Here is a 56,256-nt window from a genome sequence, read left to right on the forward strand (position 1 = left end):
TGCGGATCACTGCCCAGCAGCATATAGCCATAACCACCACCGGCCCAGGTCGCGGTCGACAGACCACTAAGAACGGCCAGGTTCACGTCCTTGGCTGGCGCGCCTTCACCCTGCCGAATAATACAGAAGGCGAAAGGCTGACCTTGTGCGTCCGCAAAAACAATCTGCACCAGAGGTTTGCCGTTGAAAGACAGCACCTGCGCGCGCTTCAGATCCAGACCAGGAAGATCCTCAAGAACATCACGGTTCAATGACCGCCCCAGCTCTGCCTCGGCGCGGGCAAATTGCGCATCCAGCGCCTCGGGGGAATCATCTAGCGAGGCTATGGTCTCGGGCACATAAAGCGACTGGTAGATTGCGGCCTGCGCAGCCCAGCCCAATTCGGTCGGGCGGGTGGCCCAGAACGTTGCCGAAACGGCAATCACCGCGACAGAGGCGGCAACCGCAAGCAGACGCAGCGACCCTGCCATGCTCTGCGCTGCGACAGGCGCTGGCAGCTCGACATGTGGTGTCTGCGACGGGACCTCTGCAAAGGCCTCTTGCACAGCTGCAGCGAACGGGTCAAGCGCCATCAGGCGCGTTTCCAGCGCCGGATCATCCGCAATTGCATCCTCAATCGCGCGGGCTTCGGGTTCCTCAAGACTGCCTTCCAGATACGCCAGAAGCGTCTTATCTGAAAACTTCATTTGTCACTCCGTTGACCGATGTCGGCACTGTCGTGCTGCATCACGGATTTCAATTTCTGCCGGGCATTGGACAACCGGCTCATGATGGTACCGATGGGAACGTCCAGCATAGCAGCAGCTTCGCGGTAACTGTATCCTTCTACGAACACAAGCATAACCGTTTCTCGCTGCGCTTCTGGCAGCTGCATCACTTGAGTAAACACCTGAGCGGCGAAAATATTCGTTTCTGAATCGGGTCCGATTGCAATTAATTCAGATTCAGGCGTCACCGACAGTGCTTGCGCCTTGCGAACCGAGCGCGCACGGATTTCGTTGAGCCAGATCGAGCGGCAGATGGTCATCAGCCAACTGTCCAGCCGTTCGAAAGATGTAACCTGATGGTGCTTTTCCAACGCGCGCAGCGCGGTGGCCTGCAAAAGGTCATCTGCCATATCGGATGCGCCGGACAGAGCAAGCCCAAACCGCCAGACCCGTTTTGAATGTGTCTGGATCGCGCCGCGCACGGCCTGTTCGGAACTCATTTCAACGCTCATCGAATAAATCGCGACTTATGTGTGTTTGCTCTGATATGGGACCGGGCCCGCTTGGTCTGAACTGACATAGACTCTGGAGGAAAGAAATGAAACTTCTGCTGAAAACATTCACGATTGCGTCGGCAATTATTGCAGCTCCTGCCTTTGCGGCCGACTGGACGTTGGACCCCGAGGCTTCGCATCTGGCCTATGGCACGGTTAAAATCGAGGATGTGGGCGAGGTCAATTCCTTTAGTAAGCTGTCAGGTCATGTCGGTAAAAACGGCGCGGTCGAGATCGATATCGATCTGTCATCGGTCGAGACCAATATCGATATCCGCAATGAGCGCATGATCGAGCATGTCTTCCGCAAAGCCCCAAGCGCAACGCTGACCGCGCAGATCGACATGGACGAAGTTTCGAAACTTGCGGTTGGACAGACCACCGTGATGGAGGTGGATGCGAAACTGTCATTCGTCGGCACGGACATAGAGTTCTATACCGACATGTTCGTCCTTCGCGTGGGTGAGGATACCGTTCTGGTGTCGACCAATGACATGGTGTTCATCAGTGCGGAAGACGCGGGGGTCACCCCCGGTGTCGACAAGCTGCTGGAACTGGCGCAATTGCCCAGCATCACCCGCACCGTTCCTGTCACAGCCCGCCTGATGTTCACTCAGGACGGCTAAGGTCTTGCGGCGCGACGGGCTGTCATCAGTGTTATCAGTTCCTCTTTAGTTCGCCCGATATGCGTCGCAAGCAACGCGCAGGCCGCGTCCGTCTGACCGGCCTGCGCCAGCTTCAACAACTCCCGATGTTCCTTTCTGGCCGCCCCGCGCTGCTGCATCACGCTCAGGTGCATGCGGATATAGCGATCAGATTGCAGCGAGACGCGGTACAGCAGATCATTGGTCAAACCCCGCCCCGCTGCCGCATAAAGCGCTGCGTGAAAACGATGGTTCAGCGCACCCCACTGGCCAACATCATTGGCATCATATGAGGCTTCCATCTGCTGCAGAATGTCCTTGCATTCGGCAAACTCCACAGTGGTCATCGCGGGGATGGCACGTCGGAACAGATCAACCTCAAGCAACACGCGCAGATCGAAAATCTCGGCAATCTCGTCCAGTGAGTGCTCGGTGACCGAGGCCCCCCGATTGTTGGTCAGAACCACCAACCCCTCGGCATCCAGCTGCTTGAGCGCTTCGCGGACGGGCATGCGCGAGACGTCGTATTCTTCGGCCAGCGCCTCTTGGCGGATGGTTTCACCTTCTGCCAGATCTCCGCTCAGGATGCGTTCACGCAGGTCGCTGGCGATCACATCCGGCAGGCTTTGCCGGGTTATGGCGCGTTTCGGTCCCATGTCAGGCCCCCCACGTATCGCTCAACCGATAGCCGCCAGGCCATGGATCATCGGGGTCCAGCATGTGCTGATGGGTCCCGGTGATCCAGCCCCGGCCTGAGATTTCCGGGGTAATAGCCGCGCGGCCGTTTAGGTCTTGCTGATCGACGATACGGCAGCGGAACTCGCTATCGATCACCGAGCGTGCGTGGTACCGGTCAGTCGCCGACATTTGCCCCTTGGCCAGCAGCACCGCCATCCGGGCCGAAGCGCCAGTGCCACAGGGCGATCGGTCGAGCTTACCCGGTTTGATCGCCACAGTGTTGCGACCGGTCAGGATATCACCCTCGCGGTGCAGGGGTCCTGCGATCTGGCAGAAAGAGATATGATTCCAGTCCTTTGCGGGATGGCTAAACCCCAGCTGTTCATTCGCTGCATCAGTGATCCGCGCACCGGTACGGGCCAGATCAGCGCCCTCATCCGGTGTCAGTGCAAAGCCCAGATCGGCGGCTTCGACAATAACAAAACTGTCGCCGCCAAAGGCGGTGTCGACGCGCAGGGTTCCAAGCCCCTCTACCTCAATCCGCGCGTCCAGCTTGTCTGCAAAGCTGGGAACATTCTGCACATAAATGCGTTCGGCCTTGCCATTGCGACACTCGGCGCGCACCCGAACCAATCCTCCGGGGGCCTCCAGCGTCAGGTGCGTCTCGGGCTCCTGCATGGGAAGTATGCCGCTGTCCAGCAGCACGGTCGAGACACAGATCGCGTTCGAACCGGACATGGGCGGCGTGTCTTCGGGCTCCATGATGATAAACCCCGCATCCGCCTCGGGGTGCTTGGGCGGCACCAGCAGATTGACATGCCGGAACACACCGCCACGCGGTTCGTTCAACATGAACCGGCGCAGGGTCTGGTCGGTGTCGATAAAGTTGCGCTGATCCCAAACCGTTTCACCGGGCGGAGAGGCAACGCCCCCCACAATCACATCTCCGACCTCACCTTCGGCATGGGCCGAGACGACGTGTATGGTTTTGCTGCTGCGCATAGGACCTCTTTTAGAAACGGTTGGCCGAGTATGGCTGCGGCGAAATCGGAGGTGTCTGGCCATCGATCAACGCGCCGACCAGTTCCGCCGTTCCCGCCGACTGGGTCAGGCCAAGATGCCCGTGACCGAAAGCATAGATCACGCCGGTCGCGCTCGGCGAGGGGCCGATAACGGGTATGCTGTCGGGCAGCGAAGGCCGGAAGCCCATCCATTGTGTGCCGCCCTCGGGCTTGAGTCCGGGCAGAAACTGGGTCGCTTTTTGCAACAGAATCTCCGAGCGCCTGTAGTTCGGAGGCAGTTTCAGCCCGCCAAGCTCTACCGCGCCGCCGATACGGACACCGCCATTGATCCGGCTGGCGACAAAGCCGTGGCGCGAAAAGGTCAGGTGCATGCGCAAATCGAACGCACCCTGTGGCAGGGTCGTATTGTAACCGCGCTCTGTCTCAAGCGGTATGCGATCGCCCAGCGTTTTTGCAAGATGATGAGACCATGCGCCTGCGGCTACAACTGCACGGGGTGTCGTGATTGTGCCTTCGGCATGCAGGATGTCGATGCCGTCGGCTCCCGTCGTCAGAGCACGAATGTCGCAATACTCGATCTGACCGCCCCGATCCCTGAATGTGCGCGCCAAAAGCTCAACCCACGCCTTAGGGTCGACCGTGTTCAGCCAAGCGGGCGTGAACCCGGCATGGGTGAACCGCGGGCTCAAACCGGGTTGTTTTTCGGCAATCGCGCCCGGGCTCTCCAACAGTTCGAACTCAATCCCATGGCGGCGGCGAAGTTCCCAGGTGGGCAAGCTGGCGCGGTAATCCGCCTCGCTTTCATACAACTGCAACTGTCCGTCACGTTGCATCAGCGCTTCGCCATCTACCGAAGGGATCAGCCGTTCCAGCGCTGCCGAGGACAAACCCATCAGCTGCGCCTGTGCGTTCAGTAAGTTTTCATAACGGCGTCGGCTACTGGCGCGCCAAAACCGATACATCCAAGGTGCGATCTTCAGAGCATACGCAGGCGGAATCGAAAGTGGCCCAAGAGGATCCAGCAACCACCGCGGCGCCTTCTGCATGATCCCCGGCGTGGCCAGAGGTTCGATCTCGGTAAATGCAAAGGCCCCTGCGTTGCCCGCCGAGGTCTCGGCTGCGACGCCCTTGCGATCCACAACGCGGACCTGATGCCCGCGGCGCTGCAATTCCAGAGCGGTGGTGATACCGATCACGCCAGCGCCGATAACTGTGACTTGGGTCATATTTCGATCCCTGCGCGGAACGGGTCTTGCGGGTTGAAGATCAAAGTGGCCTCGGCCATGACGTAGGCCTGCCCGGTGATCTGCGGGATAATCCCGCCATTCGGACCGCGCTGATAGGACATGCGATAGGAACTGCCGATGACGCTTTCCTGTTCAATCTCTTCACCCGGCATGAGCGTACCATCCGCAGCCAGACAGGCCAGCCGCGCAGAGCTGCCTGTGCCACAAGGTGAGCGATCGTAATTGTCGTCCGGACACAGCACAAAATTTCGGCCATGCGCGCCGTCAGGCGAACGATCTTGCAAGATCACATGATCCACGGGCTCGCCCTGCTCTCCGCCGGCCCCCGATGCAGTCGAGGCTTCCCGGATCGCGATGGTCAAATCGGTCATCGCGCCAATATTGTCGGGCGTGACCGGGATCGGACTGGGATCGACAATGAAGAACCAATTTCCGCCATAGGCGATATCGCCGGTCACTGTGCCATGGTTGGGCACCGTCAGCGATACACCCTGATGCACCCGGCGGCTTTCTATGTTGGTGACGGTGACCGTATTTGCATCATGAAGCTCGACCGTTACCACCCCGGCGGGTGTTTCGATGCGATGCGTTCCGACATCAATCCGCCCCAGATGCGCCAGTGTCACGGTCAGACCGATTGTGCCATGACCGCACATACCCAAGACCGCATCCACGTCGAAATAGATCACACCGGTGATACAGGACGGATCCACGGGCTCGACCAGCAGTGCGCCCACCATCGCGGGCTGTCCGCGCGGTTCTAACATGATCGAGCGATAGAAGGCTTCATGCTCGGTCGCCAACCGCCGGGCGCGCTCGGCCAACGGCCCCGCGCCCAGATCGGGCGCACCGTTCAGGATGACCCGCGTGGGTTCGCCTCCGGTATGGCTGTCGATCACATGCATTCGGCGATCACCCCGCCCTGTTTCGACCAATCTGCAAACCAGTTGCGGAACAGGGAATATTGCTGTTCGCAATAATTGCGCTGAGCATCCGTCAGGGCGTCGGTTTCGTTGAAATGCAAGCGGTATTCCTCTTCGCCGTTCAGCACCAGAAGGTGTTTGTAATACAGCACCAGATCGGGGCCTTCGTCAAAGCTGGACAAAACATGGAATGCTTCGGTCAGTTCCTGCGCACGCTGGCGGGCCTCGGCATGACCGGCGGCGGCTTTCTGGGACAGCGCGGCCAGCAAAAGCGCCTCGCGCGGCAACGCGGTGCCGATGCCCGTGATCGAGCCGGTTGCACCGCAGTTGACGAAACCGTGGTAGACCTCGGTATCTACTCCGACCATCAGGGTGACCTGATCATCCTGACTTGTGATAGTCTCGGCTGCGTATCGCAGATCATCCTTGCCGCCGAATTCTTTAAACCCGACCAGATTGGCATGCTCGGCACGCAGGGCAAAGAACAGGTCGGCCCGTGTTGCAAAACCATAATACGGGCTATTGTAGATGATCGCGGGCACGTCCGGCGCGGCCTCGAGAATCGCCTTGAAATGATTCTTCTGCGCGGTCGGAGAGCTGCCCCGCGACAATACCCGCGGGATCACCATCAACCCCGCCGCCCCCATCTTCTGCGCATGGGCAGCATGCGCGACGGCTGATTTCGTGTTGATCGCGCCGGTACCGACCACAACGGGCAGACCTGCATCAATCAGGCGCTCGACCCCCTCCATCCGCTGCGCGTCGCTCAGCAGCGGCCAATCTCCCATCGAGCCGCAATAGACCACGGCCGACATGCCCGCCGCGATCATGTCCTGTCCTTTACGGATCAGCGCATCGAAATCAGGTTCTCGGTCAGGGGTGCAAGGGGTCATCAGGGCAGGCATAGTGCCGGTGAAGATATTTGCGGACATCGGGGGTCTCCGTTGAGCGGGTGTTCGACTCGTCTCTAGCGGATATTGGATACAAAATCCATCACTGAGTGCCCGCGCATTAAAGCCCGGAACCTACGCAGATTTCCGGGGCAATTTCATGGAATAAAGCAGCCTTCAGCGCAGGCGTTGCCCGGTTTCCGGGTCAAACAGCATGGCGCGTTCCGGGCGGACCGAGATGCCAATCCGATCGCCGGTGTCGCTGCGCTGATCGTCGCGCTCTTCCACGATCAGCTTGTCGCCATTCGGGGTCAGCAGATAGGAATACGAAACCCCACCCAGCGCTTCGGTCAGATCGACCGAGCATGTGTCACCGCCGCGATCCACCTCAATGTGCTCGGGTCGGATGCCCAGTGTCACTTTTGATGCGCCCGACGGTACGCTTGCGGTGACTGGAACATCATCGGTCAAAGCCGGGTGCCGAACCATCCCGTCGACCACTTCGCAGTCCAGAAAGTTCATCGCGGGCGACCCGATGAACCCGGCGACAAACCTGTTGTCTGGGTCGCGATAAAGATCCATCGGCGCACCCACCTGTTCGATCCTGCCATCGCGCAGCACCACGATCTTGTCGGCCATGGTCATGGCCTCAACCTGATCGTGGGTCACATAGATCATCGTGGCGCCGATTTCCTGATGCAGCCGCGCGATCTCGACCCGCATCTCGACCCGCAGCTCTGCATCCAGATTGGACAGCGGCTCATCGAACAAAAACACCTCGGGGCCGCGTACAATGGCGCGTCCGATGGCAACCCGCTGACGTTGGCCGCCAGACAGAGCCTTGGGCTTGCGCTTGAGATACTGATCCAGCTTGAGAATGTTCGACGCTTCCTGAACCTTGCGGTCGATTTCAGCCTTCGCTACGCCATTCATTCGCAGGCCAAAGCCCATGTTCTCGGCCACGGTCATGTGCGGATAGAGCGCATAGGTCTGGAACACCATCGCAACCCCACGCTTGGCCGGGTCCATATGCGTGACATCACGCGCGCCGATGTGGATCTCCCCGTCCGAGGTCTCCTCAAGCCCTGCAATCATCCGCAGCAAAGTGGACTTGCCACAGCCCGAGGGGCCGACGAACACGCAGAACTCACCATCTTCGATCTGCAGATCAATTCCGTGGATGACCTGAGTCTGGCCATAGCGCTTGATCGCGCCCTTCAGGGTTACACCTGTCATGTTGCTTGCATCCTGTCCTTCTGGCTCTCGGGGAACCGCCACGCCTGTGCTTCGGTTCCGATCTGTTCGGCCACGCGCCGTACACGGGGAACCCATGATTCCAACTGCTCGAAATTCATCCGCCCGGTCGATCCGGTCACCGACAGCGCGCCCAGCACGCGGCCTTTGGGTGTCAGAATCGGGCAGGCAATGCAGATGATGCCGGGTTCGTGTTCCTCGTCATCCACCGCATAGCCCCGGCCGCGGATCACCGCCAGATCGGTGCGCAACGCTTCTTCCGAAGCCAGCGTCTTTTCAGTGAAACGGTGAAAGCTCTGCTGCGAGATCGTTTTCTGCAGCAGGTCTTCGTCCAGAAAGGCCATCATCGCTTTGCCAACGCCGGTGCAATAGGCCGGGCCCACCTTGCCCGCCTCGGAATACATCTCAATGGGCCGCTGCGCGTTGCGCTTGTCCACATACAGCACCTGCCCGGAATCGAGTTGCGCCAGATGCACCGTTTCGCCGGTTTCCTGACTGAGCACATCCAGAAAAGGTCGCGCAATCGGAGCGAGTGAGCTTTGGGTCCAGGCCGAATGCGCCAATCGCACCAGCCGCATGCCTGGGGAATAGGTCTGTCGTTCCGGGTCGTAGTGCAGCATGCCCTGATTGGTCAGCGATTGCAGGAACCGATACAGCGTCGCCTTGGGAAAGTCGCTGCTGTCCAGCAATTCCGCGAATCGCACCGGTCGCTGAAACGACGCCACCTGATCCAGCACATCACATGCTTTTCCTATTGTTCCGTCACCTGCCACGGGTGGGGGTTCTCCTCCGGTTTTCCCTGCGGCGGTGCCACGAGGGTCTTGACAAGACTAGCCGAGTCGATGTGTAGTTTTCAATATATAAAACACGGTTCCATTATTTGGAACTTTAAAAGACCAGAATGGAAGCAAAAGGGAGGAAACCATGCATTCCATCTTCAAGCGCACAGCGGCTGCGCTGACCATGAGCGTTGCACTCGCCGCTCCGGCTGCCGCAGAGCTTTCCGGTGAGCTGCGCATTTTCCTCGACACATCGAACCCGGCGCCGCGCGCGACGATGGAAGCGATGATCGAACGGTTTGCGGCGCAGCATCCCGGTCTGGAGATCGAAACCACCGTGATCGACCGCGAAGCCTACAAGACCCAGATCCGCAACTTTCTAACCGCGGATACACCGGACGTTGCGACTTGGTACGCTGCGAACCGGATGAAACCGTATGTCGAGGCCGGTCTGTTCGAGGATGTCTCGGACCTTTGGGCCGAACCCGAGATCGCAGAGAATCTGGCTTCGACCAAGGGGGCGATGACCATCGATGGCAAGCAGTGGGGCGTGCCTTACACATACTATCAGTGGGGCGTTTACTACCGCAAAGACATCTTCGATGAGCTGGGCCTGACCGAGCCGACCACTTGGGAAGAAGAACTGGCAAACTGTCAGAAGATCGTCGATTCCGGTCGCGCCTGCTATACCATCGGCACCAAGTTCCTTTGGACCGCAGGCGGCTGGTTCGATTATCTGAACATGCGCACCAACGGGTTCGACTTCCACAACCAACTCGCCAATGGTGAAATCAGCTGGGAGGACGACCGCGTCAAACAGACCTTCGCCAACTGGAAGCAGTTGATCGACATGGGCGCGTTCATCGACAACCACCAGACCTATAGCTGGCAGGAAGCGCTGCCCTTCATGGTCAATGGTGAAGCCGCCGCGTATCTGATGGGCAACTTCGCCGTTGCACCGCTGCGCGAGGCGGGTCTGACCGATGATCAACTGGACTTCTACCAGTTCGTTGCCATCAACCCCGATGTTGAACTGGCCGAAGACGCCCCGACGGACACGTTCCATATCCCGGCCAACGCATCCAACAAAGAAGCGGCCCGCGAATTCCTGCGCTTTGTGGTCTCGGCAGACGAGCAGACCGAGATCAACAATGGCGCAAATCTCGGCCAACTGCCGGTGAATGCACAGTCCAAGGTGGATGACGACAAATTCCTGCAGCAGGGCTTTGCCATGCTGTCATCGAACAGCCCCGGCGGCGTTGCCCAGTTCTGGGACCGTGACGCGCCGGCTGAGATGGCAAAGGTGTCGATGGAAGGCTTCCAGGAATTCATGGTCAAGCCTGACAATGCCGATCGCATCCTGGCCAAGCTGGAACGCGCGCGCGAGCGCATCTACGACAACTGATCCGGTCAGGCCGGACCCAAGCCCGGCCTGCACCTCAAAACTGCGTAAGGCGGGTGCAGCCCGCCTTACTCCTTCGACCTAAATCCCGAGAGTCCCATGTCCGTCGCAGACGCCCCCGAACAGGAAAGCTGGTTCCACCGAAACCAACAACGCATCGCGCCGTGGCTGTTTCTGGCTCCGGGTCTGCTGTTCTTCATGGTCTATGTGATCATTCCGGTCTTTCAGTCCTTCAACCTGTCACTTTACGAATGGGATGGGCTGGGGGCCGCAGAATATGTAGGTTTTCGCAATTACGAGGACCTGTACTGGGAATGGGTCGACCGCGACGCGTTTTATATCTCGCTCAAGAACAACCTGATCTGGCTGATCCTGTATCTTGCCGCGATCCCGGCAGGGCTGTTCATCGCGCTGTTCCTGAACCAGACCGTCTGGGGCATCCGGCTTTATAAATCCCTGTTTTTCTTTCCCTTCGTCATTTCTCAGGTGGTCGTGGGCCTTGTCTTCACATGGTTTTATGACCCGACATTCGGCCTGCTGAACGAGTTCCTCGGCCTCTTCGGTTTGGGTCCTCTGAATGTGCTGGGCGACGAACGCTTCGTCACCTACGGCATCATCTTCGCAGGGCTTTGGCCGCAGACCGCCTATTGCATGATCCTCTACCTCACCGGCCTGAACGCCGTGGACCCCGAACAGATCGAGGCCGGACGTCTGGACGGCGCGAAAGGCGCGCGGATGCTGTGGCACATCATCCTGCCGCAACTGCGCCCTGCCACGTTCATCGCCTTTGTCGTGACCATCATCGGCGCGCTGCGCAGCTTCGACCTGATCTCGATCATGACCCAAGGCGGCCCGTTCGGCTCGTCCCGCGTGCTCGCCTATTATATGTTCGAGGTCGCCCTGTCCGAATACGGCTTCCGCATGGGATATGGCGCGGCCATCGCCGTGATCCTGTTCCTGATCATGCTGTGCTTCATCGCCTATTTCCTTTGGTCAATGTACCGCGAAGAAAAGGGGCACTGAGATGTTTCCCAAACCCATCGAAAAACAACCCCGCGCGGCGCAGATCACCTATCAGGCCATGCTACCCATTGCGCTGTTGCTGTGGCTCGGCCCCCTGCTGGCGGTTGCCCTGTTCTCGGTCAAACCAGCGGCGGATTTCACCAATGCCAACTATTGGGGGCTGCCCTCCAGCTTTGAGGGTGCCTTCAACTACGGGCAGGTGTTCTTCAACTCGGACATGCCACGCTATCTGCTGAACTCGTTCATGATCACCGTTCCGACTGTGATCGGAGCCGTGGCGCTGAGCTGCATGACCGGCTTTGCACTAGGCATCTACAAGTTCAAGTCGAACCTCTGGATATTCTTCATGTTCGTCGCGGGCAACTTCGTGCCGTTCCAGATCCTGATGGTCCCGGTGCGCGACCTGACGTTGGAACTTGGGCTCTACAATACCAAAACCGGCCTCGTTCTGTTCCACATCGCGTTCCAGACCGGGTTCTGTACCCTTTTCATGCGCAACTTCATCCGCGCCCTACCCTTTGAACTGATCGAGGCTGCCCGTGTCGAAGGCATCAGCGAGGTCCGCATCTTTTGGTACGTGGTCCTGCCCCTGATGAAGCCCGCGATTGCGGCCCTCAGCGTGCTGATCTTCACCTTTATCTGGAACGATTATTTCTGGGCCGTCGTGCTGACCCAAGGTGCCGAAAGCCAACCCGTCACGGCCGGAATCACCAGCTTTAATGCGCAATTCCGCGCCGCCTATCAATTGATGAGTGCCGGTTCCATCGTGGCGGCCCTGCCGCCGGTGGCCATGTTCTTCCTGATGCAGAAACACTTCATCGCGGGCCTGACCCTCGGTGCTGTAAAATAACGACAAACCAAAGGCTTGTCTCATGACCAAGATCACCTTTATCGGGGCCGGATCCACGATCTTCATGCAGAACATCGTGGGCGATGCCCTGCTGACCCCAGCTCTGGCCGACAGCCATTTTGCGTTGATGGACATCGATCCGCAGCGCCTGACTGAGAGCGAAACGGTGGCCCGCGCCATGATCCGTTCGGTCGGAACGGGCGCGAGCGTCTCGACCCACACGGATCGGCGCGCGGCGCTTGATGGTGCCGATTTCGTCATTACCGCGTTCCAGGTCGGCGGGTACCAGCCCTGCACGGTGACCGATTTCGAAATCCCCAAGCAATACGGTCTGCGCCAGACCATCGCCGACACGCTGGGCGTTGGCGGCATCATGCGCGGCCTGCGCACCGTTCCCGTCCTTTGGGATGTAGCGCGGGACATGATGCAGCTGTGCCCCGATGCGACGCTGCTGCAATACGTCAACCCGATGGCGATCAACACCTGGGCTTTGGCCGAACGGTTCCCGGCGCTGAAACAGGTCGGCCTGTGCCATTCGGTGCAGAACACGGTCGAAGAACTGGCCCACGACCTCGACCTGCCCAAAGACGAGTTCCGCTATAAGGTCGCAGGCGTCAATCACGTCGCGTTCTTCCTGCGGCTGGAACATCAGGGCCGCGATCTCTACCCCGCGTTGCGGCAGGGCTATGCCAGCGGCGCGCTACCAAAACCGCCCTTACTCATGCCCCGCTGCCCCAACAAGGTGCGGTATGAGGTGATGGACCATCTAGGCTATTTCTGCACCGAAAGCTCGGAACATCTGGCCGAATACGTGCCGTGGTTCATCAAGGACGGACGCGAAGACCTGATCGAACAGTTCGGCATCCCGCTGGACGAATACCCAACCCGCTGCGTCGAACAGGTCGCGGGCTGGAAGGAGCAGGCCAAAACCCTGACCGATGGCCGCGACATCGAAGTGATCCGCAGCCACGAGTTTGCCGCCGATCTGATGAACGCGATCGTCACCGATACCCCTTATACGGCCTATGGCAACCTGCCCAACACCGGCCAGATTCCCCAACTGCCGCTGGGTGCCGCGGTCGAGACCCCCTGTCTGGTGGATGCCAATGGGGTGCAGCCTTCCGTCGTCACCGACATCCCACCGCAGTTGGTCGCACTGATGCGCACGCAGATCAACGTGCAGGAACTGACCGTCCGCGCCTTGGCCGAGGAAAACCCCGAATACATCTACCACGCCGCGATGATGGACCCGCACACCGCCGCCGAACTGGACCTGCGCCAGATCCGCAGCCTCGTGACCGACCTGCTGACCGCCCATGCCGATTGGCTACCCGACTGGTGCCGCCCGGCGCGCGCCGCCTGATCTTCATCTTTTCACAAATACTCAAATCCCACCCCAGCCACGAAAAGCATCGCCCGACATGACAAAACGCCGCTCACAGCACTGGTACGGAAAACTCGACAAGGACGGGTTCATCCACCGCTCGTGGATGAAGAACCAGGGCTTTCCCGACCACGCCTTTGACGGGCGGCCCATCATCGGCATCTGCAACACATGGTCGGAACTGACCCCCTGCAACTCGGGCCTGCGCGATCTGGCCGAGGGCGTCAAACGCGGCGTATGGGAGGCCGGAGGCTTCCCCGTCGAATTCCCCGTCATGTCGCTGGGCGAGACCCAGATGAAGCCCACAGCCATGCTGTTCCGCAACCTGCTGGCGATGGATGTCGAGGAATCCATCCGCGCTTATGGTATCGACGGCGTCGTTTTGCTGGGCGGTTGCGACAAGACCACGCCGGGGCAGTTGATGGGTGCTGCCTCGGTCGATTTGCCATCCATCGTGGTCAGTTCTGGCCCGATGCTGAACGGTAAGTTCAAAGGCAAGGATATCGGCTCGGGCACGGATGTCTGGAAGTTCTCGGAAGAGGTCCGCGCTGGCGAGATGACCCTGCAAGATTTCATGAACGCCGAATCCGGCATGTCGCGCAGCGCCGGGGTCTGCATGACGATGGGCACCGCCTCCACAATGGCCTCGCTGGTCGAGGCGATGGGCATGTCCCTGCCCACTAACGCCGCCCTTCCCGCCGTCGACGCGCGTCGCATGGCGCTGGCGCATCTAACCGGCAAGCGGATTGTCGAGATGGTGGACGAAGACCTCAAACCCTCGGATATCCTGACCAAAGAGGCGTTCGAAAATGCCATTCTGGCAAACGCAGCCGTGGGAGGTTCGACCAACGCCGTGGTGCATCTTCTGGCGCTGGCGGGTCGCGTCGGCGTGGACCTGACCCTGAAAGACTTTGAAATCGGGTCCGAAATCCCGCTGCTGGTCAACTGCATGCCCTCGGGCACATACCTGATGGAAGACTTCTGCTACGCAGGCGGCGTGCCGGTTGTTCTGAACGAACTCAAACCGTTCCTGCGGCCTGCGAAAACGGTTCTGAACAAGGACATCTCAGCCCATTACGAGGGGGCCGAATGCTACAACGCCGATGTCATCCGCCCCTTCGCCGATCCGGTCAAACCCGCCGCGGGCCTGCGCGTGCTGCGCGGCAACCTTGCGCCCAACGGGGCCATCGTGAAGCCCTCGGCGGCGACGGATGAGTTGCTGGAAACCGAAGGTGAGGCCTTTGTCTTTGAAAGCATCGAGGACCTCAAAGCCAATATCGACCGCGATGATCTGCCCGTCACAGCCGACACCATTCTGGTGCTCAAGGGCTGCGGCCCCAAGGGATATCCCGGGATGCCCGAGGTCGGGAATATGCCGATCCCCGGCAAACTGGTGAAAGAGGGCGTGCGCGACATGATCCGCATCTCGGATGCCCGCATGTCGGGCACCGCCTTTGGCACCGTCATCCTGCATGTGAGCCCCGAGGCGCAAGCCGGCGGCACGCTGGCGCTTGTGAAAACCGGAGACCGCATCCGCGTTTCGGCCAGCAAGGGCGAGTTGGAACTACTGGTGGACGAGGCTGAGCTTGCGAGTCGCCGCGCCGCATGGCAGCCGGACGATCCACATTATACCCGAGGCTATGCCAAGCTTTACATCGACCACGTTCTACAAGCCGATCAGGGGGCCGACCTCGATTTCCTCGTTGGCAAAGACACCCGCCTTGTGACCAGAGAGAGCCACTGATGACCCAACCCGCCACTTTCCACGATCTGAATGGGGCTTCGGTTTACATCACCGGCGGCGGCTCGGGGCTTGGGGCTGCGCTGACGGACGGATTCATGACCCAAGGGGCACATGTCGCCTTCATCGGTCGGTCAGACGCCAACGCATTTGTTGAAGAGATGCGCGATAAACATGGCCGCGCGCCGCTGTTTCTGCAGGGCGACATGACCGACACAGAACTTCTGCATGCCACCATGGCCAAAGCAGCCGAGGCTCATGGCCCCATTCAGGTGCTGGTCAACAACGCGGCGAATGACAAACGCCACTCGCTTGCAGAAACCACACCCGAGTTCTGGGACTGGATGGTCGAGGTCAACCTCAAAGCCTATTTCTTTGCCTGCCAGGAGGCCGCGCGCCAGATGAAAGACGGCGGCTCGATCATCAACTTCAGCTCGATCAGCTATCTGATGGGCAACTCGGGCTATCCGATCTACACCACTTCAAATGCCGGGATCACGGGCATGACCCGGTCGCTTGCGCGCGAGCTGGGACCTGCGGGCATCCGTGTCAATGCGCTGGCGCCGGGCTGGGTGTTGACGCAGAAACAGCTGGATATGTGGGCCACGCCCGAGGATCTGGCCGCGCATCTGGAGCGGCAATGCCTGAAAGAACACCTCAAACCCGAAGACATGGTTGCGCCGACGCTGTTTCTTGCGTCAAAGGCCAGCCATGCGATGACCGGCCAGTGCATGGTGGTCGATGGCGGCGTGGTGGCAACGGGGTGAGATGATGAACACAGACTGGATCGCAGTGGACTGGGGAACATCCTGCCTAAGAGCTTGGGCCATGCAGGGCGAAACGGTCTTGCAACAGGCACAATCGCAGGACGGCATGTCGAAAACCGCTGGTGGCGACTTTCAGGCCGCGCTGCTTGCCCTGATCGAACCATGGCTGCCTCCCGCCCCCGTAGATGTCATAGCCTGCGGCATGGTCGGTGCGCGGCAGGGCTGGGTCGAAGCGCCATATGCCGCCGTGCCCTCGGCCCCGTTGCCCGCTGCGCCAATCCGGGTGCCCAACACCGATCCGCGCATCCGCGCCTTTGTCGTGCCCGGTCTGAAACAAGCCGACCCGGCGGATGTGATGCGGGGTGAGGAAACCCAGATCGCGGGTTATCTGGCCACCCGCCCTCATTGGGACGGGGTAATCTGCCTGCCTGGCACCCACACCAAATGGGTGCAGATCAGTGCCGGAGAGGTCATCAGTTTCCGCACGTTCATGACGGGCGAGATGTTCGATCTGCTGCGCGGGCAATCGGTGTTGCGTCACTCGATGGGTGAAGGCTGGGACGATGAGAGTTTCGGCGACGCGGTCACGGATGCCTTGTCGAAACCCGAGCAACTGGCCGCCCGGCTGTTTGGCCTGCGGGCCGCTGATCTGTTGCACGGGCAAAGCAAGGCCGTGGCGCAGGCTCGGCTGTCAGGGTTGTTGATCGGGGCGGAACTTGCTGCGACGCGGCCCTACTGGCTGGGTCAGCAGTTGGCAATCCTCGGGTCGGAGGGGCTGTCGCGTGCCTATGCCTCGGCGCTTGGGCAGCAAGGCGCGATGATCGAAATCGAAGATGCCACAACCGCGACGCTTGCCGGGCTGATGCAGGCCCGCGCGCTGACAAAGGAAACCGCATGAGCCGTCCGATCATAGCCATTCTGCGCGGTTTGACCCCGCCCGAGGCCGCATCCGTCGGGCGCGCTCTGATTGACGCCGGCATTGACCGGATCGAGGTGCCGCTGAACTCACCCGACCCGTTGGACAGTATCGGCATTCTGGCGCGTGAATTTGGCGACGCCGCGTTAATCGGCGCAGGCACCGTTCTGACACCGGATGAGGTGGATGCCGTAGCCGCCGTCGGTGGACGACTGATCGTGTCGCCCAATTGCGACGTGGATGTGATCGCACACACCCACCGGCTTGGCCTGGAAAGCTGGCCGGGCGTCTTCACCCCGACCGAGGCGTTTGCCGCGCTGAAAGCAGGGGCAAGCGGACTTAAGCTGTTTCCTGGGTCCATGGCTGGACCCTCGGGGCTTGCGGCAATGCGGGCGATTTTGCCCGCTGGGACGCATGTCTTTGCTGTTGGCGGCGCGGGGCCTGAGAACTTCGGCGACTGGATCAAGGCCAGCGCGGACGGGTTTGGCATTGGCTCGGCGCTATATAAGCCCGGCCTGTCGGTTGATGAGATCGCCGATCACGCCCGTCACATCGTCGCGGCCTATGATGAGGCGGCAGAATGACTCAGGTCTATGACGATCGCCCCTGCGAATTGGGCGAGGGTCCGTTGTGGCACCCGGAACGGCGGCAATTGTTCTGGTTCGACATCATCAACAAACGCATCTTGTCCCGCGAGGGCGACAGGCCGCGTGTCTGGCAGTTCAACGAGCATGTTTCGGCTGCCGGATGGATCGACCACGACACACTGCTGATCGCCTCGGAAACCGGGCTCTGGCGGTTTGGGTTGGAAACCGGCGCGCAAGAGTTGATCGTGGCGCTGGAGGCGGACAATACCGTGACCCGTTCAAATGACGGGCGCGCTGATCCTTGGGGCGGGTTCTGGATTGGGACCATGGGCAAACAGGCCGAGCCCGGGGCCGGGTCGATCTATCGCTATTGGCGGGGGGACCTGAGGCGACTGGTCGGGGGTGTCACGATCTCGAACGCGATCTGTTTTGCCCCGGACCGGTCCTGCGCCTACTTCTGTGATACCGTTACCAAACAGGTCATGCGCTGGCAGCTGGACGCACAGACCGGCTGGCCCGAGGGCGACGCTTCTGTCTTCATTGACCTCACGCAAGAGGGCCTGAACCCAGATGGTGCAGTCGTGGACAAACAAGGCAACATCTGGATTGCTCAATGGGGTGCCAGCCGGGTCGCCGCCTACGGCCCCGATGGGCAGTTCCTGCGCGCGGTGGATTTCGAAGCCCTGCATACGTCGTGCCCTGCTTTTGGGGGCGATGACCTGACCACCCTGTTCTGCACCACGGCCCGTCAGGGGCTGGAGGAGGCCATAGTGAACACGAATCCAACCAACGGCATGACCCTTGCCGCACCCGATATCGGCCCAGGGAAGATTGAACACAGAGTCATCTTATGAAACCCGAACTTGGCGTATGCTATTACCCGGAACACTGGCCCGAGACGCAGTGGGTCCACGACGCGGATCGTATGGTCCAGGCGGGCCTTACATGGGTCCGCATCGGCGAATTCGCATGGAGTCGACTGGAGCCTGCGCCGGGCGATTTACAGTTTGAATGGCTCGATCGCGCCGTTGAGACGCTGGGCGCAGCAGGGCTGAAGGTGGTCATGGGCACCCCAACGGCCACCCCGCCCCGCTGGATGCTGGACAAGCACCCGGATATGCTGGCCTTTGATGCGCAGGGTCAGCCGCGCAAGTTCGGATCGCGCAGGCACTATTGCTTTAGCCATCAGGGGTATATCGACGATTGCACCCGCATCGCGCGCATCATGGGCGAACGCTATGGGCGAAATCCGCATGTGGCAGCATGGCAAATCGACAATGAATATGGCTGCCATGACACAACGCTCAGCTACAGCCCCGTCGCGCTGCAGGCGTTTCGCCTCTGGCTTGCCGACCGGTACGGGACCATTGAGGCGTTGAACGCAGCCTGGGGCAATGTGTTCTGGTCGATGGAGTATTCCGGCTTTGACCAGATCGACCTGCCCAATCTGACGGTGACCGAACCCAATCCAGCGCATGTTATGGCCTTCCGCCGGTTCAGCTCGGACCAGGTTGTGGCTTTCAATGCCGCGCAGGTCGCCGCGCTGCGCCCGCTGACCGACGCGCCGCTGTTGCACAATTACATGGGGCGCGTGCTGGAATTCGATCACTTTGAGGTCGGGAAAGACCTCGATATCGCCACATGGGACAGCTATCCGATCGGCTTCCTGTCCGACCGGCTCGAGGCCGATGAGGCGCATAAATCGACCTTCCTACAGCAGGGCGATCCGGACATGCAGGCGTTTCATCACGACCTTTATCGCGCCGTTGGCCGAGGGCGTTGGTGGGTGATGGAACAACAGCCCGGCCCGGTGAACTGGGCCCCCTACAACCCTGCCCCGCTGCCCGGCATGGTACGCCTCTGGTCGCTTGAGGCCGTCGCGCACGGGGCCGAGGTGGTCAGCTATTTCCGCTGGCGGCAGGCTCCATTCGGGCAAGAGCAAATGCATGCGGGCCTTTTGACCCCATGGGGCGACGACGCCCCCGGACTGGCCGAGGCCCGGCAAACGGCGGACGAACTGGCCGATCTGGGACAGATCGCCCCCGCTCGCGCGCCGGTGGCGATCCTGTTCGACTATGCCTCGGATTGGGCGTGGGAAACGCAGCCGCAGGGTGCGGGCTTTGGCTATTTCCGCTTGGTGTTTTCAGTCTATCGGGCGCTGCGACGAGCCGGGTTGTCGGTGGATATCCTGTCAGCCTCGGACCCGGTGCCGGACGGCTACGACCTGATCCTTGCGCCGGGGCTGGCCAGCATTGACGACCGGCTGCGGCACGACCTGTCAAAGGCCAAGCTCGCGATCCTTGGCCCGCGCAGTGGGGCCATCACGCCCGAATTCCGCATCCCTGATCGGGGACGCCCCGGCCTGTCGGCGCTGAACTGCTCGGTCGACCTGATCGAAACCTTGCCTCCCGGCACTGAACGCCCGGTTCAGGGTGGCGGCGCGGTGGTTCACTGGGCCGAGCATCTGTCCGGAGAGGCCCCCGATCTGCTGTGCTTTGCCGGCGGCAACGCCTTGCTTAAGGGAACGCAGACCCTTTGGTATCTGGGCGGTTTCCCGGACGAGGTCCTTTGGGACAGGATCATTGCAATGGCCGCCCGGCAAACTGGTCTGACGGCACATCACATGCCCCCGGGTCTGCGCCGGCGCGAGACGGCGCAACACGAGGTACTGATTAACTATAATGCGGGTCCGGTCAGTTGGGAGGGTATCAGCATCGATGGCTGCGATGTTGTGTTCCGACCGCGTAAACCGGCCAGATCATAAGGCTAGATAACGCTAACATAACCTGCTAGGTGGCAGGGCGCAGGTCACGCCCAGCAGGTTGCAGCGATGAAATACACCCGTTCAGACTTTCCCGCAGGTTTTCTGTTTGGCACCAGCGCGCCTGCGCCGATCATGGCGGGGCCCGACTGTTTTCGCCTGCGACTTGAATGGGATCACATCCTGCCTGATGGGTACAACCCCGATCCAAAAGCGCTGGACACCTATGAGCAGCAGATCGACCAGATCTTGCATCACGGGTTACGACCTTGCATCACGCTTGACCATAACACCCTGCCCGCGCCGCTGACCGATATCGGTGGCTGGCGGAACCGGGACATTGCCCCGCGTTTTGCCGATTTCGCCGAGGCAGTCGTGGCCCGCATGGGCGCGCGCCTGTTTAGCATCGCGCATGGCGGACGTACTCCGATTGATGAAACTGACCAACGTGGCACCGCGCGCAGTCTTCATCACCAGTTTCTGGCCCATGGTCAGGCGGTTCAGGCGATGCGCAGCTATGGCATGACCAACATCGGTGCCGAGCTTGGCCGCGCCGACCCCGCCGAGCTTGAGGCGGTGATCACCGGGCACTACCCCGCCGCGATCCTCGACCAGATAGGCGACGGTCTGCCCGGGACCTGGCAGCAGGACCTTTCGACAATTGCCGAGCCGGTGGACTGGTATGGCGTGTCAGCAGAGGCCGTGCACGCGCTTGAGGTTGTGCACGGTTACACCAAAGACCGGCCGTTGTACTTGACGCTCTCCGCTGAGGACATGGCGAACCTTGATCCCGTGCTAGAGGCGGTTGAACGGCATATCCCGGTGCGCGGCGTGTTTCTAGACGTGAATCAACCAGAGATCCCTGCACTTCTGTCCGACCACCCCCTTCGCACCCCATGGATCCTGCCCGAGCGGCACCTGCACGCCCATTGGAACCTTGTTGCGGATATCGGTGGCACCAACACCCGGCTGGGAGTGGTCACCAACGGAGAGTTGACCGACCTGCGCAAACATCCAACCGGAACTCTGGCAGACCTACACACCGCGCTGCACGACCTGCGCGACGAGATCGGCACCGACCCGCGCGCCGTGGTGGCCGCCGGGGCCGGGCCGGTGCGGGATGGCGCGATCCGGCTGACCAACGCAAATCTGGTACTGTCCGAAGACACGCTTGCCCGCGCCTCCGGTGCACACCATACCTTTGTGATCAACGATTTCACCGCAGCCGCCTGGTCCGTTGCCGAGATCACCGGAGATCAGGTTGAGGTTCTTCAGGGCAAGCCCACGCCCCCGCTCGGAACCCGTTTGGTTGTAGGCCCGGGAACAGGGCTGGGCGTCGGGGCTCTGCTCTGGTCCGAAGGTCATTTCCACACAGCATCCGGCGAGGGCGGGCATATGGGCCTCTCGCCCCGGCATCGTGATGAGGTCGAGGTCTTCGACGCCGCCCGGCGCATCGCGCCCGAGTGCTTTTTCGAAGATAGCCTGGTGATCGAAGCCGAGATGTTTCTGAGCGGGACGGGCCTGCCCATTCTGTATCAAGCGGTGAGTATGGCCGGTGGTCGGACCCAGGCGGTAACGCGATCTGCCAAAGAAATCCTACAGGACGCGCTGGACGGCAATGATCCCTGTGCCGTGAAGACCGCGCGCATGTTTACGGAACATCTCGGCGCAATCATGGGCGATCTGGCAACGGCGCTGGTCCCAACTGGCGGGGTGTTCCTGGTGGGTGGCGTCGCTGAAAAGAACCGCTGGCTGTTTGGGCAGGATTTCCTGCGGGCCTTCAATGCAGGCGGGCGGTTCGATACGTTGCGCCAGGGTATGAACCTCTATGTGTCGGAACAGGATGAGTTCGGGATTGTTGGCGCTAACAATTTCTGCCAGAATGCGCTCGCGCGGTAAGAACCTGTCCAAAAGAAGGATAACGGGATGATCCTGTGTTGCGGAGAAGCCCTGATCGACATGATAGCGGCCCCAACGATTACGGGCGAACAGGGGTTTGTGCCGCATTCCGGCGGGGCAATCTTCAATACCGCGATTGCGCTGGGGCGTCTGGGTATCCAGACCGGGCTGCTCAGCGGCCTCTCGACCGATATGTTTGGCGAACAACTGACTGCGACGCTTCAGATCAGCCATGTCTCGACCAGCCACATTATTCGCGCGGATCGCCCTACGACGCTGGCCTTTGTCCAGCTTAAGGACGGCCACGCGACCTACAGCTTTGTCGATGAGAATTCAGCGGGCCGCATGCTGCGTCCCGACGATATGCCGGATCAACTGGCCGGGGTCTCAGCATTATATTTCGGCGGGATCAGCCTGGCTTGCGAGCCCTGTGCCGATGCCTATGCAGCGCTGCTGGAACGGCATGGTTCAGAGCGTGCGGTGATGCTGGATCCCAATATCCGACCGGGGTTCATCAAGGATCAGACGCGCTATCGCACCCGCCTCAATCGGATGATCGCACAGTCTGACATCGTCAAGGTTTCTGACGAAGACCTCGACTGGATCATTCCGGGCCCGGAGTCCCATGCCGAGAAAATACCGCTGCTGCTACAAGCCGGGCCTTCAGTCGTGATCGTCACCCAAGGGCGAGATGGCGCAACGGGCTATCTTGCCAACGGCTCGGCCGTCTCGGTTCCGGTTCAAAAGGTCGATGTCGTCGATACTGTTGGTGCGGGCGATACGTTCAACGCCGGCGTTCTTGCGCAGCTTGAGCAAGCCGGACAGATGAAGAAATCGGCGCTGCGGGCTCTCTCTTCAGACGACTTGAAGGCTGCATTGGAACTGGGCGCTCAGGTCGCCGCCGTAACTGTATCCCGCGCTGGGGCAAACCCGCCCTGGGCGCATGAACTTTGATGGGCAAAAGACAATGAAACGATCTGATATCAACAACATCAAGGCCGAAGCTCAACGCTTTGTCCAGTCCTTTGGGGCTGTGCTGCCTCCCTTTGCCGATTGGACACCGGACGAGATGCGCAGCGACAAAGCCGCAGGCATCCGCGACCGTGGCCTCGGTTGGGATATCACCGACTATGGCCAGGGCCGCTTCGACGAATTGGGGCTGTTCCTCTTTACGCTGCGCAACGGTGATGTCAGTGACCTGAGCCAGGGTCGTGGCATGCTTTACGCCGAAAAACTCTTGATCTCGCGTGATAAACAGCTGTCGCCCATGCACCGCCATATCCTGAAGGCCGAGGATATTATCAATCGTGGCGGTGGCGACCTTGTTATGGAGATTTACGCGTCGGACCCCGAAGGTGGCATTGATCGCGAAACCCCGGTTGTGGTCCCAAGCGATGCTTGCCCGGTCACCATTCAACCCGGCGAGCTATTGCGCCTGAAACCCGGTCAGAGCGTGACCCTCATGCCCGGCATCTGGCACGCATTCTGGGCGGAACAGGGCGATTGTCTGATTGGCGAAGTCTCGACGGTGAATGACGATCGCACGGACAACGTGTTCGAAGACCCGATCCCGCGCTTTGCGACCATCGAGGAAGATACAGCACCAGATTTTCTACTGGTATCCGACTACTAAGCGACCCCCGAAGACAGTCGGGAGCCGCTTTTGGACGGCGATCCGAACGATCAGCTGCGGCCTTTCCAGGGCACGAGCCAGTTTTCCGCTTTGCGCATCAGGATGTCGATCCCATACCCGATCACGCCGATCAGGACGATGCCCATTATGACGATATCGGTTAGCTGGAATTTCGAAGCGGCGATGATCATCATACCAGCGCCTTTCTGTGCGGCCACCAGTTCCGCAGCAACAACCGTGCCCCAGCAAACGCCCATCGCGACCCGTGCGCCCGTGAATATCTCGGGCAGCGAGTTCGGCACGATCACATAGCGCATGATCTGCCATTTTGAGGCACCCAGAGAGTAGGCCGCATGGATTTTCGAGATGTTCACTCCCGAAACTCCTGCACGTGCCGCGATAGTCATGATCCACAACGCCGCGAGGAACAGCAACACGATCTTGCCTGTCTCCCAGATTCCAAACCAGATGATCACCAGCGGGATCAGCGCCAGCGGAGGCACCGGTCGCATGAATTCGACGATTGGGTCGAACCACCCGCGGAACCAGCCCGAAAGACCCATGGCATAGCCCAGCGGAATACCCACCAGCGCGCCCGCCACAAACCCGGCGATGACACGCAGCAAGGACCAGCCCAAGTGCTGCCAGAGTGAGAAGTTCTGATACCCTTCGCTGGCGATTTCAAAGAAACGTGCCACGACGGTTTCCGGTGCAGGCAGCCAGATCGGATTCATCTGAAGACCCTGATTGGGCGTGAAGCTGATTGCGCCTTTGCCGGTCAGGGTAACCTTTCCGTCGCCCGTATTCACCGCATCATCCGGGCCAATCGGTGTGCCGTTGATGGCAATGATCTTTGCCCCATCCTTGCGCTTGGCGTCATCATTCTTGTCGAACAGAATGGTCGAGGAGCGGCCCGCTGGTGCTGCAAAAGCATCATCCTTGGCAAAGCCTGCTCCGGGTTCAACCTCGAAATCGTCTACCTCTTCGCCGAATGCAGGCACGCGAACGAAGACGGTCGCCTCATCCGTGGTCCCATCAGCGTTTTCCAAGGTGTAGGTGAATTGGGTCTCGCCAACGAAGGGACCGGGCACATGGATCGGAAACAGTTTCGATCCGGTAAACGCGGCCCAGATCACAAATATCACGAGAACGGAAATGATCGAAGCCGCCCGATCCGCCCGCACCGCGCTTTCGTCACCGAAGGTCACGGTTTTCAGGCTGGTAAAGTCCTGCCGCGACTGCAAGCCCCGGCGCATCGCGTAAACGATGAAGAACGCGCCTCCGAACAGGCCGATGTAAAACAGAAGTACAATCATGATGCCTGCTCCGTACGACCCATAATCTCTTCTTCCATCTCCCAGATCATCGACAGGATCTCATCGCGTTTTTCCGCAAACCCTTCGGATTTTTTCACGTCGCGCAGATCCGCATTCACGCCACGTTCGGCAAAGGGCAGGTTGTATTCGCGGTGAATCCGGCCCGGTCTGGGGGCCATCACGATCAGGCGCTCGCCCAGCAACAGCGCCTCTTCGACCGAGTGGGTGATCAGGATGATGGTCTTGCCGGTCTCTTTCCATAGCTTCAGAACCAGACCCTGCATCTTTTCTCGCGTCAGCGCGTCCAGAGCGCCCAAGGGTTCATCCATCAGGATCACGTCCGGCTCGTTGGCCAGACAGCGCGCCAACGCCACGCGTTGCTGCATCCCGCCCGACAGTTCGTAAACTGCCTTGTCCTTGAAATCCTGCAGGCCAACGACCTCAAGCAGATGATCCGAGATCTTGTCGCGCTCGGCCTTGGGCATACCTTTCATGCGCGGACCGAACTCGACATTTTCGCGCACGTTCATCCATTCGAACAACGCGCCTTTCTGGAATACCATCCCCCGCTCCGCGTCCGGGCCTTTGACCAGATGGCCGTTCAGTTCGATCTTGCCCGATGTGGGGGCCAGAAATCCCGCGACGATGTTCAGCAATGTGGTCTTGCCACAGCCAGAGGGGCCAAGCACCGACATCAGCTCACCTTCTTTCAGGCTCAGCGAGACATCCTGCAGCGCCTGTACTGATGAACCATTGGGTAGGTCGAAGCGCATGGACAAATCAACAATGTCCAGTTCAGGCATCCTGTATCCTTCCTGCGTGCATAGCGTTCGACCGGCCCGTCTGAGGGGCCGGTCGGATATCGCGTTTTGCGGTCTTAGTTACTTGCAGCCGCCAGCGGCGCGGTATTCACAGCACCTTCATAGGAGTCCAGTGCGGACTCGATGCTACCTGCCGAAACAAAGACGTTGGCCACGCCCTTCATGAAGTCCTGTGCGCCTCCGCCCAGCCACTTCTCGGACAGCTGTTCGTCGACCGACGGGAAGGTGAAGGTCGCGATAGTCGCCTCGGCATCTGCCGGATCCATACCCGCATCCTTGGCGATCACCGGTAGCATCTCATCCTTGCTGTCACCGGCATTCCACTTCGCGTTGGCGTCTGCGGTCACTTTCAGGAACTTCGAGAGAAGCTCGGGCTCTTCCTCGATGAAGCTGGACGGAGCGCTGGTCACATCAAAGACCAGAATGCCCAGTTCTTCCTTCTCGGCTCCGGTCAGCAGGATGTTGCCATGCTCGACCATGCGACGCAGTGCGCCACCCCAGCCACAGACCATATCCAGGTTGCCTTGTGCAAAGGCCGCCGCGCCGTCAGCCGGGGCCATATCCACAATCTCCATCGAGCCGACATCAACGCCGAAATGGCCCATCTGCGACAGGAAGCCATAATGCGCTGCCGTACCGATCGGGACGCCAACTTTCTTGCCGTTCAGCTCGGTCGCGTTGTCTTTGTCAATCTCCAGCGCCTCGGCTACGACGCAGTTGTCGTTTTCAGAATAGCTGACGGCGACGTCAACAATCTGGATGTCCTGACCTGCCGAAGTGGTGACAACAAAGGGTGGCACACCCTGGCTGACTGCGATCTGCACATCGCCCGACGCCATCGCCGCCGACATTGCCGTACCTGTGTCGAAGGACACCCAGTTGATCTTTACACCAAGCTCTTCTTCGTAGGTGCCATTTGCCTTGGCGTATTGGAACGGCATCGGCCACTCGAGGAAATACGCAACGGTAAGCTCATCCAACGCCGCCGCCTGCGAAGCGGTCAGCGCAGCAATGCTGGCAAAGGTGGTGGTTAACAGTTTTCTTTTGATCATTTTGTCTATGTTCTCCCTGCTGGTTCCGTCTGTTCGACTGTTCTTAGATCTCGAACTCTGGATCAGTGGAAAAACCATAATCGCCGACAGATGGAATCGTGAAATAAAAAACTTGTTGCGGTAAAAGCGAAACTTTGTTTCGCTTTGGATCGATGAACTGTGGGATCGGACCGCCGGAATGCCTAAAAAATCGCTCAGTCTAAGATGGCTGGAGGTGTTTCAGCTTATCGCCAAGCTTGGATCGATCCAAAAAGTATCGGTTGAGACCGGGCTGTCCATAAGCACTGTTTCAAACCATCTGCGCAGCCTTGAGAAAGCGTTGGAGGTCGATCTGGTCGATCACAGCCGCCGCCCGATGGGCCTGACCCCCGCCGGGACGGTTTTCCTGCGTCACGTAAGAGACGGGCTGACCGCCCTGAGAAGAGGCGAGGCCGAGCTGCGTTCGGGCAGCTGGCAGCATGCGACCGATCTGCGGCTGGGATTGTTCGACGATCTCGACATCCGCGTTGTACCAGAGCTTTTTCGGCATCTTTCAGTTTCATTACCCCGATGCAACTTCCGCCATTTCAACCGCCCCAGCCACGAAATCATCGACAAACTCCAATCGCAGAAGCTGGATGCGGGGGTCGCCGCCAGACCTGCCGATCATGTCGAGGGATTGGTCGAGTTTCCGGTGCTTCGGGATCCGTTCATTTTGATTCTGCCGCCTTCTTTTCATGGCTCATTCGACGAGCTGCTCGAACCAGACGCCGCTCTGCCTTTGCTGCGGTATTCTCGGGACCATAATATTGGCAAACTGATCGAAAGCCAGTTGACGCGCAGTAAGATCAACTTGCCCAATCGTTTTGAACTGGAATGCAATCAATCCATCATCGGGCTGGTGGCAGAAGGCAGCGGTTGGGCGATCAGTACCGCAGCAAGCTATTATCGCGCACGCCGGTTCCACGAGGATACCCGCGCCCTGCCCTTTCCGGGCAAAAGCTTTGCCCGCACTGTTTCCCTGTTCACAACCAGCGTTTACCCGCCAACCACCACGCGGTTGATCCACAATGCGCTGAACGATCTCATCCGCCAACATGTCGTCGCACCAATGACCACCAGATTCCCATGGCTGAAACAGGAGTTCCGCACGCTGCCAATGCTGCCCGGATGATTCCGAACAAAGCCGTTGCAGAATATCGCGCCCGGATATCAAGCTTCTGATATCAAGACCCCAATGCCATGACCAAAACGCGCCCAAGCTGAACGAGACACCCCTTATGCCTCGCCAAACCGCCCCCAAGGACCTCAGCCTCAAATGGCTGGAATTGTTTCAGATTTGTGCGCAGAAGGGGTCGCTACAAGCGGCCGCGAAGGAAACCGGCCTGACGATCAGCACGATCTCGCATCATCTGCGCAACCTCGAGGATCATCTGGGCGTCGAGCTGTTCAATCACGCGCGCCGCCCCATGGTGCTGACGCCCAAGGGGCATGTATTCCTGCGCAATATCGATGACGCGCTGCATCTGATCCGCAAGGCCAAGGCCGAAGCGTCGGCGGGCAGCATCGCCGAGGCCAGCTATCTGCGCTTTGGCACGATCGAGGATTTTGACAGCGACATCATCCCCGAACTGGCCGTGTACCTGTCGGCCAATATGCCCGCCTGCGATTTTCTGTATCACACCGACACCAGCCATACGATCATCGAGATGCTGCGCGACCGGCAGCTCGATTTGGGTATCTCCACCACGCCCACGGAAAAGATGCGCGACCTTCAGGATCGCCTATTGCTGCGCGACCCGTTTGTGATCGTGCTGCCAAAGGTCAATGACGAATCGTTGACCGATATCGTCGAGGGCCGCACGAAATTGCCTTTCCTGCGTTTCTCCAGCTCTTTGATCATTGCGCGGCAGATTGAATCGCAACTGCGCCGGATGGGGTTTTCATCGCCCCATCGGTTCGAGTGCAGCAATAACCAGACGCTTATGTCCATGGTCGCCGCCGGTGCCGGGTGGACCATCACCACCCCTCTGCTGTTTTCGCGGGCCAAACGGTTTCAGCCAAAGCTGAAGATGCACCCCTTTCCGGGCAAAAGCTTCTCTCGCACGCTGGCGCTGGTTGCGACGCCGGATTGTTCGCGGTCGGTGATCGAACTGGTCGATACCAAGACACGCACTCTGATCCGCGACCGCATCCTGGCGCCCCTGCACGCAGACAACCCATGGCTGGCCGAGCGGTTCGGACTGATCCAGTAGGCCAACCGCTCAGAGAATGTTGAACCGTGCCCGGATCGCCTTGTCTTGCTCGGGCGTCAGATAAGTGGGCTGGTGATCACGCAAAATCTCTTGCGCCCTCTGGCGCGCGCGGCTCCACGCATCTTGTGCACCGTTTTCGGCCCAAGTCCGGGGCTCATCCCTGTCGGCGAGGCTGGGATAGAAATAATCCCGCTCCATTGCAGCAAAGGTGTGCTGACCGCCCAGAAAATGCCCCTCGCCCAGAACCGCCTCGCAAATCGCATCAAAGCCAAGGTTTTCCTCGGTCACTTCGATGCCGCGCAGGGTGCGGTAGGTGTTCGAGTGCATCTCGTCATCCAGCACGAACCCCTCAAAACTCACCCCCAGCAAAGACGCCGTCATGCCCGAGCTTTCATAGATCAGGTTCCCCCCCGCCAGCGCCGCCGCCATCGAGGTCAGCCCCTTTTCCATCCCGTATTGCGCATCAATAGCCTTGGCGTCGCTCATCGAACAGGCCACGCCCGAAGTCAGGCCCAGCCAGTTCGACAGCTGCGCCGATGCCGCGTTCAGCACCGCCGTCTCACCGCTGCCGCCGGAAAACGCGCCGGTGCGCAGGTCGATGACCAGCGGCCAGTTCGAGAACACCATGGGAAATCCGGGCTGAATGGCATGGACCATCACCAGACTGGCCAGCGTCTCGGCCAGCGATTGGGCCAGAAACCCCGCCAGCGTCGCGGGCGCGGTCGCCCCCGCCTGCGCAGCGGTGATGCAGGACATCGGAATGTTATGTTCGATGCAGGCGTAGACGACGTCCACGGCATCCTCGCCAAAGCGCATCGGCGAGATGATCGGGCTGATATGCGCCTTCATGAAGGGGCGTTTGGAAAACTCACCAGGCCCGCCCGCCGCTATATCCAGCATTTCGACAATCGGGGCGACATGCTCGGCCACCGTGAATGAGGTCGCGGTGGGTTTGGTGGTGTTCTTCAGCAGCGCATAGACTGTGTTCACATCCAGATCATAGATCTCGGGCACATCGGTCGCGACGCAGCAGCGCGTGAACCAGCTGACATTGGCCAGCACATCCTGAAGCCGCGTGAAATCATGCAAGTCCTTCAGGGTCGACGGGCGATAGACGCCGCTCTCCATGTCCAGCGTCTGAACCGCCGCCCCTCCGGTGCCGAAATGCACGCGGTTGCCACCGACCTCGATCGAGCGGGCCTCGTCGCGGCCATGCAGGACAAAGGTCTTGGCCGCCTGATCGATGGCCTGTTCGACAAGCTGCGGCGGGAAGGTCACCCGGCCCTCGCCGGTGTCGCGCGCGCCAGCAGCCAGCAGATCGGCATGCAGCCTCGGCGGCACCTCACCCATGCCCAGCCGGTCGAGCAGATCAAGTGCGGTCGAATAGATCCGCTCCAGCTCGGCCTCGGTCAGCGGCTTATAGCTGCCCCCCGGCTGCCCCGGAGGACACGGGTCAAGCGCCGGTTTTTCAGCCCGCTGCGCCAGACGGCCCTTTCGACCGGCCCGCTTTCCTTGCCGTGCTGACATGACCATCCTTTCGACCCGCTTGCTGCGGATATTCAAAGGAGCCGCCGCCCCGCGTTCAACGGAAACCGTTTTAGTACGAAATATTATGGATTAGTTTTCGATATTTTGCGCGCACCTATACCTCCTCTTGAGAACCCCAGCCCAAACCGCCCTAATCCCGGAAAACGTGGCGGAGGGTCCCTGCATGAAATCGCGCACCAAGGTGGTCGTCATTGGCGGCGGCATCGCCGGTTGCTCAACGCTGTACCACCTAACCCGCGAAGGGTGGACCGATGTGGTCTTGGTCGAGCGCAACGAATTGACCAGCGGCACCACATGGCATTCCGCCGCGCAGGTGACCAATTTCGGCATGAACCAGACGATGGTTGGGCTCAAGACCCACTCGATCAACCTGTATAAGGAACTGGCCGAGGACCCGGATTACCCGATCAACTACCATCACGGCGACGGCGGTATCCGTCTGGCCAACACACCCGAGCAAATGCAGGGCTATCACCATTTCGCATCCATGGCCCGTGGCATGGACGTGCATTTCGAGGTGATCGACGCCGATGAATGTGCCCGCCGCCACCCGCTGATTTCGACCGAGAACCTGCTGGGCGGGCTCTGGGACCCGCTGGATGGCGACATTGACCCGGCGCAGCTGTGTCAGGCGCTGGCGCGACGTGCGCGCAAGGCCGGGGCCGAGGTCTATCGGAATACACCTGTTACTGCGCTGACCCAGCACAAGGATGATACATGGACCGTGCACACAGAACATGGCGACATTGACTGCGATATCGTGGTGAACGCCTGCGGTTACCGCGTGAACGAGGTCGGCGCGATGATGGGTGTGCATCACCCCGTTGCCTCGATGGAGCATCAGTATTTCCTGACCGAGGAAATCCCCGCGATCCGCGAGGCGGGTCACCGGATGCCCCTGCTGCGTTGCCCGATCAGCGACTATTACTGCCGTCAGGAAAAGAATGGGTTGTTGGTGGGGTTCTACGAACAGGATTGCAAGACTTGGGGGTTGGACGGGATCGATCCGAACTTTGTCAACGCGCTCTGCCCCGATGATCTGGACCGGGTGACTGATGTGTTGGAAGGGGCCTTTGCCCGTATGCCCGCGCTGACGGAGGTCGGCATCCACACCGTCGTCAACGGCCCGATCACCTACACAATCGACGGCGCGCCTCTGGTCGGTCCGATCCCGGGCAAGCGCAACGCCTTTTGCATCATCGGCCTGCGGGCAGGTCTGGGCGAAGGCGGCGGCCACGGCTGGCTGCTGGCCCAGCAGATCGTGCATGGCGAGGCGTGTTATGATACATGGTGCCTCGACCCGCGCCGCTTTACCGGCCATGCGAATGTGGAACTGACCGCGCTGAAAGCCATCGAAGATTATCAGAACGAATTCCGGTTCCACTTCCCCCATGAACACCGCCCTGCGGGCCGACCCGCCAAGACCACCCCGCTGACACCCGTGCTGGCCGCCGAAGGGGCCGAGTTCACCGTCGTGAACGGGTGGGAGCGGGTCGATTACATCAAGCCGTCGCCCGACTTTCACCCCACGCTCAGCTTCAATTTCGACGAGGCCTTCGATCTGGTCGCTGCCGAGGTTCAGAACATCCAGACCAATGTCGGCCTGACAGAAGTGAACGGTTTCAACCGGATCGAAATCACCGGCGCAGACCGGCACAGCTTTCTCGACCGGATGCTCTGCGGTGCCGTAACGAAGCGCGACGGGCGCGTGGGGCTGGGCTATCTGCTGAACCGCCACGGCATGGTGAAGGCCGAGGCGACCATCGCGAACCTGCCCGCCAGCGATCGCGGCCCGGCTCGGGTCTGGTACGGGTCGGCGGCGGCCAGCGAGTATCACGATATGGACTGGTTGCAGGCGCATCTGCGGGAAGGCGAGGATGTGCAGCTGCGATCCCTGACCAACGATCAGACCATTCTGGTTCTGGCTGGCCCCAAGGCGCGCGATGTGCTGTCTGCCTGCGCGCGCGGCGACTGGTCCCGCGACGCGTTCCCATGGCTTTCGGTGCGCGAATGCTTTGTCGGCATCGCCCCGGCCACGGTGTTGAATATCAGTTTCTCGGGTGAGCTGGCCTATGAGATCCACGTCCCCAACGCCTCGCTCTACGCTGCCTATCTTGCGCTGCGCCAGGCCGGAAAGGCGCACGGGCTGAAACTGTTCGGCGCGCGAGCGGTCGACTCGATGCGGATGGAGAAGGGGTTCCTGCATTGGAAAGCCGATCTGTTGACCGAATTCGACCCCTTTGAGACCGGGCTGGATCGGTTTGTGAAGCTGAACAAAGGCGATTTCATTGGTCGTGAGGCGCTGCTGAAACGCCAGTCGGAAGGTCCGCGCAAGCGTCTGGTCGGCCTGAAGCTCGACACCACAAGCGCGCCTGCGCATGGCGGCGCGTCGCTGATGTTGGACGGCAAGGTTGTGGGTACAATCACCTCGGGGGATTGGGGCCACCGCGTCGGGCTGAACCTTGCCTATGCTTTTGTCGAACCGGCCTTCGCGGCCCCTGGCAGTCTGATGCAACTCGATCTGTGCGGGGACATGGTCGGGGCCGAAGTGATTGCCCCTTCGCCCTACGACCCGGAGTTCTCGCGCATGCGCGCGTAAGCCGAGCCGTCGTTGCGGTAGGCGGTCGGGGTCAGCCCGAACTCGACCCTGAATGCTCGGGTCATGGCACTGGCACTCTCATACCCGCAACGACCGGCGATCTCGGCCACCGATTGCCGGGTCTCGGCCGCAAGTTTGCGCGCAAGATTCAACCGCAAGCGACGATAAAGCGCCTGCGGTGTCGTTCCCAATTCCGCCTGCACGCGGGTTTCGATCTTCTTCTGCGAGCAACCCAGCTGCCGGGCAATATCCTTGATCCGTAACGGAGCCTCCAGCGTGTTCTGCATGACGCTCAGCACCCGGTTCACCAGACTGTCGCCCGAGTTCATCGGCAGGGCAGCCGCGCCCGGCTCGCTACGGTTCATCAGCAGATGCGCAACCTCCATGGACAAAAGCGGCCCGTGATCGGCAAGGATCAACGCGGTGGCCAGATCATAAGCCGCCATCGCGCCGGAACAGGTGATCCGGTTACGGTCAATCACGAAGCGTTCCTGCACGGCGTCGACCTCGGGGAAAGCCTCTTCAAAGCGCGACAGCTCATCCCAGTGAATGGTCGCTTGGCAACCCTCTAACAGACCGGCGCAGGCAAGCAGCCAGCTACCGGTATCCAGCCCGGCCAGCTTGGCATGCCGCGTCGCACCCCGGCGCAACGCGCGCAGCGTCTCGGGGACCGCCAGATCAAGAAAACCATAGGACGGCATGACAACCAGCACATCGCCCGTTTCGACCCCCAGCGCCCCATCCGGCGTCACCCGCAACCCGCTGGAGCTTTGCACAGGTGCGCCATCCAGCGCATAGAATCGCCACGCATAAAGCGCCTGTCCCGCCAGTGTGTTCGCGGCGCGCAGCGGCTCGACAAGGCTGGCCAGACAATGGTTCGAGAACCCGTCAAATAGCAGAATGTTATATCTCTGTGTCATCTTTTTCTATTTCTGCATGATACCTGGCGATTACTGCATATCATAAGATCAAACAATCACGTTTCATCGGAAACCAGACAGCAAGGGATCAAACGCCATGCAATTTGGTTTGTCCGAAGAACAGGAAATGATCGTCTCGACCGTTCGCAGCTTTGTCGAGAACGAAATCTACCCGCATGAGGCCGAGGTCGAACGCACAGGTCAGGTCCCGCATGAGCTGGGTGAGCAGATCAAACAGAAATGCATCGATCTGGGTTTTTATGCCTGCAACTTCCCTGAAGAGGTCGGCGGCGCAGGGCTGTCACATCTTGATTTCACCCTGGTCGAGCGTGAACTGGGTCGTGGCTCGATGGCTTTGACGCATTTCTTTGGTCGCCCCCAGAACATCCTGATGGCCTGCAACGACGAACAGCGCGAACGCTACCTGCTGCCCGCCGTGCGCGGCGAAAAGATGGACGCGCTGGCGATGACCGAGCCGGATGCGGGCTCGGATGTGCGGGGTATGAAATGTCAGGCCACCCGCGATGGCGGGGATTGGGTCATCAACGGCTCGAAACACTTCATTTCGGGAGCCGAGCATGCGGATTTCTTTATCGTCTTCATCGCCACCGGCGTGGATGAGACCCCGAAAGGGCCGAAAAAGCGCATCACCACCTTCCTCGTGGATCGCGGCACGCCGGGGTTTGAGGTGCGCGAGGGGTATAACTCGGTCAGCCACAAAGGCTATAAGAACTACATCCTCTATTTCGACAATTGCCGCCTGCCCGATGCGCAGGTTCTGGGCGAGGTCGATGGCGGCTTTGCGGTCATGAACGATTGGCTTTACGCCACCCGCTTGACGGTCGCTGCCTTCTCGGTCGGGCGGGCACGGCGGTGTTTCGACTACGCGCTGAACTATGCCGCAGAACGCAAGCAGTTCGGTCAGCCGATCGGAAAGTTTCAGGGCGTGGGCTTCCAGATCGCCGACATGATCACCGAGATTGATGCCGCCGACTGGCTGACCCTGTCGGCTGCGTGGCGTCTGGATGAAAACCTGCCCTCTAATCGCGAGATCGCCTCGGCCAAGCTCTATGCGTCCGAGATGCTGGCGCGGGTCACCGACACGACGCTACAAATCTTCGGCGGCATGGGCCTGATGGATGACTTCCCGATCGAGCGCTTCTGGCGCGATGCCCGCGTTGAACGCATCTGGGACGGCACCAGTGAAATCCAGCGCCATATCATCAGCCGCGATCTATTGCGTCCGCTGGGTGCCTGATGATCACCAAGGACCTCAGCCGGCTGCTGCGCCCCAAATCCATCGCCGTCGTGGGCGGCGGCGCGTGGTGCCAGCAGGTCATCCTGCAATCCCAACGTATGGGCTATGCGGGCCACATCTGGCCCGTGCATCCCAAGGCCACGGACATCGCAGGTCACATGGCTTATGGCCATCTGGAGGACCTGCCCCAGCCCCCCGACGCAGTGTTCATCGGCATAAACCGCCATGCCACGATTGAGGCAGTTCAGGTGCTGGCCAGCATGGGCGCGGGCGGAGCGGTGTGCTTCGCCTCGGGCTTTTCCGAGGCAGCGGCCGAGGATGACACCGGCCATGATCTTCAGGCGCAGTTGATCGCAGCGGCGGGCGACATGCCCATTCTGGGGCCCAACTGTTATGGGTTCATCAATGCTCTGGACGGTGCATTGCTGTGGCCGGACCAGCACGGGGCGACCCCGGTGGATACCGGTGTTGCGATCCTGACGCAAAGCTCGAATATCTCGATCAACCTGACCATGCAGAAACGCGGCCTGCCGATTGCTTATATGGTGACCTGTGGGAACATGGCGCAGACCAGTCAGGCGCAGATCGCCTCGGCCCTGATCGACGACCCGCGTGTTACGGCTGTTGGCCTTCATATCGAAGGGTTCGGGGATCTGCGCGAATGGGAGGCGCTGGCAGCCAAGGGCCATGCGAAAGGCGTCCCGTTGGTTGCGCTCAAGGTTGGGGCGTCGGAACAGGCGCAGGCGGCAACGGTTTCGCACACGGCTTCGCTGGCGGGTAGTGATGCGGGGGCGCAGGCGCTGCTGGATCGTCTTGGCATCCCGCGCCTGTCCACCCTGCCCGATTTTCTTGAGGCGCTGAAACTGCTGCATTGCTATGGGCCTCTGCCGGGCAGCAACATCGCCTCGATCAGCTGTTCGGGGGGTGAGGCCAGTCTGATCGCGGACATGGCCGTTGGCACAGGGCTAACCTTTCCGCAGCTGAGCGACCATCAAAAGGCGCATCTGCGCGGGGCGTTGGGGCCGATGGTCGCGCTGAATAACCCGCTGGACTACCACACTTACATCTGGCGTGACGAAGAGGCGATGGCACGGGCATGGTCCGGCATGACCGGTGAGAACATCGACCTGACCGTCTCGATTGTCGACTATCCAACCACCGACTCCACAGATTGGACCTGCGCCACGCGCGCGGCCAAGAAGGTGCGCGCGACAACCGGCGCGCGCTTCGCAATATCCGCAACTCTGCCCGAGCTTCTGCCCGAGGACGTTGCCCGCGACCTCATAGCTGGGGGCGTCGTGCCGTTCATGGGATTGCGCGAAACGCTCGCTGCCATTCGTGCGGCGGGAGAGGTGGCCGCGCCTTCAGCGCTTCCCGTCTGTTTGCCCGGTATCGCCGAGGCGCATCGGACTCTGACCGAGGGCGACTCGAAACAGGCGCTGGCCGCCTGTGGGCTACATATCCCGCAGAACCGCACGGTCAGCGGCCCGGATCAGGCCCATGCGACGGCACAAGAGATGGCCGAGCCTTTCGCCATCAAAGGCGTGGGTCTGGCGCATAAATCCGAGCATTCGGCAGTGCGGTTGAATGTTCGGGCATGCGATGTGGCAGAGATCGCCGCCGGGATCGGCACCGATGAAATTCTGATCGAAGAGATGATCACCGGCACTGTCGCCGAACTGCTGGTTGGCGTCATCCGCGACCCGGCCCATGGCTTTGTGCTGACACTGGGCGCGGGCGGCGTGCTGACCGAGGTGCTACGCGACACCGCATCGTTATTGCTGCCCTGCACACCTGATGACATCCGCGCCGCCCTTGGAAGGCTGAAGATCGCGCCGCTGCTGGCAGGCTATCGCGGCCAACCAGCGGCTGACATGGATGCCATCGTGGCCGCAGTCGAAGCCGTACAGGCCTATGTGATGCAGAACGCCGACACGATTGGCGAGGTCGAAATCAACCCGCTCCTGTGCACGCCCGATCGGGCGGTCGCCGTGGATGCCCTTATCAGAAAGGCCTGAGATATGGACCCGATCAAAACCCGCCGCGAAGGGGCGATCCTTGAGGTGACGCTGGACCGGCCCAAGGCCAATGCCATTGATCTGGCCACCAGCAGGATCATGGGCCAAGTCTTTGCCGATTTCCGCGACGACCCCGACTTGCGCGTCTGCATCCTGACCGGCGCGGGCGAGAAGTTCTTTTGCCCCGGTTGGGACCTGAAAGCCGCAGCCGATGGTGATGCGGTCGATGGTGACTATGGCGTCGGCGGCTTCGGCGGCTTGCAGGAACAGCGCGACATGAACAAGCCCGTCATTGCCGCTGTAAATGGCATCGCCTGCGGTGGCGGGCTGGAGCTTGCACTGTCAGCCGACATGATCCTTGTCGCCGATCACGCAAGTTTTGCGCTCCCCGAAATCCGCTCGGGCACCGTGGCCGATGCCGCCAGTGTCAAGCTGCCTAAGCGTATCCCCTATCATATCGCAATGGAATTACTGCTGACCGGGCGCTGGTTCAATGCCGAAGAGGCCAACCGCTGGGGTTTGGTGAATGAGATCGTTCCGGCCGATCAGCTGATGGATCGCGCGTGGGAATTGGCGCGCCTGCTCGCCTCGGGGCCGCCGCTGGTCTATGCCGCGATAAAGGAGATTGTGCGCGATGCCGAGGACGCCAAGTTTCAGGACACCATGAACCGCATCACCAAACGCCAACTGCGCACCGTCGATGTGCTGTATGCCAGCGAAGACCAGCTGGAAGGGGCCAAGGCCTTTGCCGAAAAGCGCGATCCCGTCTGGAAAGGCAAATAACCCGCCTTAACGCATCACGAACGGGTCCGGGATCGGATCATCGCTGGTGCGCAGCCAGACGGCTTTGACGGTTGTATAGTCCAGCGCGGCCTCGATCCCGCCTTCGCGCCCGTGACCCGACAGGCCATGGCCGCCAAAGGGTGCAATCGGGCTGACCGCGCGGTAGGTGTTCACCCAGACAATTCCCGCCCGAATGGCGCGGATCATGCGATGGGCGCGGGTCAGGTCTCGGGTAAACAGGCCCGAGGCCAGCCCGTATTGCGTGTCGTTAGCGATGGCAATGGCCTCGGCCTCATCGGTGAAACTGACGACCGAAAGCACAGGGCCAAAGAACTCGTTGCTTAAACAGGCGGCGTTCGGGGCGGTGTCGCAATCCAGAATGGTCGGTGCAAAGTAGTAGCCGTCGCGGTCCAAGGCCTGCCCGCCCGTGACCAGTTGCGCCCCCTGCTCGATGGATTGCGCAACCAAAGCCTCAGCCCGGTCGCGCTGGCGCACGGTACACAGTGGGCCGATCTCGGTCTCCATGCGATCCGGTGCACCGATGACAATCGCTTCGGCCTTTTCTTTCAACCGGGCGAGGAACGCATCCTTGATCCCCGCCTGCACCAAAAGGCGCGACCCGGACACGCAGCTTTGCCCGGTCGCGGCAAAAACGCCCGAGACCTGCGCATTCACCGCGCTTTCCAGATCGGCGTCGTCGAACACGATAAAGGGGGATTTGCCACCCAGCTCCAGCGAGGTTGAGGCGAGATTCTCGGCCGAGTTGCGTAAGATATGGCGGGCGGTTTCAGGCCCACCGGTAAAGGCCACATGCGCCACTTTCGGATGACTTGTCAGAGTGGCACCAACCTCGGGACCACCTGTGATGACGCTCAGCACGCCTTTCGGGAAACCGGCCTGATCGAAGATACGGGCGAATTCCAGCATCGGCGCGGGGCCGTCCTCGCTGGCCTTGAGCACCACAGTGCAGCCAGCCGCCAGCGCAGGCCCGATCTTGACCGCAGACAGAAACAGTTGCGAGTTCCACGGCACAACCGCCGCCACAACCCCTACCGGCTCGCGCCGCAGCCAAACTTCCATGTCCGGTTTGTCGATGGGCAGATGCGCGCCTTCGATCTTATCCGCCAGCCCTGCATAATAACGATAATATTCTGCCACATAAGCGATCTGAGCGGTGGTTTCGCGAATGATCTTGCCGGTATCACGGGTCTCAAGCTCAGCCAGACGCGGGGCGGCCTCGGCAATCAGGTCGGCAAGGCGCAATAGCAACTTGCCGCGCGCACTGGCGGTCATCGAGACCCAGTCAGCCGACACAAAAGCATGCTGGGCGGCGTCTACAGCGCGGTTCACATCGTCCGGTGTTGCCTGGGGCATTCGCGCCCATGGGGCGCCCGTCGCCGGGTCGACGCTCTCAAAGTACCGAACAGGGTCTTCGAACTGACCGCCGATATAGTGCTGAAAGCTCTGCATGTTTCCGTCCCTCCGGGTGATCAGGCAAACGCGGGCATCACCTCATTTATGAAACGCTCAAGCGAGGCTTTCTTGCGATCAAACGACATAGAGCTGTCGATCCAGAACGCATATTCATCATAGCCCAACGCCTCATACCCTTTCAGCCGCCGGATCACCTGATCAGAGGTGCCGATCACCAGGTCCCGCGCCATAGCCTCGGGGCTGTAGAACGGATGAGCGGCGATTTCGTCGTCGCTGAGTGGTTCGATCAGGCCCTGCGAAATGTCACGCTGATTCATAAACCATGCCCCGAAATAGCAATAAAATCGGTTGAGTTCCTCGGCACCCAGCCGGGCGTCTTCTTCGCTGTCGGCAACGTAAGTATGCTGCAGCAACATGATCTTCGGGCGTGGTTTGTCAGCGTATTTCGCGCATGCCGCGTTGAACTTGTCCATCAGATCCGAGATTTCTGCATCACCCTTCCACAAGGGCGTTACCTGCACGTTGCACCCCTCGGCCACCGCAAATTCATGGCTGTTGGGATCACGCGCCGCGATCCAGATCGGCGGACCCTCGGGCCGCAACGGAAGCGGGGCCGAGGTGGTTTTGGGGAACTGAAAGAACTCACCCTCATGTTCGTAATCCCCCTGCCACAGCGCCTTCACCGCCGGCACGATCTCGCGCATGCGCTGACCGGCTTCCCAGGCATCCATACCGGGCATCAGACGCTCATATTCAAAGGAATAGGCGCCGCGGGCGATGCCGACCTCAAGCCGCCCGTCGGTGATGATATCGGTCATCGCGGCTTCACCCGCCAGCCGGATCGGATGCCAGAACGGCGCGATCACTGTTCCGGTCCCCAGCCTGACATGGCCGGTATGGCGCGCCACGTCTACAAGGCTTAGAAACGGGTTCGGGGCGATGGTGAAGTTCATACCGTGGTGTTCGCCCGTCCAGATCGCGTGCATGCCGCCATGATCAGCGATTTTGCACAGCTCGATGAACTCGTCATAAATCTGCTTCTGGTCCTCATCCGCAGAAATACGCTCCATATGTGCAAACAGCGAGAACTTCATCGCTCAACCCCCTGATGGACAGGGCGTATTGTGCCGCTGTCCCGATTGCCAAAATACGTCCCGAAGTTCCCCATCCGGCTTTCCGACGCGAAACGCTGCAGCATCACGCGCACCACGGGATCGGCCAGATCGTCCAGCGTCTGCGCGTTGAGATCGTAGAACGCGCCCTGTTCGGGCTCATCGCAGCTGGCCTGACACAGGAATGAGATATGCTGGGTTTCGCGCATCTCATCCTCGTAGACAGAGTAGATAAAGCCCGGATCAGCCTCGGCCCCGCTGGCTTTGATCAACCTCCGCAATGCGGTTGATGCACCATCTTTGCCAACCTTGGCCTCGGGCAGCATCAGTGTGCCATTTGCCTCCCTGACCAACAGCACCCTGCCCTGATGCGTGATCAGGGCCGAGACGATCAGGTTTGCCCGGCTGTTCAGCGCCTCTGCTTCGGCCGCTGGGGTGACATATGCACCGCGGGCGTAGCCGAGACCGGGATGTGTGCTATTTTCAAACGCTTCGACCTTGCCCATCAGGATCAGGTGATCGCCTGCCTCGACGGTCCTGAACATCGAACAATCAAACCATGCCGACACGCCTTCGAAGATCGGCGCGCCATGTGGCCCCGGCCGCCAGTTGACCACTGCGAACCGGTCCTCGACCGGGCGCGCGAACGTGGTGGAGACCTCGGTTTGCGCTTCGGACAGCACGTTGATGGCAAACCCCTGCGTGGCGGCGAAGGCCGCATAGTTGCGCGAGCTGTTGGCAAGGCAGACCAGCACCAAAGGCGGATCGAGCGACACGGATGTGAACGAATTGGCCGTAAAGCCCAGCGGCGCGCCTTCGTCGTCATGCGTCGTCACCACGGTGACACCGGTCATGAAAGCTCTGAACGCGCTGCGCAACTCGCGCGGATCAAACTGGGTCATGGCCTGCCTCCCACGTTAGCCAATCTTGCAAGGCCACGTTTACCTGATCGGACGCGGTCAGATTGACCAGATGCCGGTGCCCTTCGATGATCACCGATTGCCCGTGTACGACGGCTGCCGCCATCTGCTGCGCCATCGCGGGGGTCGAATTCAGATCCCCATCCCCAGTGATCGCAAGAAACGGGCAAGTGATCGCAGACAACTGGTCGGCATAGGTGCGATCTCCGCGCGCGAAAGCCCCATAGGCGGTTGCGTAACCCGCCAGATTGACCTCAGACAGCCAGCCTTCGACTGATCGGCGGGCGGCCTTTTCGGTTGGATTATCGCCAAACCAGCGGTTCAACGGGGTCTCCAGATCAAAACACCCGCACCTTATTTCATCGGCGCGCGCTTCGACCGCGGCGCGCGCCGCGGGTCGGCGGCAATATACCCCATTAAGCAAAGCAACTCGGATGACAGCCTCAGGATAGGTGACCGCAAAACCCGTCGCCACAAGCGCACCCATGGAATGGCCCACAAGGCTGACGCGTCCCAACTCCAAAGCCTCTAAAGCAGCGTGCAACCAATCGACAAAGACCGGAAGCTGCGCGCCCTCGGGCAAGGGCGTCGATCCGCCATGCCCGGGCATGTCCAACGCGATGACGCGATGCGTCCGCGACAGTACCTCAAGCTGCGGACCCCACGCCGCCGATTGCATCCCGACCCCGTGAACAAGCACCACAGGTTCACCCTGCCCCGCTACGCGATAGCTAAGCGCACCGTAGGGTTCAGACAGCTGCAGGGTTGTCAACGTCATGGCCCAGCTCTTTCAGGTCCTGATAACGATCACCGATCCGGTGGTGCGGACGACCCCCAACCGAGGCACCCAAGGCGATCACGATCTCATCCGGAGCGGGCGCATCGGCGATTGACAGCTGAATGGTCAGATAATGGCTGCGCCGACCGCCATCATTCTTGTCCATCAGCGGTATTTGCAGCGGTGCATTGGCTGGCCCGCGCGTATTGGTGAAGGCGAGATAGGATTTCGCACCCACCGCCTCACGGTAATAGTTGCCGAACCGCAGCGTGTGGATGAGGGCCGAGGCATGCTCGACCTCACCATTCACACCCACGATGGCGGATTTGCCATAGCCTTCGACTTTGTCACCGCCACCTGCGGCGTCCAGAACCATGCCAGTTAACAACTGCCCGAGTCCGGGCGCACAATCGCGGATTTCTGGCCCGAGGTCCTCGACAAAGCCCCGCCCTGCCCAAGGGTTTCCGATCACGGCCACGGCGGCAATCATCCTCAGCGGCTGTGGGGCCGCCTTGCCACCTTCGATCAGGGTATCCTCAACATGAAGAAGCGTTTTGCGGATTTCGGCTGGCATGGCTGCACCTGACGGCTCGATTCTCTGTCTGATTTATGGTATACCATAATATCATAAGTCAATCCCGTTGCACCGGAACGCCCGCATTGTTATGACCGCAACCATGACGACGCCCCCGCTGTCCAGAATTGAACAACCGCCCATGACCCTGCGGGACATGGTGCAGGACCGCATGCGGGACGCGATCATCGAAGGGCATTTCAAGCCCGGAGAGCGGCTGGTCGAGCGACCCTTATGCGATCAGCTTGGGGTCAGCCGCACGGTGGTGCGCGAGACGATCCGCTATCTTGAGGCCGAGGGGCTGGTGGAAATCTTGCCCGGGCGCGGACCGATTGTGGCGCGCATGAGCTGGGATGATGCGCGGCAAATCTATGAAATCCGCCGGATGCTGGAAACTGCTGCTGCCCGCAAATGTGCACAGAACATTACGCCTGCGCGCGCCGACCGGTTGCGCGCGGCTCTGGCGCAGCTCAAGCAGGAGTTTGCCCAGAAAACTCCCGGCGGGCTGTTTCGCGCAACCGCCGGTTTCTACTCTGAGATATTCGAAGGTGCGGGCGATCATGTAGCATGGGAAATCGTGCAACGCCTCAACGGTCGGATCAGCCGGTTGCGCATGATGACCCTGTCCTCGACCCGGCGCAGCCGACCGGGGCCGGAACACATGCAGGCGATCTGCGATGCCATAGCATCGGGCGATGCGGCGCTGGCTGCAAAAGCGGTCGAGGATCATCTGGACGATACCTCGGCCATCGCTGAGAGGCTGTTGGCCGAGCAGGCGCCCTAGACGCGAAAAGAATGATTGACGCAGGCGGGTTCGGTGTCTCAGTATTCCGGGCAGCCAGCAGAGAAAGGCAACGGGTGTGCTGATCGAACCGATCCAGGCAATGACGCGCCGCCAGACCGGATGTGATCTGGTCGTCTGACCCCGCTTTGCGCGGCACGCGCCTGAGCCGCCTTCGGGCCAGACAAACCTTCCCTGACTGTTAACCCAATGCCTCAAACCTGCGGATTGCGCATGGCCACCGACATCGGTGGCACCTTCACCGACACCGTGTTGGTGAATGAAGCCTCTGAGATCATTGCGACCACGAAAACACCCACCACCCCGCAGCAACCAGCCATCGGCGCTGCCGACGGGGCGCAAAGGGTGCTGGCCAAAGCCGGTGCGGGCTGGGATCAGATCGGTGGCTTTATCCATGGCACCACACTGGCCACCAACGCCCTGATCGAGCGGCGCGGCGCGGCCACCGCAACGATCACGACCCAAGGATTTCGCGATATCCTCGAGATCGCTTACGAGCGGCGCTATAGCCAGTATCAGTTGAATCTGGTCAAACCAGACCTGATCGTCCCGCGCACCCATGCCCTGACCATTGGCGGACGCATGGATGCGCAGGGTCGCGAGTTGCAGCCGCTGGACGAGGCGCAGGTCACAGATCTGGCACAGGCGCTGAGGAAGCTGCAGGTCGAAGCGGTCGCGATTTGCCTGCTGCATGCATATGCAAACCCCGCACACGAGCTACGCCTGAAGGCGCTATTGGCCGCGCAGCTGCCCGAACTTGTCATCTCTCTCAGCCACGAGGTCAGCCCCGAAGCGCGCGAATTTGACCGGCTCTGCACCACCATCGCAAATGCCTATATCCAACCACTGATGGCCGGGTATCTGACGGATTTCGAGGCCCGCTTTACCCGGATGGGTCTGACCTGCCCTATCCTGATGATGACCGCAGGTGGCGGGATGACTACGCTGGAAACCGCCGCCCGCCTGCCCATCCGCCTGGTTGAGTCCGGGCCCGCCGGAGGGGCCATTCTGGCCGCGCGCATCGCGCAGGAGGTGGGAGAGTCTCAGGTGTTATCCTTTGATATGGGCGGTACCACGGCCAAGCTGTGCCTGATCGACGATTTCCGCCCACAAACTGCGCGAAAGTTCGAAATCGCGCGGGCCGAGAGGTTTATCAAAGGTTCGGGCATGCCCGTCCGCATCCCGGTCATAGAGATGATCGAGATCGGCGCGGGTGGCGGTTCCATCGCGCGTGTCGACCGGCTGGGTCGCGTGCAGATCGGCCCAGAAAGCGCGGGCTCTGATCCCGGCCCTGCCGCGTTTGGCCAAGGCGGCCAGTATCCTACTGTGACCGATGCCGATATTGCACAGGGCCTGATCGACCCCGCGCGCTTTGCGGAAGGACGGCTGACTGTCGACGCAGACGCCGCTTTGGCGGCTCTGGCCCGCGATGTCGGGCAGCCGCTGGCGCTTGAGGCCTACAGGGCGGCATTTGCCGTGAGCGAGATCGTCGATGAAAGCATGGCCAGCGCCGGGCGTATGCATGCGGTTGAATCCGGCAAGGACCTGAAGCCGCGCGTGATGATCGCCTTTGGTGGAAACGGCCCCCTGCACGCGACCCGCTTGGCACGCCGGGCAGGGATGGAGCGCATTCTGATCCCACGCGATCCCGGCGTAGGATCGGCGGTCGGGTTCCTGTTCGCGCCGGTCTCGTATGAGATCATTCGGTCCCGCTATGCACGGTTCGAGACACTGGACCTAGACGGGCTGAACAGCTTTCTCGATGCGATGCAGCAAGAGGCGGAAACCGTTGTGCGCGCCGGCGCTCCGACCGGGGCGTTGACCGGACGGCGCGTGGCGTTCATGCGCTACCACGGTCAGGGGCATGAGATCGAAATCGATCTGCCAGACAAGGCTTTGACCATCGAAGACTTGCCCACCCTGAGGGCTGCGTTCGAGGTCGAATACAGTCGTCAGTTCAGCCGCACCGTCCCGGGGATGGAGATCGAAATCCTCAACTGGGGCCTTTCTGTCAGTTCGGTCGCACCGGCGTTGCGATCCGGCGCAGAGGCACCTGCCAGCACGCGAAAACATGCGCAGAGCGCGCGAAATATCCTGTGCGACGTCACCTCTGACTGGCGCAAGGCGGGGGTGTTCGACCGCAACGATCTGTCCGCCGGAGACACCATCGACGGCCCCGCCCTGATCATCGAGGCCCAGACCACAACCTTCGTCAGCGCCGATTTCAGCGCCATGATCGACGCACATGGCAACATTTGGCTGACCCGCAAGAAAGAGGCACGCTCATGACACCCACAGATACCCGCCTTCAAGTCATGTGGAACCGGCTGCTAGCCGTGGTCGAGGAACAAGGACAGGCCCTGATCCGCGCCGCCTTCAGCCCGATTGTCCGCGAATGCGGCGATATCTCAGCCGGGATTTTCGACGCAAAGGGTCGCATGCTGGCACAGGCCGTGACCGGGACGCCGGGGCATATCAACACCATGGCCGAAGCGGTAAAAACCCTGCGCAGCCGCTTTCCGGTAGCGCAGATGCGGCCCGGCGATATCTACATGACCAATGACCCTTGGATCGCCTCGGGGCATCTGAATGATTTCCTTCTGATGATGCCGGTCTTTTATCGCGATGAGGTGATCGGCTTTACCTCCTGCACTTCGCATCTGGTCGATCTGGGTGGGCTGGGCATGGGACCAGAAGGCAGCGACATCTATGACGAGGGGCTGCTGCTCCCGCCCTGCAAACTGGTCAGCGGGGGCGCGGTCAACGCGCTTTTGCTGGAGATCGTCAAAGCCAATTCACGCGAACCTATTGCCAACGAAGGCGATATCTATGCCCTGATCGCCTGTTGCGAGGCAGGGGCGACGCGGTTGGTGCAGATGATGGAGGAGTTCAGCCTTACCGACCTGCACGTGCTCTCGGACTACATCATCGAAACCTCGCGCCGCGGAACGGTCGAGGCCATTGCGGCCCTGCCCAAAGGCACTTGGCGGCATATGCTGAAGGTTGACGGCTATGACGAGCAGATCGAACTGCACGCGGCACTGACTATCGCGGACGACCATCTGCTGCTGGATTTCGACGGCACCGCCGGTTGCGTGGGCAAAGGGATCAACGTGCCACTGAACTATGCCACCGCCTATTCGGTCTTCGCCCTGCGGTGCGTGATCGGTGCGGATATCCCGAACAATGCAGGCTCGCTTGGGCCCTTCCGTGTGACAGCTCCTGCGGGATGCATACTGAACGCCCAAGCCCCTGCCCCGGTGGCGATGCGGCATACGCTGGGGCAAATGACGCCTGATCTTGTCTATGGCTGCCTGTCACAAGCTTTGCCCGATCAGGTCCCGGCCGAGGGCGCGTCCTGTATGTACGACCTTCCGCTGCGCCACGCGGCCGAGGCGCAGGACAAGGGCGACGACCTGTTCGCACTGGAGCTGGTCTTCAACGGCGGCACAGGCGCGCGGCCTGCGCTGGATGGGCTGTCAGCCACCGCATTCCCCAGCGGCGTTTGGGGCAGCCAGATCGAGACAACCGAGGCGGTTGCCCCGGTCCTGTTCCATCGCCGCGAGTTGCGGCCCGACTCAGGCGGACCGGGCCGGTTCCGGGGCGGGTTGGGGCAACGCATCGAACTCAGCGCATCAAAAGATCAGGACCTGATGCTGTTTCTGTCGGTCGAGAGGGTCCTGAACCCCGCCAAAGGGCGCGCAGGCGGGCACAGCGGCGCCCCGGGGCGCATTCGTATCGGAGCCGAGGGGCAGGATCTTTCGGGCAAGGGCGAATATCGGATAAGACCCTCGGAAACGCTGATCTTCGAAACCCCCGGCGGGGGTGGGTTTGGCCCACCGTCCCAGCGCCACGACGAAGATCTGCAGCGCGATGTGCAGGCCGGGCTTGTCAGCGAAGACGCAGCACAGACCCTCTACCGGGGTCAGACATGAGCTATCCGAACCCCCATATCGCTCGCATGGCACCTTATGCCCTGGCCAGTCTGGATGTCCCGGATGGGCAACGGCTGGTCTCGCTGTCCCAGAATGAAAGCCTGCGTCCACCGAGCCCAAAGGCCGTTGCTGCAGCAGCCGGGGTGCTGACACACGGCATGCTCTATCCCGATCCAGACTGGATGGACCTGCGTCATGCATTGGCAGACCGACACGGATTGGAGGCCCAGAATATCCTCTGCGGTAGCGGGTCTCTTGACCTGATCAACTGCATCGCGCGGGTCTATGCGAGCCCGGACCGCGCCGTCCTGGCCCCGGCCCATGCCTATCCGTTCTTCCGCACCGCCGCGCAGATGGCCAACGCGCGGCTCGACACCGCGCCCGAGGCGAATGCAGTCGTCAGCGTCGATGCCTTGCTGGACGCCGTACAACCCGATACGGGACTTGTCTTTCTGGCAAACCCCGGAAATCCGACCGGAACCCGGATCGGTATGTCTGAGCTGCTACGCCTGAGGGAGGGGCTGCGCGCTGACATTCTGTTGATCATCGATGAAGCCTATGGCGAATTTGCCGACCACCTGAACGAGCGGTGTTTCGACATGGTCGGCCCCGGCAACACAGCCATCCTGCGCACCTTCTCGAAAGCCTACGGTCTGGCGGGGTTTCGCGTCGGCTGGGGCTATTTTCCGAGCGCAGTCACGACCGAACTGCGCAAAGTACTGAACCCCAACGGCGTTTCGGCCCCGGCGCAGGCGGCAGCAACCGCAGCCGTCGCCGATGACGCCTATATGCGCGAGACCTGCGCGCAGACGGTGCGTTTGCGTCATTGGGCCGCAACCGAACTGACTCAAGCCGGTTGGAGTATCTTCCCAAGCTTCACCAACTTCCTTCTGATCGATATGGACCGCCCGGACCTTGCGCAGCGTGTAGACAAACACCTTAAGCAACAGGGCATCTTTCTGCGTCCTCAGACCGGGGCCGGGTTGCCGCATGCCTTGCGCATGACAATCGGTCCGTCGCCGGACCTTCAGGCCGCTGTTAAGGCGCTCATCCATTGGAAGCAGGAGAACCCGGAATGAAGACCTCTCGCGGACGCGCCCGGTTCGGGATTCTGGTGCCGTTTACCAATACCAACCTTGAACCCGACATGGCCCTGATGCGCCCTGATGGCGTATCGATGCACTTCGCCCGGATGGGCGGTTATGACGAACACGAAATCCCCGATGAAAGCCAGATGCAGGGCCTTGGCGACACGGACCTCGAAGGGCCTCTCCAGCTTTTGATGGGCGTCCGGCCCGATGTAGTTATCTATGGCTGCACCTCAGCGACACTGACCCACGGGCCAGAGTTCGACCGCGCCCTGTCCACGCGGATCAGCACCAGCTGCGGTGCCCATACGGTGACCGCTGCGGGAGCGATCACGAGGGCCCTGACCGCGCTTGGCGTGAGGCGGATCGGCTTTGCTTCGCCCTATGTGCCCGCCATCAACGACATGGCGGTTGCGTTCCTCGCGGCAGAGGGCGTCGAAACCGTTCGAAGGTCAGAGGTTTCAGAGACGCTTGGAAACCAAGGGCAAGGTGCGCTAAGCCCGGACGCGGTCTTTGAACTTGGCCTGAATGCCGACCATCCAGAGGCCGAGGCGATTGTCTTATCGTGCACCGATATGCGCAGTGTCGAAACGCTGGACCGGCTGGAGGCAACTGTCGGGAAGCCGGTGATAAGCTCGAATCAAGCTCTCCTGTTTGCGGCGCTTTGTGCGCTAGAGCATCCCGAGCCCGTAGAAGGCTTCGGGCGTTTGCTGGCAATGCCGCGCGGGCATTGTTTTGCCGGACAGCACAGTATCGACTAGGGTGGTTATAACTCGGTCCAGTATTCCACACCGCCTGAAGGACGATACAGGAGGAACCTATGGCAGATCCAAAGCTTAGAACGACCCAAGGCAACGGACGTCTATTCGATAATGTTCTGGATACGATCGGAAACACGCCGGTTATTCGTATCAATAATCTGGGGCCCAAAGGCGTCACCCTTTTTATCAAATTCGAAGCCTTCAACCCGGCGGGCTCGGTCAAGGACCGGCTGGCGGTCAATATCATTGAGGCTGCAGAACGCAGCGGCGCGCTGAAACCGGGGCAAACCGTGGTCGAGGCAACCAGTGGGAATACCGGCATCGGGCTCGCCATGGTTTGCGCCCAGAAAGGCTATCCTCTGGTTGTGACCATGGCCGACAGTTTTTCGGTCGAGCGTCGGCGTCTTATGCGGATGCTTGGGGCGAAGGTGATCCTTACGCCGCGTTCGGAAAAAGGGTTTGGCATGTACCGCAAAGCCGCCGAACTGGCCCAAGCGCATGGCTGGTTGCTGGCACGGCAATTCGAAACAGAGGCGAACGCAGATATCCACGCCGCCACCACCGCGCAGGAGATTCTAAGCGACTTTAGCGGTCAGCGACTGGATTACCTAGTGACTGGTTACGGTACCGGCGGCACCGTGACCGGCGTTGCCCGTGTCCTGCGCAAAGAGCGGCCTGAGACGAAAATCATCCTCTCAGAGCCTGCGAATGCGCAGTTGATCGGCAGCAAAATTGCCACGGAACGCGGGGCGGACGGTGCGCCACTTGCCAGCCACCCGGCATTTGAACCCCACCCGATCCAAGGCTGGACTCCAGACTTCATCCCCGCCGTTTTGCAGGAAGCAATCGACAATGCCTATTTCGACGCACTGATCCCGGTGGCTGGTTCAAAAGGTGTTGAATGGGCCAGAGCACTGGCCAGCAAAGAAGGTATCCTGACCGGTATTTCCGGGGGTTCCACCTTTGCCATCGCCATCGAGATTGCCGAACGGGCCGAACCCGGTGCGCATATTCTGTGCATGTTGCCCGATACCGGCGAACGATACCTGAGCACACCGTTGTTCGAAGGAATAGCCGAAGAAATGACCGAGGAAGAAATCGCAATCTCGAACTCGACCCCTGGCTATCAAATGTCCTGAGGCAAGCCTTGCTTGCGGGTATGTTCGCGGTCGGTGCGGCGTTTAAATCAGCCCGAAGAAGGATCGCTATACAGCCTGATGGACCTCGATAATGTTACCTTCAGGGTCGTGAAAAAAGATCTGATGCCATTCTTTGGCAAAGGCGGTCCCATAATCGGAATACGGAATTCCATTGGCTTCGAGCACAGTCTTGAAGGCTGCGATATCATCTGTCCGAAACGCGATATGGCCGCGCTCGACCGGGTTGATCGCTTCACCATGTTTAAAGGCCAGATCCAGATTCCGCTCGGCTAGGTGCATCTGCATCGCACCATCCGTGGCGAAACGAATTTTGCCATCATAACCCTTCTCATCCGTGGCCTCCGGGCGTGGAAAGTTCTCGATAGGAATGTTTTCCAGGCCCAGCACGTCTGTATAAAAACGATGCAATCGTTCGATATCGTCCGAGACATAGTTGATGTGATGGAATTCGAGTTTCATAGCAGTAGCTTCCACTTGACTTTCAGGGGAAAGAAACCCGATGAACCCTTCTCTGGCAACCCTCAGGCTGGCAAGTGTAGTAACACCGAAGCTTCATCATGCTGGCCAAGTCTGGATCACAGCATAGTGTAGAATTGCCGAAGGTTCAGGGCATCCGGTTCGCGCCGGAGATGTGGAATGGCAAATGCCGCCTGAGCCGTTGCGTCCCCTCTTGTTCCGGAACCCCGCCTATATGGCCTTGAACACAAGTTCGAACATCTGCGCGAATTGGGGTGCAATCAGTCCATCTTAGCGTGGCGGCGTCTCAATGCGTCGAACCGTGCGCATTGCCTGCTGGGCTGTTGCGGGCGTCTGGTCGCCGCACGACAGGTCTCAGGTGCTGAACCGTTTAACGCCGGGTGCGCGCGGTTCTGAATAGCAGCAGAAACACGAAAACCGATCCGATTGAGGTGGTGACAATGCCCACCGGCAATTCCTGTGGCGCCAGCAGCAATCTGCTGAGGATATCTGACCCTGTCAGCAAGGCTGCTCCCACGATCGCGGCAGTCGGCAGCAAATGGCGATGCAAGGGCCCGGCAATGCCGCGTGCGATATGGGGCACCATCAAGCCGACAAAACCGATCACCCCGGCGACCGAAACAAAAACAGCCGTCGCAAGCGCAGCAACGAAGAACATGCTGAATCGCAGACCCTGCACCGGGACACCCAGAGTGCTTGCTGTCAGATCTCCAGTCAGCAATGCATCAAGCCAACGGCTGCGATAAAGCGAATAGCTTAAGATCAAAAGCAGGCCCACACACACCAACGGGAAGGTTTCCCATCGGGCCAGGCCCAGCCCACCGAGCATCCAGAAGATCACCGAATGCGCGGCCCGGTTGTCGCCGGCAAAGATCAGGTAATTGGTGATGGCCGAAAACAGAAATGATACCGCAAGCCCCGCCAAGATCAGCTTTTCTGGTGCACTGGTTTTCAACCCATGCACCAGCGCCAAAACGATCCCCGAGGCGACAAGACCGCCGCAGAACGCGGCGAGCGGCAACGTCCAGAACCCCAGAATATCTCCGGTAACGGTGATTACGAATACCGCGCCTGCTGCCGCGCCCGAGGACAGACCAAACAGGAAGGGGTCGGCCAGATCGTTGCGCGTTGTCGTTTGCAGCACCACGCCAACTATCCCAAGCCCTGCACCAATCACTGCCGCAAACAAGGCGCGTGGCAGACGCAGGTCAAAGACAATGCGGTGCATCGGAGACATCTCGCCACCCACCAACCCGGTGCCAAGCAGCACAGCCTCGACCGTTTCGGAGACCGGAATCGAAGTCGTGCCATAGATGGTCGACACCAGCAAAAGGGCGGTCAGAACGACCGCCCCCAGCAACAGCGTGAGGCCCAATCGGCCCATATCAGTTGAGGCCTGGATGCATGGCCTCGGCCATTTTCGAAATTGCCGCGATATTAGCGGGTCCGGGGGTCAGCTCCTCATAGCGAAGACCAATCCAGCGCTGGTTCTTGACCGCGTCGGTTTGCGACATCACCGGATGTTCCTGCAGGAATTTGAAGGTATCCGCCGCGCCATTGCCGGTCTGATAGTCGAGCAGCACAAGGAATTCGGGGTTCGAAGCGGCAACCGTCTCCCACGAGGTACGACCCCAGCTCGTGTCCATGTCATGGGTGACATTCTGACCGCCTGCCGCCGCAATCATCGCGTCGGGGATCGCGAATTTACCCGCTGTAAACGGCGCATCCGCCGGACCATCCAGCAGGAAGACACGCGGCTTGGCCAGATCGGCAGTCTTGGCCTTGATCGCCGAGAGCTCATCTTTCCAGCCAGAAACCAGCGCCTCGGCTTTGTCTTCGACCTGCATGACCTTGCCAAGTCGCAGGACGTCGTCGAACAGCAGGTTCATGCTGGCTTCGGGGCGGTCTTTATCCAGATGCACGCAGCTTTCGGTCAGGATCATGGTCTTGATCCCGAACGGTTCCAGCGTGTCAGGCGTGACATCACCGCCGGGCTTCATGCCATAATACCAACCCGCGAAATACAAATCCGGCTCGACCGCCACAAGGGTCTCGACGGTCGGGTATTTCGGTGCCAGCTCGGGGATGTCGCCGCGTAATGTATCGAACTCAGGGCTTGTCTTGTACCAGCCGGTGATACCGGTCAGCCCGACGATCCTGTCCTGCAAACCCAGGGCGAAAGCCATGTCGGTCATGTTCATGTCATGCACAACCAGACGCTCGGGGGGCGCATCAAAGACCAGCGGTTCGCCGCAATTGTCGACGGTTATCCCTTGCGCGGCAGCGCCGCTTGCCATTGCGGTGATAAACACCGCGGGCCAGATTGGTTTCACGAATAATCTCCTGAGTTTAAGTGGGAACTGTTGTTCTTCGGATGTCCAGTACCGGAATGACGCGCCCTTCGTGGTGAAAACACAGATAGTCGACACCAAAGGTTTCGCGCACCCGCTCTCCGGTTAGCACCTCATCAACCGGGCCAAAGCCCGTCAGCCGCGTGGATTTCATCAACGCGACATGGGTCGCGAATTCGGGGATCATGACCAGATCATGCACGATCATGACCACCGTAATCCCCAGATCCGCAACCAGAGACAGCATGCGCCCTTTCGCATCGGGGTCCAGATGGTTCGTCGGCTCGTCCAGAAACAGAAGCGACGGGTTCTGGGCCAGCGCGCGCGCGATGTGAGCCCGCTGTCGCTCACCACCGGAAAGCTGCGCCATCCGCTTTTGCGCAAGAGGCGCGAGGCCAGTCAGATTCAGAATCCGGTCCAGCTCTTGCTGGTGCGCACGTGCCGAGCGGTCGGCAAGGATCGGTATCTGGCCCAGAGCCACGTAATCGCGAAGCGACAAACGCCCATCTGGCATCTCTTGCTGGCCGACCACGGCGATAACACGCGCGCGTTCGTTGGCTGAGAACTGCTTGAGGCTTCGCCCATTGATCAGAACATCGCCCAGAGACAGCCCTTCGGCACCGCAAAGCAGATTGAGCAAGGTGGTTTTACCCGCGCCGTTCGGGCCAGCAATCGCCAGAATCGAGCCTTCGGTCAGCTCAAAACTGACATTCTGCAGCAGCACATCGCCATTTAGCGCATAGTATTCGAGGTTCGAGGCAACAAGGAACGGCTGGGGTGTCATAGCGGTACCTGCTGACCAATCGGCGGCATCCGCGATAGGGTCTTAGCGGATAGTGCACCGGGCCGCTCGGTCGCTTTGGTCCAGCCATTCGCGCTTTGTTGGTACTGAAGGGCAAACTCGGCCAATGCGTCAATCTCGGCCGGGGTCTGGATATCACCAAACAGATATTGCGCCTTGCCTACAGCCTGAAAGCCCACAGTCGTCGGGTGCGCACACCCGGCCATGCAATCAACGCCGCGGATCGCAAAGCCCTCGGGCAAGCGGGGTGCAAGGGACTCTTGTATTGCCGACAAGGTCTGCGCGCCGGAACAGGTGGCGCAGATCAGCACAAAATGATCAGGAGTCTTCACACACGCGCCCTCTGCCTCTGCCCAGATGCATCGGGAAGGTGCCAAATATGTCAACACGTGTCAGACGTGCCATCAAAGCCTCCTTCCAGGACGCCCCGTCCCGGGTTGGTTGAACATCTGATGGCAGGTCTCCTGACTCGCGGGTCTCGGCTTGGCCATCCTTCCCGGCCGAAAAGGCCAGTGGTTGCTTGGCTTTGCTCGCCGCTTACAGTTGCGGGGGCAGTTACGGGTTTGACCGAAGCGGGCCGCACCGTATTCCCTTTTCATCCCGCGGCCATAGCCTTGGGAACCATCGCAGGACTCAGTGCCTTAGAACAATGGATGGGTCAATATGAAAGTTACCGGGCGTGAGCGGTCGAACGCGCACAATCCCCTTGCCCGCCCTTTCGTGTCCCAGCTGGATTGGATAAGAGGGATCAACCCCTGCATGATGCGCAGGACAGGGTTTCCATCCAATCAGGAGCCAGCCCATGCCCTTTTCCCGCCTCGCTCTGGCCGCAGCCATCGCCATCGCGTCACCCGTTCCGACCCTTGCGCAAGCTGCTGATGAGCGCGCCGCGCCCTTATCGCTCGAGTTGAATACGGTGCAGGAGGTGAACGGCGCCTGCCGTCTGACCTTTGTTGTGCACAATCAAACCGAAAGCGAAATCGAGAAAGCTGCGTTCGAAACCGTCATTTTCGACAAGTCCGGCGGCGTGGTCACGCTGTCGCTGTTTGACTTTCGCGACCTGCCGCGCGACCGACCGCGGGTGCGTCAGTTCAGCCTGCCTGATCTCGATTGCACCTCGATCGGTCGTGTCCTGATCAATGGCGCAAACAGCTGCGTTGTCAGCGGCTCGGAAAGCGATATCTGTGCAACAGAGTTGAACCTGACCAGCCGGATCGATGTGGAGCTCTTAGGATGAATGCACTTGAGGCCCTGCGCCAGATCGTAGCCCTCGGAGGGCCGGTTGTGGCCATTCTGATCGTCATGTCCGTGCTGGCGCTGGCTGTGACGCTTTACAAGCTGTGGCAATTCACGGTGACCGGTGTTGGGCGGCATCGCGTTCTCACGCAGGCGCTGAACGCATGGGATGCAGGTGATCATCAGACAGCCCGGGCCCGTCTAGCCAAAAGCCACAGCTATCTCGCCCCGTTGGTTGGCGCCGCCATGGATGCGCCGGACTTGCCCGGACTGGATGATCGCCTTGACGCCGAGGCCGGTCTGGCCTTGGCCGGGTTGGAGCGCGGCTTTCGGCTGCTCGAAACGGTCGCCCAGCTTGCGCCCCTACTGGGGCTTTTCGGCACGGTTCTGGGGATGATCGAAGCGTTCCAAAGCTTGCAGCAGGCCGGCAGTTCGGTTGATCCATCCCTGCTGGCAGGCGGCATCTGGGTGGCGCTGATCACCACTGCGGTAGGGCTTGCCGTTGCCATGCCGACGTCGATGATACTGTCCTGGTTCGAAAGCCGGACGGCACGCGAGCGCGTCTTCGCCGACAAGGCGCTGCGCACCGTGCTGGTGCCCGGACAGCTGGCCACCG

General features: G+C 60.4%; 52 protein-coding genes and 1 riboswitch (2 of these 53 running past the window's edge). Of the genes, 28 read left to right on the forward strand and 24 right to left on the reverse strand.

Features of this window, described 5'->3' with window-relative positions; genetic code table 11:
- Together ACR0KM_RS04305 and ACR0KM_RS04310 are read right to left on the reverse strand one after the other, a co-directional pair.
- Nucleotides 1–686, reverse strand: partial view of a hypothetical protein gene (locus ACR0KM_RS04305; protein WP_480857798.1) — the 5' portion only. The gene continues 52 nt to the left of window position 1, outside the view; only the first 686 of its 738 coding nucleotides appear in the window; its start codon is at nucleotides 684–686; its stop codon lies beyond the left edge, outside the window.
- Nucleotides 683–1,219, reverse strand: coding sequence for an RNA polymerase sigma factor (locus ACR0KM_RS04310; protein ID WP_480857800.1), 537 nt, complete (start codon nucleotides 1,217–1,219; stop codon nucleotides 683–685). Before ACR0KM_RS04310 ends, ACR0KM_RS04305 begins: the two co-directional genes overlap by 4 nt.
- Before the next feature lie 86 nt (nucleotides 1,220–1,305).
- On the opposite strand from ACR0KM_RS04310, the gene ACR0KM_RS04315 reads away from it, so the two are divergent.
- Nucleotides 1,306–1,887, forward strand: a complete 582-nt coding sequence (locus ACR0KM_RS04315; protein ID WP_480820779.1) for a YceI family protein — start codon at nucleotides 1,306–1,308, stop codon at nucleotides 1,885–1,887.
- Here ACR0KM_RS04315 and ACR0KM_RS04320 read toward each other — a convergent pair.
- The 7 genes from ACR0KM_RS04320 to ACR0KM_RS04350 all read right to left on the reverse strand — a co-directional run bounded on the left by ACR0KM_RS04320 (nucleotide 1,884) and on the right by ACR0KM_RS04350 (nucleotide 8,692).
- Nucleotides 1,884–2,561: a GntR family transcriptional regulator gene (locus tag ACR0KM_RS04320; protein ID WP_480857802.1), complete on the reverse strand. Its 678-nt coding sequence runs from the start codon at nucleotides 2,559–2,561 to the stop codon at nucleotides 1,884–1,886. The genes ACR0KM_RS04315 and ACR0KM_RS04320 overlap by 4 nt on opposite strands.
- Before the next feature lies 1 nt (nucleotide 2,562).
- Complete coding sequence (locus ACR0KM_RS04325) at nucleotides 2,563–3,585, reverse strand: trans-3-hydroxy-L-proline dehydratase (RefSeq protein ID WP_480857804.1); 1,023 nt, start codon at nucleotides 3,583–3,585, stop codon at nucleotides 2,563–2,565.
- A gap of 10 nt (nucleotides 3,586–3,595) precedes the next feature.
- Nucleotides 3,596–4,831 carry an NAD(P)/FAD-dependent oxidoreductase gene (locus ACR0KM_RS04330; protein ID WP_480857806.1) on the reverse strand — a complete coding sequence of 412 codons (1,236 nt, stop codon included), beginning with the start codon at nucleotides 4,829–4,831 and terminating at the stop codon, nucleotides 3,596–3,598.
- Nucleotides 4,828–5,757, reverse strand: a complete 930-nt coding sequence (locus ACR0KM_RS04335) for a 4-hydroxyproline epimerase (protein WP_480857808.1) — start codon at nucleotides 5,755–5,757, stop codon at nucleotides 4,828–4,830. The genes ACR0KM_RS04330 and ACR0KM_RS04335 overlap by 4 nt, the downstream gene beginning before the upstream one ends.
- Nucleotides 5,748–6,707 (reverse strand): dihydrodipicolinate synthase family protein, encoded by a 960-nt coding sequence (locus ACR0KM_RS04340; protein ID WP_480857810.1) that lies wholly within the window; start codon nucleotides 6,705–6,707, stop codon nucleotides 5,748–5,750. Before ACR0KM_RS04340 ends, ACR0KM_RS04335 begins: the two co-directional genes overlap by 10 nt.
- A 135-nt stretch (nucleotides 6,708–6,842) precedes the next feature.
- Complete coding sequence (locus ACR0KM_RS04345; RefSeq protein WP_480820767.1) at nucleotides 6,843–7,901, reverse strand: ABC transporter ATP-binding protein; 1,059 nt, start codon at nucleotides 7,899–7,901, stop codon at nucleotides 6,843–6,845.
- Complete coding sequence (locus tag ACR0KM_RS04350) at nucleotides 7,898–8,692, reverse strand: IclR family transcriptional regulator (protein WP_480820765.1); 795 nt, start codon at nucleotides 8,690–8,692, stop codon at nucleotides 7,898–7,900. The genes ACR0KM_RS04345 and ACR0KM_RS04350 overlap by 4 nt, the downstream gene beginning before the upstream one ends.
- Before the next feature lie 151 nt (nucleotides 8,693–8,843).
- Here ACR0KM_RS04350 and ACR0KM_RS04355 point away from each other — a divergent pair, with 151 nt between their 5' ends.
- The 13 genes from ACR0KM_RS04355 (at nucleotide 8,844) to ACR0KM_RS04415 (ending at nucleotide 23,661) form a co-directional block, all read left to right on the forward strand.
- Nucleotides 8,844–10,103 (forward strand): ABC transporter substrate-binding protein, encoded by a 1,260-nt coding sequence (locus tag ACR0KM_RS04355; RefSeq protein WP_480857812.1) that lies wholly within the window; start codon nucleotides 8,844–8,846, stop codon nucleotides 10,101–10,103.
- Nucleotides 10,104–10,199: 96 nt separating this feature from the next.
- Nucleotides 10,200–11,123, forward strand: coding sequence for a carbohydrate ABC transporter permease (locus ACR0KM_RS04360; RefSeq protein ID WP_480857814.1), 924 nt, complete (start codon nucleotides 10,200–10,202; stop codon nucleotides 11,121–11,123).
- 1 nt (nucleotide 11,124) lies between these two features.
- Nucleotides 11,125–11,973 (forward strand): carbohydrate ABC transporter permease, encoded by an 849-nt coding sequence (locus ACR0KM_RS04365; RefSeq protein ID WP_480733432.1) that lies wholly within the window; start codon nucleotides 11,125–11,127, stop codon nucleotides 11,971–11,973.
- Between the two features lie 22 nt (nucleotides 11,974–11,995).
- Entirely contained in the window at nucleotides 11,996–13,336 is a 1,341-nt protein-coding gene (melA, locus tag ACR0KM_RS04370; RefSeq protein WP_480857816.1) for an alpha-galactosidase, read from the forward strand.
- 58 nt (nucleotides 13,337–13,394) lie between these two features.
- Nucleotides 13,395–15,101: an IlvD/Edd family dehydratase gene (locus ACR0KM_RS04375; RefSeq protein WP_480857818.1), complete on the forward strand. Its 1,707-nt coding sequence runs from the start codon at nucleotides 13,395–13,397 to the stop codon at nucleotides 15,099–15,101.
- The gene (locus ACR0KM_RS04380) at nucleotides 15,101–15,865 is read left to right on the forward strand and encodes an SDR family NAD(P)-dependent oxidoreductase (protein ID WP_480857819.1); all 765 of its coding nucleotides are present in this window, start codon (nucleotides 15,101–15,103) and stop codon (nucleotides 15,863–15,865) included. The genes ACR0KM_RS04375 and ACR0KM_RS04380 overlap by 1 nt, the downstream gene beginning before the upstream one ends.
- Nucleotides 15,866–15,869: 4 nt before the next feature.
- A complete protein-coding gene (locus ACR0KM_RS04385; RefSeq protein ID WP_480857822.1) occupies nucleotides 15,870–16,763 on the forward strand; it encodes a 2-dehydro-3-deoxygalactonokinase in 894 nt (297 codons plus the stop codon).
- Nucleotides 16,760–17,365, forward strand: a complete 606-nt coding sequence (locus ACR0KM_RS04390; protein ID WP_480857823.1) for a 2-dehydro-3-deoxy-6-phosphogalactonate aldolase — start codon at nucleotides 16,760–16,762, stop codon at nucleotides 17,363–17,365. Before ACR0KM_RS04385 ends, ACR0KM_RS04390 begins: the two co-directional genes overlap by 4 nt.
- Nucleotides 17,362–18,222 carry an SMP-30/gluconolactonase/LRE family protein gene (locus ACR0KM_RS04395; RefSeq protein ID WP_480857825.1) on the forward strand — a complete coding sequence of 287 codons (861 nt, stop codon included), beginning with the start codon at nucleotides 17,362–17,364 and terminating at the stop codon, nucleotides 18,220–18,222. The genes ACR0KM_RS04390 and ACR0KM_RS04395 overlap by 4 nt, the downstream gene beginning before the upstream one ends.
- Nucleotides 18,219–20,132, forward strand: coding sequence for a beta-galactosidase (locus ACR0KM_RS04400; RefSeq protein WP_480857827.1), 1,914 nt, complete (start codon nucleotides 18,219–18,221; stop codon nucleotides 20,130–20,132). The genes ACR0KM_RS04395 and ACR0KM_RS04400 overlap by 4 nt, the downstream gene beginning before the upstream one ends.
- Before the next feature lie 66 nt (nucleotides 20,133–20,198).
- Complete coding sequence (locus ACR0KM_RS04405; RefSeq protein ID WP_480857828.1) at nucleotides 20,199–22,028, forward strand: family 1 glycosylhydrolase; 1,830 nt, start codon at nucleotides 20,199–20,201, stop codon at nucleotides 22,026–22,028.
- A 27-nt stretch (nucleotides 22,029–22,055) separates the two neighbouring features.
- The gene (locus ACR0KM_RS04410; RefSeq protein ID WP_480820743.1) at nucleotides 22,056–22,982 is read left to right on the forward strand and encodes a carbohydrate kinase family protein; all 927 of its coding nucleotides are present in this window, start codon (nucleotides 22,056–22,058) and stop codon (nucleotides 22,980–22,982) included.
- A gap of 13 nt (nucleotides 22,983–22,995) precedes the next feature.
- Nucleotides 22,996–23,661, forward strand: a complete 666-nt coding sequence (locus tag ACR0KM_RS04415; protein ID WP_480857830.1) for a D-lyxose/D-mannose family sugar isomerase — start codon at nucleotides 22,996–22,998, stop codon at nucleotides 23,659–23,661.
- 50 nt (nucleotides 23,662–23,711) lie between these two features.
- Here the strand turns inward: ACR0KM_RS04415 and ACR0KM_RS04420 are convergent, their stop codons facing one another.
- From ACR0KM_RS04420 to ACR0KM_RS04430, 3 genes are all read right to left on the reverse strand, one after another.
- Nucleotides 23,712–24,977 (reverse strand): ABC transporter permease, encoded by a 1,266-nt coding sequence (locus ACR0KM_RS04420; protein WP_480857831.1) that lies wholly within the window; start codon nucleotides 24,975–24,977, stop codon nucleotides 23,712–23,714.
- Nucleotides 24,974–25,780 carry a taurine ABC transporter ATP-binding protein gene (locus ACR0KM_RS04425; RefSeq protein ID WP_480820737.1) on the reverse strand — a complete coding sequence of 269 codons (807 nt, stop codon included), beginning with the start codon at nucleotides 25,778–25,780 and terminating at the stop codon, nucleotides 24,974–24,976. The genes ACR0KM_RS04420 and ACR0KM_RS04425 overlap by 4 nt, the downstream gene beginning before the upstream one ends.
- Nucleotides 25,781–25,854: 74 nt before the next feature.
- Nucleotides 25,855–26,850, reverse strand: a complete 996-nt coding sequence (locus tag ACR0KM_RS04430) for a taurine ABC transporter substrate-binding protein (protein ID WP_480820735.1) — start codon at nucleotides 26,848–26,850, stop codon at nucleotides 25,855–25,857.
- A gap of 178 nt (nucleotides 26,851–27,028) precedes the next feature.
- Here ACR0KM_RS04430 and ACR0KM_RS04435 point away from each other — a divergent pair, with 178 nt between their 5' ends.
- Nucleotides 27,029–28,003, forward strand: a complete 975-nt coding sequence (locus ACR0KM_RS04435; protein ID WP_480820733.1) for a LysR family transcriptional regulator — start codon at nucleotides 27,029–27,031, stop codon at nucleotides 28,001–28,003.
- Nucleotides 28,004–28,109: 106 nt separating this feature from the next.
- A complete protein-coding gene (locus ACR0KM_RS04440) occupies nucleotides 28,110–29,084 on the forward strand; it encodes a LysR family transcriptional regulator (protein WP_480857832.1) in 975 nt (324 codons plus the stop codon).
- A gap of 9 nt (nucleotides 29,085–29,093) precedes the next feature.
- On the opposite strand, the gene ACR0KM_RS04445 is transcribed toward ACR0KM_RS04440, so the two are convergent.
- On the reverse strand, nucleotides 29,094–30,611 hold the full coding sequence (locus tag ACR0KM_RS04445; RefSeq protein ID WP_480857833.1) for a trimethylamine methyltransferase family protein: 1,518 nt from the start codon (nucleotides 30,609–30,611) through the stop codon (nucleotides 29,094–29,096).
- Between the two features lie 184 nt (nucleotides 30,612–30,795).
- Here ACR0KM_RS04445 and ACR0KM_RS04450 point away from each other — a divergent pair, with 184 nt between their 5' ends.
- Nucleotides 30,796–33,231, forward strand: coding sequence for a GcvT family protein (locus ACR0KM_RS04450; protein WP_480857834.1), 2,436 nt, complete (start codon nucleotides 30,796–30,798; stop codon nucleotides 33,229–33,231).
- On the opposite strand, the gene ACR0KM_RS04455 is transcribed toward ACR0KM_RS04450, so the two are convergent.
- Entirely contained in the window at nucleotides 33,198–34,151 is a 954-nt protein-coding gene (locus ACR0KM_RS04455) for a GlxA family transcriptional regulator (protein WP_480857836.1), read from the reverse strand. The two genes, ACR0KM_RS04450 and ACR0KM_RS04455, sit on opposite strands and share 34 nt — an antisense overlap.
- 97 nt (nucleotides 34,152–34,248) lie before the next feature.
- Here ACR0KM_RS04455 and ACR0KM_RS04460 point away from each other — a divergent pair, with 97 nt between their 5' ends.
- From ACR0KM_RS04460 to ACR0KM_RS04470, 3 genes are read left to right on the forward strand one after another with little or no spacing between them, the layout of a single operon-like run.
- A complete protein-coding gene (locus tag ACR0KM_RS04460) occupies nucleotides 34,249–35,409 on the forward strand; it encodes an acyl-CoA dehydrogenase family protein (protein ID WP_480857838.1) in 1,161 nt (386 codons plus the stop codon).
- The gene (locus tag ACR0KM_RS04465; protein WP_480857840.1) at nucleotides 35,409–37,427 is read left to right on the forward strand and encodes an acetate--CoA ligase family protein; all 2,019 of its coding nucleotides are present in this window, start codon (nucleotides 35,409–35,411) and stop codon (nucleotides 37,425–37,427) included. Before ACR0KM_RS04460 ends, ACR0KM_RS04465 begins: the two co-directional genes overlap by 1 nt.
- A 3-nt stretch (nucleotides 37,428–37,430) precedes the next feature.
- Nucleotides 37,431–38,210: a carnitinyl-CoA dehydratase gene (locus ACR0KM_RS04470; RefSeq protein WP_480857841.1), complete on the forward strand. Its 780-nt coding sequence runs from the start codon at nucleotides 37,431–37,433 to the stop codon at nucleotides 38,208–38,210.
- 6 nt (nucleotides 38,211–38,216) lie between these two features.
- Here ACR0KM_RS04470 and ACR0KM_RS04475 read toward each other — a convergent pair whose 3' ends face one another.
- Genes ACR0KM_RS04475 through ACR0KM_RS04495 form a run of 5 tightly spaced genes read right to left on the reverse strand, consistent with a single transcriptional unit; the run spans nucleotide 38,217 to nucleotide 43,028 of the window.
- Nucleotides 38,217–39,680 carry an aldehyde dehydrogenase gene (locus tag ACR0KM_RS04475; RefSeq protein ID WP_480820717.1) on the reverse strand — a complete coding sequence of 488 codons (1,464 nt, stop codon included), beginning with the start codon at nucleotides 39,678–39,680 and terminating at the stop codon, nucleotides 38,217–38,219.
- Between the two features lie 20 nt (nucleotides 39,681–39,700).
- Nucleotides 39,701–40,738: an LLM class flavin-dependent oxidoreductase gene (locus ACR0KM_RS04480; protein ID WP_480857843.1), complete on the reverse strand. Its 1,038-nt coding sequence runs from the start codon at nucleotides 40,736–40,738 to the stop codon at nucleotides 39,701–39,703.
- Nucleotides 40,735–41,658 carry a flavin reductase gene (locus ACR0KM_RS04485; protein ID WP_480857845.1) on the reverse strand — a complete coding sequence of 308 codons (924 nt, stop codon included), beginning with the start codon at nucleotides 41,656–41,658 and terminating at the stop codon, nucleotides 40,735–40,737. Before ACR0KM_RS04485 ends, ACR0KM_RS04480 begins: the two co-directional genes overlap by 4 nt.
- Nucleotides 41,645–42,454, reverse strand: a complete 810-nt coding sequence (locus ACR0KM_RS04490) for an alpha/beta fold hydrolase (RefSeq protein ID WP_480857847.1) — start codon at nucleotides 42,452–42,454, stop codon at nucleotides 41,645–41,647. Before ACR0KM_RS04490 ends, ACR0KM_RS04485 begins: the two co-directional genes overlap by 14 nt.
- Nucleotides 42,426–43,028 carry an amino acid synthesis family protein gene (locus tag ACR0KM_RS04495; protein WP_480820709.1) on the reverse strand — a complete coding sequence of 201 codons (603 nt, stop codon included), beginning with the start codon at nucleotides 43,026–43,028 and terminating at the stop codon, nucleotides 42,426–42,428. The genes ACR0KM_RS04490 and ACR0KM_RS04495 overlap by 29 nt, the downstream gene beginning before the upstream one ends.
- A gap of 103 nt (nucleotides 43,029–43,131) precedes the next feature.
- Between ACR0KM_RS04495 and ACR0KM_RS04500 the strand changes: the two genes are divergently transcribed.
- The 6 genes from ACR0KM_RS04500 (at nucleotide 43,132) to ACR0KM_RS04525 (ending at nucleotide 50,753) form a co-directional block, all read left to right on the forward strand.
- Nucleotides 43,132–43,812 carry a GntR family transcriptional regulator gene (locus tag ACR0KM_RS04500; protein ID WP_480820707.1) on the forward strand — a complete coding sequence of 227 codons (681 nt, stop codon included), beginning with the start codon at nucleotides 43,132–43,134 and terminating at the stop codon, nucleotides 43,810–43,812.
- Between the two features lie 231 nt (nucleotides 43,813–44,043).
- A complete protein-coding gene (locus tag ACR0KM_RS04505; protein ID WP_480857849.1) occupies nucleotides 44,044–46,119 on the forward strand; it encodes a hydantoinase/oxoprolinase family protein in 2,076 nt (691 codons plus the stop codon).
- The gene (locus ACR0KM_RS04510) at nucleotides 46,116–47,765 is read left to right on the forward strand and encodes a hydantoinase B/oxoprolinase family protein (protein WP_480857851.1); all 1,650 of its coding nucleotides are present in this window, start codon (nucleotides 46,116–46,118) and stop codon (nucleotides 47,763–47,765) included. The genes ACR0KM_RS04505 and ACR0KM_RS04510 overlap by 4 nt, the downstream gene beginning before the upstream one ends.
- A complete protein-coding gene (locus ACR0KM_RS04515; protein ID WP_480857853.1) occupies nucleotides 47,762–48,844 on the forward strand; it encodes a pyridoxal phosphate-dependent aminotransferase in 1,083 nt (360 codons plus the stop codon). The genes ACR0KM_RS04510 and ACR0KM_RS04515 overlap by 4 nt, the downstream gene beginning before the upstream one ends.
- The gene (locus ACR0KM_RS04520; RefSeq protein ID WP_480857855.1) at nucleotides 48,841–49,614 is read left to right on the forward strand and encodes a maleate cis-trans isomerase family protein; all 774 of its coding nucleotides are present in this window, start codon (nucleotides 48,841–48,843) and stop codon (nucleotides 49,612–49,614) included. The genes ACR0KM_RS04515 and ACR0KM_RS04520 overlap by 4 nt, the downstream gene beginning before the upstream one ends.
- A gap of 59 nt (nucleotides 49,615–49,673) precedes the next feature.
- Entirely contained in the window at nucleotides 49,674–50,753 is a 1,080-nt protein-coding gene (locus ACR0KM_RS04525) for a PLP-dependent cysteine synthase family protein (protein ID WP_480857857.1), read from the forward strand.
- A gap of 66 nt (nucleotides 50,754–50,819) precedes the next feature.
- Here the strand turns inward: ACR0KM_RS04525 and ACR0KM_RS04530 are convergent, their stop codons facing one another.
- From ACR0KM_RS04530 to ACR0KM_RS04550, 5 genes are all read right to left on the reverse strand, one after another.
- Nucleotides 50,820–51,233 (reverse strand): VOC family protein, encoded by a 414-nt coding sequence (locus tag ACR0KM_RS04530; protein ID WP_480857859.1) that lies wholly within the window; start codon nucleotides 51,231–51,233, stop codon nucleotides 50,820–50,822.
- A gap of 388 nt (nucleotides 51,234–51,621) precedes the next feature.
- Nucleotides 51,622–52,635 (reverse strand): FecCD family ABC transporter permease, encoded by a 1,014-nt coding sequence (locus tag ACR0KM_RS04535; protein WP_480820693.1) that lies wholly within the window; start codon nucleotides 52,633–52,635, stop codon nucleotides 51,622–51,624.
- Between the two features lies 1 nt (nucleotide 52,636).
- Entirely contained in the window at nucleotides 52,637–53,584 is a 948-nt protein-coding gene (locus ACR0KM_RS04540; RefSeq protein WP_480857861.1) for an ABC transporter substrate-binding protein, read from the reverse strand.
- Between the two features lie 16 nt (nucleotides 53,585–53,600).
- A complete protein-coding gene (locus ACR0KM_RS04545; RefSeq protein ID WP_480857863.1) occupies nucleotides 53,601–54,386 on the reverse strand; it encodes an ABC transporter ATP-binding protein in 786 nt (261 codons plus the stop codon).
- Nucleotides 54,383–54,736 (reverse strand): DUF1636 family protein, encoded by a 354-nt coding sequence (locus ACR0KM_RS04550; RefSeq protein WP_480820687.1) that lies wholly within the window; start codon nucleotides 54,734–54,736, stop codon nucleotides 54,383–54,385. Before ACR0KM_RS04550 ends, ACR0KM_RS04545 begins: the two co-directional genes overlap by 4 nt.
- A 105-nt stretch (nucleotides 54,737–54,841) precedes the next feature.
- Nucleotides 54,842–55,045: riboswitch (cobalamin riboswitch) on the reverse strand.
- Between the two features lie 161 nt (nucleotides 55,046–55,206).
- Between ACR0KM_RS04550 and ACR0KM_RS04555 the strand changes: the two genes are divergently transcribed.
- Together ACR0KM_RS04555 and ACR0KM_RS04560 are read left to right on the forward strand one after the other, a co-directional pair.
- Nucleotides 55,207–55,641, forward strand: coding sequence for a hypothetical protein (locus tag ACR0KM_RS04555; protein WP_480857865.1), 435 nt, complete (start codon nucleotides 55,207–55,209; stop codon nucleotides 55,639–55,641).
- Nucleotides 55,638–56,256, forward strand: the 5' portion of a protein-coding gene (locus ACR0KM_RS04560; protein WP_480857866.1) for a MotA/TolQ/ExbB proton channel family protein. It continues 38 nt past the right edge of the window; 619 of the gene's 657 nt are visible here — the first part of the coding sequence; the start codon lies at nucleotides 55,638–55,640; its stop codon lies off the right edge, out of view. The genes ACR0KM_RS04555 and ACR0KM_RS04560 overlap by 4 nt, the downstream gene beginning before the upstream one ends.

This window comes from Ruegeria sp. G10 (assembly GCF_056533645.1).

Excerpts from the sequence above, each read along its gene's own strand:
- ACR0KM_RS04310 (WP_480857800.1), bottom strand. The coding sequence starts at position 1,219 with ATGAGCGTTGAAATGAGTTCCGAACAGGCCGTGCGCGGCGCGATCCAG.
- ACR0KM_RS04315 (WP_480820779.1), top strand. The coding sequence starts at position 1,306 with ATGAAACTTCTGCTGAAAACATTCACGATTGCGTCGGCAATTATTGCA.
- ACR0KM_RS04320 (WP_480857802.1), bottom strand. The coding sequence starts at position 2,561 with ATGGGACCGAAACGCGCCATAACCCGGCAAAGCCTGCCGGATGTGATC.
- ACR0KM_RS04325 (WP_480857804.1), bottom strand. The coding sequence starts at position 3,585 with ATGCGCAGCAGCAAAACCATACACGTCGTCTCGGCCCATGCCGAAGGT.
- ACR0KM_RS04330 (WP_480857806.1), bottom strand. The coding sequence starts at position 4,831 with ATGACCCAAGTCACAGTTATCGGCGCTGGCGTGATCGGTATCACCACC.
- ACR0KM_RS04335 (WP_480857808.1), bottom strand. The coding sequence starts at position 5,757 with ATGCATGTGATCGACAGCCATACCGGAGGCGAACCCACGCGGGTCATC.
- ACR0KM_RS04340 (WP_480857810.1), bottom strand. The coding sequence starts at position 6,707 with ATGTCCGCAAATATCTTCACCGGCACTATGCCTGCCCTGATGACCCCT.
- ACR0KM_RS04345 (WP_480820767.1), bottom strand. The coding sequence starts at position 7,901 with ATGACAGGTGTAACCCTGAAGGGCGCGATCAAGCGCTATGGCCAGACT.
- ACR0KM_RS04355 (WP_480857812.1), top strand. The coding sequence starts at position 8,844 with ATGCATTCCATCTTCAAGCGCACAGCGGCTGCGCTGACCATGAGCGTT.
- ACR0KM_RS04360 (WP_480857814.1), top strand. The coding sequence starts at position 10,200 with ATGTCCGTCGCAGACGCCCCCGAACAGGAAAGCTGGTTCCACCGAAAC.
- ACR0KM_RS04365 (WP_480733432.1), top strand. The coding sequence starts at position 11,125 with ATGTTTCCCAAACCCATCGAAAAACAACCCCGCGCGGCGCAGATCACC.
- melA (WP_480857816.1), top strand. The coding sequence starts at position 11,996 with ATGACCAAGATCACCTTTATCGGGGCCGGATCCACGATCTTCATGCAG.
- ACR0KM_RS04375 (WP_480857818.1), top strand. The coding sequence starts at position 13,395 with ATGACAAAACGCCGCTCACAGCACTGGTACGGAAAACTCGACAAGGAC.
- ACR0KM_RS04380 (WP_480857819.1), top strand. The coding sequence starts at position 15,101 with ATGACCCAACCCGCCACTTTCCACGATCTGAATGGGGCTTCGGTTTAC.
- ACR0KM_RS04385 (WP_480857822.1), top strand. The coding sequence starts at position 15,870 with ATGAACACAGACTGGATCGCAGTGGACTGGGGAACATCCTGCCTAAGA.
- ACR0KM_RS04390 (WP_480857823.1), top strand. The coding sequence starts at position 16,760 with ATGAGCCGTCCGATCATAGCCATTCTGCGCGGTTTGACCCCGCCCGAG.
- ACR0KM_RS04395 (WP_480857825.1), top strand. The coding sequence starts at position 17,362 with ATGACTCAGGTCTATGACGATCGCCCCTGCGAATTGGGCGAGGGTCCG.
- ACR0KM_RS04400 (WP_480857827.1), top strand. The coding sequence starts at position 18,219 with ATGAAACCCGAACTTGGCGTATGCTATTACCCGGAACACTGGCCCGAG.
- ACR0KM_RS04405 (WP_480857828.1), top strand. The coding sequence starts at position 20,199 with ATGAAATACACCCGTTCAGACTTTCCCGCAGGTTTTCTGTTTGGCACC.
- ACR0KM_RS04410 (WP_480820743.1), top strand. The coding sequence starts at position 22,056 with ATGATCCTGTGTTGCGGAGAAGCCCTGATCGACATGATAGCGGCCCCA.
- ACR0KM_RS04415 (WP_480857830.1), top strand. The coding sequence starts at position 22,996 with ATGAAACGATCTGATATCAACAACATCAAGGCCGAAGCTCAACGCTTT.
- ACR0KM_RS04420 (WP_480857831.1), bottom strand. The coding sequence starts at position 24,977 with ATGATTGTACTTCTGTTTTACATCGGCCTGTTCGGAGGCGCGTTCTTC.
- ACR0KM_RS04425 (WP_480820737.1), bottom strand. The coding sequence starts at position 25,780 with ATGCCTGAACTGGACATTGTTGATTTGTCCATGCGCTTCGACCTACCC.
- ACR0KM_RS04430 (WP_480820735.1), bottom strand. The coding sequence starts at position 26,850 with ATGATCAAAAGAAAACTGTTAACCACCACCTTTGCCAGCATTGCTGCG.
- ACR0KM_RS04435 (WP_480820733.1), top strand. The coding sequence starts at position 27,029 with ATGCCTAAAAAATCGCTCAGTCTAAGATGGCTGGAGGTGTTTCAGCTT.
- ACR0KM_RS04440 (WP_480857832.1), top strand. The coding sequence starts at position 28,110 with ATGCCTCGCCAAACCGCCCCCAAGGACCTCAGCCTCAAATGGCTGGAA.
- ACR0KM_RS04445 (WP_480857833.1), bottom strand. The coding sequence starts at position 30,611 with ATGTCAGCACGGCAAGGAAAGCGGGCCGGTCGAAAGGGCCGTCTGGCG.
- ACR0KM_RS04450 (WP_480857834.1), top strand. The coding sequence starts at position 30,796 with ATGAAATCGCGCACCAAGGTGGTCGTCATTGGCGGCGGCATCGCCGGT.
- ACR0KM_RS04455 (WP_480857836.1), bottom strand. The coding sequence starts at position 34,151 with ATGACACAGAGATATAACATTCTGCTATTTGACGGGTTCTCGAACCAT.
- ACR0KM_RS04460 (WP_480857838.1), top strand. The coding sequence starts at position 34,249 with ATGCAATTTGGTTTGTCCGAAGAACAGGAAATGATCGTCTCGACCGTT.
- ACR0KM_RS04465 (WP_480857840.1), top strand. The coding sequence starts at position 35,409 with ATGATCACCAAGGACCTCAGCCGGCTGCTGCGCCCCAAATCCATCGCC.
- ACR0KM_RS04470 (WP_480857841.1), top strand. The coding sequence starts at position 37,431 with ATGGACCCGATCAAAACCCGCCGCGAAGGGGCGATCCTTGAGGTGACG.
- ACR0KM_RS04475 (WP_480820717.1), bottom strand. The coding sequence starts at position 39,680 with ATGCAGAGCTTTCAGCACTATATCGGCGGTCAGTTCGAAGACCCTGTT.
- ACR0KM_RS04480 (WP_480857843.1), bottom strand. The coding sequence starts at position 40,738 with ATGAAGTTCTCGCTGTTTGCACATATGGAGCGTATTTCTGCGGATGAG.
- ACR0KM_RS04485 (WP_480857845.1), bottom strand. The coding sequence starts at position 41,658 with ATGACCCAGTTTGATCCGCGCGAGTTGCGCAGCGCGTTCAGAGCTTTC.
- ACR0KM_RS04490 (WP_480857847.1), bottom strand. The coding sequence starts at position 42,454 with ATGACGTTGACAACCCTGCAGCTGTCTGAACCCTACGGTGCGCTTAGC.
- ACR0KM_RS04495 (WP_480820709.1), bottom strand. The coding sequence starts at position 43,028 with ATGCCAGCCGAAATCCGCAAAACGCTTCTTCATGTTGAGGATACCCTG.
- ACR0KM_RS04500 (WP_480820707.1), top strand. The coding sequence starts at position 43,132 with ATGACGACGCCCCCGCTGTCCAGAATTGAACAACCGCCCATGACCCTG.
- ACR0KM_RS04505 (WP_480857849.1), top strand. The coding sequence starts at position 44,044 with ATGGCCACCGACATCGGTGGCACCTTCACCGACACCGTGTTGGTGAAT.
- ACR0KM_RS04510 (WP_480857851.1), top strand. The coding sequence starts at position 46,116 with ATGACACCCACAGATACCCGCCTTCAAGTCATGTGGAACCGGCTGCTA.
- ACR0KM_RS04515 (WP_480857853.1), top strand. The coding sequence starts at position 47,762 with ATGAGCTATCCGAACCCCCATATCGCTCGCATGGCACCTTATGCCCTG.
- ACR0KM_RS04520 (WP_480857855.1), top strand. The coding sequence starts at position 48,841 with ATGAAGACCTCTCGCGGACGCGCCCGGTTCGGGATTCTGGTGCCGTTT.
- ACR0KM_RS04525 (WP_480857857.1), top strand. The coding sequence starts at position 49,674 with ATGGCAGATCCAAAGCTTAGAACGACCCAAGGCAACGGACGTCTATTC.
- ACR0KM_RS04530 (WP_480857859.1), bottom strand. The coding sequence starts at position 51,233 with ATGAAACTCGAATTCCATCACATCAACTATGTCTCGGACGATATCGAA.
- ACR0KM_RS04535 (WP_480820693.1), bottom strand. The coding sequence starts at position 52,635 with ATGGGCCGATTGGGCCTCACGCTGTTGCTGGGGGCGGTCGTTCTGACC.
- ACR0KM_RS04545 (WP_480857863.1), bottom strand. The coding sequence starts at position 54,386 with ATGACACCCCAGCCGTTCCTTGTTGCCTCGAACCTCGAATACTATGCG.
- ACR0KM_RS04555 (WP_480857865.1), top strand. The coding sequence starts at position 55,207 with ATGCCCTTTTCCCGCCTCGCTCTGGCCGCAGCCATCGCCATCGCGTCA.